Source organism: Litoribacterium kuwaitense (assembly GCF_011058155.1).
GTDB lineage: Bacteria > Bacillota > Bacilli > Bacillales > DSM-28697 > Litoribacterium > Litoribacterium kuwaitense.
Window position 1 is genome coordinate 1 of the sequence record NZ_JAALFC010000029.1, and the last position, 42,170, is coordinate 42,170.

The following is a 42,170-nucleotide window of genomic DNA, read 5'->3' on the forward strand; positions in this document are numbered from 1 at the left end:
AAAACAAAGACGTTAAGAATCTCAACCTTCGTGAGTGGAATTGCCCCTCTTGTGGTACGCATCACAATCGAGATATGAACGCAGGACAAAATCTTAAAAACGAAGCGATAAGGCTTCTAACCGTAGGAACTACGGGGATAGCTTAATCAATAACTGGCGGTTACGCTGGTGTTCTTAGGAATCTCCCACTTCAGACAGCTCATAAGAGTGTTAAGTGGGGGTAGTTCAATGCTAGACATTAAGCATTTCACGAAACCTTTACAAAATGTCCAAGCCCTCTTCTTAGTTGGTTCAGGTGCCACCGGATTTAGCGATTTATATTCTGACCTTGACGTGCTGATCGTGACGAAAAACCCGGAAGATGTCGTCACCATCCATCAGAAAATTACGGAATATTTGCAATCCACTCATTCTATTCTAAAAATGAAGACCTATCGCCACGAGGATGATATCTTCGTCACATGCTCCTTTTTTGACCACTATTTAGAGCTGGATTTAGGCATTTGGTCATTCCAGAAGATTAGAGCCACAAAACCCCATTGGACTGTCATTTTTGACAAAGGCAAACACGTATCAGAGAAGCTCTCACGTTCAGGAAACACGTTACCTCAAAAGGACATTGAGGAAACCATCTATGCGTCATTAACGATGATGTGGCCGTTTTTTAGAGGGGCAGCTGTAGCAATAAAACGAGGACATTATATCAAAGCATTGAAAGACATCGATGTGATCCGAAATCATATCATTGAGATCGTTTGTTTGCGTGAGGGTAAAGCATACGACTTCGATAAATCCATTGATCAAATTGACAACGCCTACTTCGATAGACTTAAAAAAACGTATGAAATATCGATGGACGACATGAGCATTCAGCAAACGTTATTTGACGTTATGCACTTATTGTTTGAGGTGATGAATAAGCCACAGGATGAGGAAATAGAACGCAACCGTAAAATGATTGAAGATTTTTTAACGTTTTTTGCCAACAAAGATATGGAATGATTTCACAAAAAACAGGAGGCATGTCATGACCACGATTCACCACCATACCGTCGGAACGCTGACCTTCCCTCTTCAGAAACCGCATGACTTCGCCTGGCTCTACACACTTGGGAACCCGTTTTGTGTATTTGACCAGCAGGATTCTGGCAACGTTTGTTTCGGCATCATAGATCAAGGCGTAAAAAAATTTGTGAAGTACGCTGGAGCGGCGCCGGTTCGTTACGCCGGTTCGCCTGAACGAGCGGTCGACCGCTTAAAAAGCGCCGCGACGCTTTATGAAAGCTTAGGGCACCCCGCGCTCGTCACGTTACTGGACCATTTTCCAATTGGACAAGGCTATGCCCTTCTTTTTTCCTGGCAGGAAGGGGAAAGTCTGCATGACCCAGTACGCTTTCCGCCTCCTGCAAAGAATACCGACCCTAGCTCACCTTTTTATCGCTTCCGAGCGCTGTCGCTTCAAGACAAGCTGAATGCGCTCGAGACGATTTTTGCCTTTCATCAATGGGCCGAAGAGCGAGGGTATGTCGCCGTCGACTTTTACGACGGAAGTTTGCTCTATGATTTTCAGGCAAAGCGACTGACAATCTGCGATATCGACCTTTACGAAACAGGTCCTCTCATCAACACAATGGGGCGGATGTGGGGATCATCTCGATTCATGGCACCGGAGGAATTTGCAAAAGACGCTGTGCTTGATCGTCGCACAAACGTTTATCGGATGGGTGCAACGGCTTTTGTCCTCCTTGGCGGCGCAAAAGACCGGTCATTAGCGGCATGGAGCGCCTCGCGAGCCTTACATGAAGTCGCTCTCCAAGCTGTAGAACCAAACCGAGATGAACGTTTCCCCGACGTCCGTTCTTTTTTTGAGGCGTGGAAAAAGAAGAACGGTTGAAGTTAACCGTCTCGTCTGCGCACAAACCGGTAGCTCAACCAAATGCGTCTTAACGCTTCCGGCGCAGCCAGAGCCAAATAAGCACAATAACAAGAACGGCGAGCACGATGTAGACGACCCGTGAGTAAACATCCATATATCCGACGACTGTGTCCCAAGATTCACCCACCGCCGCCCCGATCCAAACGAGAAAGATGTTCCAGATGACCGTCCCTAATGTCGTGAACAGTAAAAAAACCCCCACGTTCATATGCGACATCCCAGCAGGAATTGAAATGAGACTGCGTAACAACGGAACGAGCCGGCAGAAAAAGACGGTCCAAACACCATACTTCTGAAACCAATGATTTGCTCGAGCTAAATCATACTGGCTTAAACGAAAAATATGTCCCCATCGATCAATAAAGGTAGCCATTCGTTTGTAATCAACAAGCACGCCGATGCCGTAAAGGACGATAGCGCCGCCGACAGACCCAATCGTCGAAGCAATAACAACGCCTGTCATCGTCAAATCCGAGTGTGTCGTCATAAACCCGCCAAACGTTAAAATGACTTCTGAAGGAATTGGCGGAAACACATTTTCAATCGCGATCAGCAAAAAGATACCGAAGTACCCGAATTGTTCCATAAATTGTGTAATCCAGTTTTCCATAAGTCGCTCCCTTATCTATCACTCATGTCATTTTTTTAACCGCTGAATAGATCAATGGAGGTCTTCACACCAACGCTTCAAATAAACTGACGCGGTCCATTTTCCAAAAATACACATCCCCATCATACTACACAGGTAAAAATGAGGCTTGTCTTACATTCATTTCACTAAGTACAACAGACAAAACGCCATTCCTTACAGTCTATGTATCAATCTTCAATTCATCCTTCATTTATGGCTTTTTATATGGATTGACGTTAACGCAGCGTCCCGTCCTGTCCATCATACAATAGAAAAAACAGCGCTCGGCACAATCGGCCAGCGCTGTAAATCGTAACAAAACTTTGACTAAATATCATTGCTTTAAGAGCTAAATTCACTTGTATCTAAACGCTTATTTTCATCAATATAGGCATCATGATCCATCGCCTTCGTCACTCGCGAGGTAAACAGACCGGACACCATACTTCCTGACACGTTGACCGCCGTTCTTCCCATATCGATTAACGGCTCAACTGAAATGAGTACCCCAGCCAAAGCGACCGGTAAATCTAAAGCAGACAAAACGAGAATCGCGGCAAAGGTGGCGCCACCTCCAACACCAGCCACACCAAACGAGCTAATCGCCACGATCGCGATGACCGACAGTAAAAACATCGGGTCTAAAGGGTTAATGCCGACTGACGGTGCGATCATGACAGCGAGCATTGCCGGATACACGCCTGCACAGCCGTTTTGCCCAATCGATAACCCGAATGAGCCGGCAAAGTTGGCAATTCCGTCAGGCACACCAAGGTTTTTCTGGGTTTGAATGTTTAACGGCAGCGTCCCAGCACTTGAACGAGACGTAAACGCAAAGGTCAATGTAGGGAACGTCTTTTTAATGTAAGTCAATGGATTTAAGCCAATGATCGTCAAAATGATTAAGTGAATGATGAACATGACCAAAAGTGCCACATAAGAAGCGATCACAAACTTACCGAGCGTGTAAATGGCCCCGAGGTCACTCGTCGCGACCGTGTTCACCATTAACGCCAACACCCCGTATGGCGTTAAGCGTAAAATCAAAGTAACGACGCGCATAATGATGGCGTAGACGGCATCAACCATCTTTTTGAAAAATTCACCTTGCTCGGGCTGCTTACGAGCAACCCCTAAATACGCGACACCGAGAAACGCAGCAAAGATAACAACACCTATGACCGACGTCGCACGATCACCTGTCAAATCAAGAAACGGATTCGCCGGTAACAATTGCAAAATTTGCTGCGGCAAGGTTGGTGCCTCAAGGCTCGCCGAACGCTCTTCAAGTGCGGCTCCGCGGCTTTCCTCTGCTTCAGTCTGTACAATTTGCTCAGCATCAAGATCAAAGCCTACAGCGGACGTAATGCCAATGATGGCAGCAATCGCTGTCGTACCAATGAGAACACCGATAATGAGCCCACTAATTTTCCCAAGATTTTTCGTGAATGTCAGACGAGTAAAGGCGACAAGAATTGAAATAAAGACAAGCGGCATCACAATCATTTGAAGAAAGCGGACATACCCTCTTCCAACGATGTTCACCCACTCCATTGATGCTTGAATAAAGCCAGCTTCTGGTGAAGCAAACGCTTGAAGAATTAAACCAAAAGCAATCCCTGCACCTAAAGCAACGAAAACACGCTTTGAAAAAGACACATGCTTCTTCGCCATATAAAACAAAACGGCTAGCAAAGCCAGCACGCTGAGGACAACAGCAACGGTTAACAAAACCTCCATGATCATCCCACCCCTTATCTCAATTTAAAGTTTTTGTATCTTATAAAGGAATATGTCTATATTATGAACTTAATTCCTATTAGTCAAGTATGTTTTGTATGTTTTTTTAAACTTCCTTCACCCTCCTCTTTTGTTATCCTTTAATATATGATGTAAAATGAATGTGAAGCATGTCTAACGAGAGATTGATGTCAAAACATTGCGACCCTTCATCGCAGCATTTATTTTTACAGCTTTTCCCCAGAAAAAAGCCCTCTATTTTTCAACGGTGTATACGAATGCTTTCGTTAGGAGGCTTATATAGACAGAAGTAGGTGAACGGTATTATTCGAAAATGGGTCGTTGTCATCAGTGTCGTTTTATTCCTTTTTTACTTACTTGTACTGCTAAACGTTACTTTATTTACGCATAATCCAGGATCCGCTGCTGCCGATGAAACGACAGACATGAAGTGGTATTCATCGATATTGTGGAGCCTGGAATATAGATCATCTTCCTATAACATCCGCAATTTTCTAGGCAATATGCTTCTTTTTTTGCCTTTTGGCTTTTTCGTCGGCCTCTTAACCAACCGATTAGGAAACAAAGTTCGCCTTGGCCGATTATTTTTACTTATAATCGCAAGTGCCTGTTTCTCTTTAACCATTGAATTGCTGCAGCATTTTGTTTTTTATCGTATTTTTGACGTTGATGATATTCTTATGAATACGTTAGGCGCATTCATCGGCTTACTCGTCTATATGATTTGGCTCGCTGCTGTACGGAGAGTGCCACTCTTTTTTAGACCGATCAATAACGGCCACCACTGATCAACCTGCCAAGCGGTTCCCCCCCACTTGGCTACGCTTTTATCTCCCTGAAAGGCGGGGCTTTTAGCCTGTTATAGCTAAAAAAAGCCTATCCTCTAGAGATATTCTCCTCGGATAGGCGACCATTTATTCCATTGGAAACGTTCGATAGAATGATGTTTGCGCTTGCGTAGAGTTGGCAGCTTCCGCAATATCCACAGCATGCTGTTCAACATAAGCTTTCACGTGTTCGTCGTTCATTAAATCTTCGGGCAAGGAACCGATATGCTCCATAACCCATGTGCGCAGCTTATCCGGTTCGGCTTGCAAAACGTTTTCACCAACCGCAAATTGATAACCTTTCGCATTCGGTACAAGAATCGCCGTATAAATGGCGTTATACATAAAAGCCTCTTTCACTTTGGCTTCATTCCAGAAAGAATCATCTTGTCCTCCACCTTTATACGTCACTGCCAGCACCTGATCCGTCAGCTCCAATTGGTCAACGGCTTCTCCACCAGGCAAGGAAAGGAGTAAACCGTAGACACTCGAGTTATCTCCGACATACGTCCCACTAAATTCCGAAATCTCTTCCTTTTGATCAGCTTCAGATGGCGGTCGTTCGATACCATATCCACATCCACTTAAAAAACAGACAAAAGTCAGTAGAAAAATAACAATATGCCTCTTCACGATCTTCTCACCTCTCTTTCTCCTAACAATATATACGACTGCCGCAGTTGACAGGTTGCAGTCATTTGAAAAATAAAAGCTATCCATCCCAAAATTTGTTAACTATCTGCTACAATAATCACGAGACAACGTGGCGTTCAGCAGCAGGATAGAAAACCACCTTTCCATGACTAAAGTATGATGAACTTGCACGACATCGCTTATTTTAGGAGGTTATAAATCAGATGAACGACATAAAAAAGGCCATCGTTCAGTGGCTTGAAGGTGAAGAAGCTTTTTTTACAGATATCGCTAAACAAATTTGGGATCAACCTCAAATTGCCTATGAAGAAGCATTTGCCGCAGATTTGCAAATGAACACGCTGGCCAAACATGGCTTTCGTATCTCACCAAACATCGCCGACATTCCGACGGCCTTTTACGCTGAGTACGGAAACGGTCATCCAATCATCGGCATTCTCGGGGAATTTGATGCCTTGCCAGGTCTATCGCAAAAAGTAAGCACGACCTACGATCCTGTACAACCAAACGGTCCAGGTCATGGATGCGGGCACAATTTACTAGGTACAGCAGGCGTCGCCGCAGTGATAGCCATTAAAAAGCAGATCGAAGCAGGCACGATTTCCGGGACAATTCGCTATTACGGCTGCCCTGCGGAAGAAGTATTATCGGGGAAAACGTTTATGGCTCGGGCTGGAGCATTTGATGATTTAGCTTGTGCGCTCACTTGGCACCCTTGGATGTATAATGGTGTGATGTATATGAGCACCCAGGCAATGGCGTCGATAAACTTTAATTTTAAAGGCATCGCAGCGCATGCGGCCGGTGCGCCTCACACTGGAAGAAGTGCCTTGGATGCTGTTGAACTCATGAATGTCGGGGCAAACTATTTGCGCGAGCATGTCCCAGACGGCTCACGAATTCATTACGTCATTACAAATGGCGGACTCGCCCCAAATATCGTCCCAGACGAAGCAAGTGTATGGTACTACGCCCGAGCTGCTTCAAAATCAGCGGTCGATGATTTAATCAGGCGAATCCGCCAGGTTGCTGACGGTGCAGCACTCATGACTGAGACCTCTGTCACGTCGTCTATTCTTGCCAACACATATGAGTACCTCCCCAACGATACAATCAACAAGGCTCTGTTTGAAAATATGGAGGCTCTTGGTGCACCGAGCTTTACAAAGGAAGAGCATGACTTTGCCGCGCAGTTACTCGACACGGTTGATAGCAAAACGATCGAGTCCGCCAAAACGATGTTTGGCAAGCGACTGAATAAGCCACTTCCGACCGATAACATCGATACAACCGACCATACAGGTGTTACAATGCCTGGCTCATCTGATGTCGCCGATGTCAGCTGGATTACACCGACCGCATGGGTGACGACGACCTGCGCACCTGTCGGCGTTTTAAACCATTCGTGGCAGGCAACCGCGGCATTTGGCTCTACCCTCGGCATGAAGGGCATGCATTATGCAGCTAAAACGATGGCGGTCACGGCATATGATTTGTTATCGGACCAAGATCTATTAAAGAACGCTCAGCGTGAATTTAAAAATCAGACGAAAGACCAGCCTTATACGTGCGGCATTCCTGATGAGATTAAACCGCCAGCACATCAGCACACCCCGCCGGTCACAGCCATTTAAAGCGCATTAGCAGTGACTTTTGCAATCAAAAAGAACATGACAAAAGCCGACTTAAAAAGTCGGCTTTATTTTATTAAAAACGTTCGCACCGTCGCTTTCTTTCGCGTCTAGGCTGAAAATATAGAAAAAGTGCTACATTCCACCTGAACATATGTAGCCTGAAGCGGTTGTTGACATGGAGAGCATGAACATGCTCTCTAACGAAAACTCGATCGAACATGCCGCTCACGAGACGACGGATCAGAGTATTGGTAATAAAAAGTGAACCGTCGTCAGGGATTGCGCATAGCAACCTATACTGAAAATCTACGTAGCAACCCGTTTAAACCGTCCGCTTGCTGTGCAAGTTGCTCTGCCCTTGAAGTAATGGTCTCCATCGAGCTAGAACTTTGTTGGACGGAAGCTGAAGCCTCCTCCATCGCTAAAGCAGACTGATCGGCAATCTGTGTCATCCCGTCTATTTTTGCTTTGATGACCGTACTGCCTTCGACCATACCGGATAACCGCTTTGTAATACTTTGAATATGCTCAGTCATCTCTGATACAGAAGATTCAATCGTATCAAACGTCATGCTTGTTTCCTCAATTTTCCTTTGTCCATTTTTCGCCTCACGATAACCGTTTTCGAGGGCTTTGACGACCTCAGCAGTTTCAGTTTGCACACTACCAATGACCTGAGTCATCTCTTCAATGGCATGAGCGACTTGACCAGACAGACTTCTGACCTCTTCCGCTACGATGACAAATCCTTTCCCTTGTTCACCAGCACGAGCCGCTTCAATCGCAGCATTCAACGCTAAAAGATTCGTTTGCCGAGCGATGGATTCAACCGTTTCCGTCAACGATGAAATCTTTTGTGACTCTTTATCTAGCCGTTCTACTTTATGTACAGCTCCTTGAACCATTTGTTCAATGGCTTGCATCTGCTTAGTTGATTGTTTCATGAGGCATTGACCATTCTCTGTCATCTGATGAACACGGACTGAAGCGTCTTCAACTTGATCACCGTGTTCGCTTGCATCACGGATGGCTTCCAAAAAAGATGACATCGTACGCGAGATTGAGGTCGCTTCGCTTGCCTGATGCTCTGATCCTTCGAACAGTCCTTGCATCGTTACGGCAACTTGCATGCTGCCTTCCCTGATTTCGTTCGCTGAGGAGGTCACTTCTCCGCTTTGTGTTGTTACGGTGTCCGACACTTGCTGCACTTGATGAAGCATTTCCTTTAAGCGACGTCGCATTTGCGTAATGGCTTGCCCGAGTTGACCAATCTCATCCTTTCCTTCATAAGCGATTTTTTCAACATCAAGCCGCCCCTCAGCAATGTGCTGCGCTGTTGCAACCACATTGTTTAAGTCTCTGCGCACGTAACGATTCACCCACCAGACAAGCAAAGGCCCAAGAATGGTTGAACTTGCTAAAGAAATGACAAGCACCACGATGGCTTCTTGCATACCGGCCCGCGCATTGTAAACCATTAATTGCTGTTGATTATCGACGACCATACGCAAATTGGATACAGCAAGAACGGCTTCGTCCCTCAGCTCCCGCACTTCATGACGAGCTTCTAATGCACTTGCCATATCCCCAGCTTGTACATACGGTACGATCGATTGTAAAAAAAGCGTATTGATCTGTTGTTCTTTTTCAACAAGCGTACTAAAAAACTCCTTTTCTCCTGCGGTTTCAATAAAAGGCTCTATCTGTTGTTGAAGTCTATAAATACTATCGTTATTTTCAGCAAACTGATTCGTGATCATTGCATTTGGCGTCGTTATATAATCCGCTATTTGGATGTTATTTTCTTGAATCAGTGAATTAAGTTGAGCAATATTTGACACGAGCGAGCTTCGTTCACGCAACTCATTCATTTCTTTTTCCACGTCATTCATATTGATGTAAACAACAATGGAAGATAGAGCAAACAACATAACTGCAGATGCTAATGCAATCCCATATTTCCATCCAATTGGCATGTTACGAAACATCGCGGTACGATTCATATGTAACAACCCCTTTTTAAGATCATGACTTCATTCATTAGCCAAAAAGTCCTATAAAAAGTGTAGCATGAATGACTTATGGAATTTGTTTGATTTTTGTAAAAGGATTGTTAACATATTTAGAAAATACTGGAGATATGTACCCTAAGATATCAACCAAAATGTAACGGCTACGATAAGAGTATGATAAGACTTAAAATCTTCAGGTATAAAGAAAAACAGTGGTACAGCAATGATCAAATATAGGGGCATCATTATCCAATAGCGTTTATTTTTAAAGTGTTTAATAACATATCCTTTTTAATATTTTGCAATTATCTATACAAAAATTCATTCTTTCAGGTGGACACTGTTGTCAAGACACGATTTTGAGGTAGGGGTGACGCTCATGCAATGTCCCATCCTTCAAGCATTTTGTCTACTTCAGCTTAGAGGAGAAAGCTCTCCCCTAAGTGAGTAGAATCGTCATTGACTATAAGCTTGGTAGCCAATCATTGGTGAGGACGTTCTGTAAAGAGACTGTTGGTTTCTTTTCGTCACTCTTTAAGCTTGTGTAATCATTTAAATAGACTGCTTTTACTTAATTGTTCTCTATATGCGTTCAGTGTATTACCACTTGTATGTCCTTTGCCGTCCCGCCCATGCTGATGTTAATCTCATGCTACTTTAATCGGTTTGATGGGTTTCCTCACCTTCTTCACCTAAAGATGCATGCGAGCGTTGACCACAACAGTCACCTTTTCCCCTTCACACCGTCCTTACGTACACTGCAAGTGGCAAGCTTGACGCGCCAGCAGTCATATACCGAAATGTATAGAGACTTACTCCGGGCGGTGCTTCATGGAGGTCAATGAGCGCCGTGTCATTGTATGGACGTAGCAACGGAATGCCACGAACCATTCCCCGTATCTCGGCCGCCCCTGCAAATGCACCACCACGCGGGTTCACTCTAATTTCCACTGTTTCCGTCTCTTCCGACCCATTGAAGACGGGCACCTGTACTGTATACACTCCACCAAACTGCCCTATGTTTTCTTTTGACCCGGGGACATCACTTTTTTCCGGTACCATCAACGCGTCGGTTGGAGGTCCACCATCCAGTGCTTTTGGAGCGCATGTAGGGTAAAGCTTTTCTTCTCCGGTTTCATACAGCGAAAGGGTGCCAATGGTCTCAGAAAACGGCCAGCTCCCTCGAGGATGGGGCAAATCGTTCGGAATCGGCTCATCAGTGATTGGCCGAACATCGGCACAAACATCTTGGCTCACAACTGTACGAATCACATAGTCTAAAGGACCCGAACCTTTTCCACGAATGATTGTCAGCTCATAAATAAATCCGTATAAATGATCGTCAGGCACAGTTGCCGCTTCCACCAGTGCAATGTCATTCTCCACGAGTTGGTCATCAACAGGGCGAATGGCTTCAAGGGTGCCTCCAAGGCAAGCCTTGGCGAGACACTGCCCAACATCCATCAGCCAACCATTCGTACGAAAATGCTGCTGACGATTGATATCCTGAATATAGACAGCATTCTCCTCTGATTTATTTTCTAATGTAACCCCAATTTGAATCGGCGCATCCATTTTGTTTAAGTGCCAACCGAAAATGCGATGCTTCACACACGTTTCAGATGTGTGGACGACATCGTGCCAAAGGGTAGCTGTTTCATCCATTAATACATCTGGTGTGAGTGTTTCTGGATTATCGCTAACCATCAACCTCCGTTCATCACCCGGTGTCGCTGACGCCACCTCGGCAAAATTTTTTGGAACATCCAAAGCTTCTTTGATGAGATCCTCTTGAAAACAGGACAAATCACCACACTCCTTCACATAGATGTAAGGCCTCCCTATTTGTTATATGAGAAAAAACACGGCGCATGATGCTAGACAGGTTCTTTTCTGTGGAAAAAGCCAAAGGACCTATACGCACTTTCATGTCCGATAAAATCCACCTTTACAAAAAGCCTATGGTACACTGAACAAAAAACCGCTCGTATTTGGGCGGATTGAGAAAGGAAGCATTCTTGTGAAATTTGCTACCATTGGTACCAATTGGATTACAGACGCATTTATTGAAGCAGCGCAGCAAACCGGCAAATGGGAGCTGTACGCCGTCCACTCACGCACGGCAGAACGAGCACGATCGTTTGCAGAAACCTACGGCGTTGACCAATGGTTTACGTCGGTCGAAGAGCTTGCTGCAACGCCGGACATTGACGCAGTGTACATTGCCTCGCCAAACGCACTGCATCAAGAACAGGTGCTGACATGCATTCAACATCAAAAGCATGTCATCGTCGAAAAGCCTTGTTTTCAAACGCTTGATGAATTCGATGCCGTCCATGAAGCAGCCAAAGCGCAAGGCGTCTACGTCTTCGAAGCAGCCCGCCATATTCATGAACCAGAACATCAACTCATTCACAAACAGCTTTCTCGTGTCGGTGACCTGCACGGGGCTGTACTTGTGTATGCCAAGTATTCATCACGTTACAATCAAGTGCTTCAAGGGGAGGAGCCAAATATTTTTTCTTTACAGTATGGAGGCGGGTCCCTTGTTGACCTCGGCATTTATCCACTGTACACCGCAGTCTCTCTCTTCGGCGTGCCGAAAAAAGCGAGCTACAGCCCAACCATCATCCAAACAGGGGCTGACGGCGGCGGACCCATTGTTTTAACGTACGACAATTTTGCTGTAACCATTTTACAATCTAAAATTAGCACGTCCTCTTTACACAATGAAATTCTCGGAGCAAATGGAACACTATCGTTTGATGCTGTAGCCGATATCCAATCCGTCCAATTCCGCGATAACCAAACTGGAGAGGTCGAGACGCTCGCAAACCATAATGACGGACTTGGCATGGGCCACGAAGCCACTGCCTTTGCCCGCGTCATTGCAGAAAACGACGTGGATATGTACAAAAGCTGGACAACCTTAAGCCGACAAGTCCTTGCACTGCTTTGCGAATTGCGTCATCAAAATGGGCTTTATTTTGCCGCAGAAACCGCTCCCGAACAAGACGCCCATTCGTAATATCCGCACAAAAAAGAGGATAGCTGTCTTTTACATAGACATCATATCCTCTTCTCCATATCGTGCGATTTAATTTTCCAACTTTTTTCTCATCTGCCTGACTAGCAGCAAATGACTTAACTGTAGTTTTCATTACCGGTGGAACGATAGTACGAAAGCCAGCCCGCAAAACCAACAACGGCCAGAGCTGTAATGCCAAGAACTTTACAAGATTTTTTCATCAGTGCCACCTCCGCTTTTTATCCAACCTCTACTAAATATCATACCACTAATAGACGCAAATGATAATCTTCTCCCCCCTCAATGACACAATATTTTTCCATTTGTCTGCTTGATTTAATTCGTTTTTTTAAGATCCTTCAACTATTTGTTTTCCTCTGGCGTCTCATCTATGTAGACTACGATACCACTTGAGGTAAAAGGAGCTTTATGGCCATGAAGAACACCCCTGTCCGACAGACACTTGTGTCAGCGGTACATCAGTATAAAGAAGATATGTACCGGCTTGCCTTCAGCTACGTGAAAAATCAAGCCGACGCATTGGACGTCGTCCAGTCATCGATTGAAAAAGCGCTAAAATCTGTACAAAGGCTGCAACAAATCGAAGCAATGAAAAGCTGGCTCCTTACGATTGTCGTAAGGACGTCACTCGACATTTTACGAAAACAGACCAAAGTGACTGTGTTGGAGGAAGAAGCGTTCACTTCTTATGGCCGTGAAGATCGTTATCCCGATCTTGATCTTATTGAAGCCATAGATGCATTACCGATAAAATATCGAAGCATTATCATTTTGCGCTTCTTTGAGGACTTTAAAATTCACGAAATCGCTCATATGCTCGAGGAAAATGAAAATACCGTGAAATCGCGCTTATACAAGGCATTGAAGCTTCTCCGCGTTTCACTTTCAGAGGAGGATATTGGACAATGACTGACCCATTCCGCAAAGCTAGAAACACGTATAAAAATACACCGATCCCAAAGGAACTGGATCGCTTGGTCGACCAAGCTTTACAAACATCACCACGAAAAAGGCGTTGGCCGCAGCGATCGCTAGTCGGTATTGCCGCAGCAGCCGCCATTTTCGCCGGCACCGTCAACATGAGCCCGACCGTCGCTGAAGCGATGGCAAAATGGCCAGTGATTGGCGACGTCGTCAAAACCATTACGTTCGCTGAGGTTGAGATGGAAGAAAAAAAAGCGAGCTTCCAAGCCACTTCTCCGGATATCCAGGGAGGCGACTCTGCACTTGCTGCGCAGCTCAATGAACAGTACATTGAGGAAAACAAACAGCTCTACAACGAATTTATGAGTGAGCTTGACACCCTTGAGAAAAACGAGACTGCCCATCTTGCCGTCGATAGTGGATACAATATTGTCACCGACACACCGCAGATCCTGTCCATCCATCGCTATGTCGTAGAAATGCGCGGTTCTAGTGCGCAAACAAACCAATACGATACGATCGACAAAGAAAATGAAATGTTGATCACCCTGCCAAGCCTGTTCACTGATCACTCATACATTGAGGCGATTAGCGAAAGTATTAAACAGCAAATGAAAGCACAAATGGCAGCCGATGAAAATAAAACATACTGGCTTGAAGACGATGACATGACTGAGCCCTTCCAACAGATTGACGACGACCACACCTTTTATATTACAGAAAGCCATCAATTGGTCATTGTCTTTGACGACTACGAAGTCGCACCCGGTTATATGGGCAGTGTAGAATTTACCATTCCTACTGAGGCAATTGACCACTTACTTGTCAGCAATGCGTATATTCGTTAGCGATTAGAGAAGAAACGGTGACCTTCCAATGATACGGAGCGTCACCGTTTGTTAGTGATTGTGAAAAAACATAGCGTGGTAGAACGAAAAAAAGAATAAGGACAAAAAGGGCAGCGCTGTATCTTGTCATTCTAGCCTGACTAAAGAACACTTCGCCCTAAGCGCGTAATGCGACCGAAGAGACCTTCAGTGCCCGGCCAACCTGAGCCCTTGCTCAGAGGCTGACTGCTTTATCAAGATACAAAATTCCAAAAGCCTGCTTACATCATGTAAAAACGAGCTGATTGTAAACGAAGGATTGACCTCAACATAAATTTATGATTCCATTAATGTAAACTTATTTTATTTAAAGTTTACATTAAACGCATGAATGAGGAGGCTTTATCAATAATGACCCGTGATCTTCAACCATTGGCGCGACAAGTCATCAACGGCTATGAACTAACACGAGCAGAAGCACGAATGATCTTAGATTATCCCGACGACGACATTCTCCCTTTGCTCCATAGCGCTTATACGATTCGGAAGCATTATTACGGTAACAAGGTTAAATTAAATCTGATTATCAATACGAAGTCAGGGGCTTGTCCAGAAAACTGCGGCTATTGTGCCCAGTCACGCGATTCAACTCATCCGATTCAAAAGTACCGCATGATGGACAAGGACACGATTGTTCAAGGGGCTGAAAAAGCGCATCAGCTGAACTCAGGTACATATTGTATTGTTGCTAGCGGACGCGGTCCGACCGAACGTGAATTAGCAAATGTGACGAGTGCCGTCAAAGAGATTAAAGAAAAATACCCGTTAAAGATTTGTGCTTGCCTCGGTATTTTAAAGCCAAGTCAAGCGGAGCGGCTGAAAGAAGCAGGTGTCGACCGTTATAATCATAATATTAATACGTCAGAAAATCATCACGACCAAATTACGACCAGTCATACGTACCAAGACCGCGTCTCGACAGTCCATAAAGCGAAAGAAGCAGGCATCTCGCCTTGCTCAGGTGTCATTGTCGGCATGAGAGAAACGAAACAAGACGTCATCGACATGGCAGTTGCTTTAAAAGCACTAGACGCCGATTCAATTCCCGTCAATTTTCTTCATGCAATGGAAGGGACGTTGTTAGAAGGTACTGACGAACTTCATCCACTCTATTGTCTCAAAGTACTGTGCTTGTTCCGCTTCATTAACCCGACGAAGGAAATCCGCATCTCCGGCGGACGAGAAGTCAACTTGCGAAGCTTACAGCCACTTGGCTTATATCCTGCCAATTCCATTTTTATCGGCGATTATTTAACAACAGCCGGACAAGAAGGCACGAAGGATCATCAGATGTTAAAGGACCTCGGCTTTGAGATCGATTATGAAAAAAGTGAATTCCCCGTGTGAAAAATTTTAAAAATAAATGCCTCATTTTCGGCGCCAGAGAGTGGCTTGATTCGTTACAATAGAAGTATCCGAATGACGAGGTGAACGGTATGCTCTCAGCAGAACAAAAAAAGGAATTTTACGAAGCACTTCTTAGAAAAGACACGGCATACGAAGGCATCTTTTTCGTTGGGGTGAAAACGACAGGTGTGTTTTGTCGCCCCTCCTGCCCAGCACGAAAACCGAAAAGCGAGAACTGCGAGTTTTTCCGCACGGCTCAGGAAGCGCTCCTCGCCTCCTTTCGCCCGTGCAAGCGATGCCAGCCACTGTCACACCCAAGTCACGTATCGCCACTCGTTCGCAAGCTTGTGGAAGCCATTGAACAACAGCCAGAAAAGCGTTGGAGCAATCGAGATTTAGACGACCTCGATATCGACGCCTCGACCGCACGCCGCCAGTTTCAAAAACGCTTCGGTATGACTTTCGTTGAATACGCGCGCGCGCGACGAATGGGACTGGCCATGAAAAACATTCGTGCAGGCGCTTCCGTGCTTGATGCGCAACTTACGACCGGCTATGAATCAGGCAGCGGATTCAGAGATGCATTTTCACGCATTATGGGCGAACCACCTGCCCGTGCCGGTCAATCCACAACCGTCCTAAAGACCGCATGGCTGGATACACCACTCGGTCCAATGATTACAATGGCCGACGAAGACGTCCTCTGGCTCTTAGAGTTCGTCGATCGTCGTGGACTTGAGCGGGAAATAGAACGCCTGCGGCAAAAGTATCATGCCATGATTGTCCCCGGAACGAGCGCACCCATTGAGTCTATTGAAAAAGAATTACAAGCCTATTACTCTGGAACGTTGACAAACTTCGAGACCCCGATTCGCTTCTGCGGCTCCCCATTTCAAACGAGCGTCTGGCAAGCACTCCAAGCCATTCCGCACGGAGAGACACGCTCTTATGCCGAGCTCGCCCAAGCCGTCGGTCGTCCAACAGCAACACGTGCCGTAGCGAACGCAAACGGCGCCAACCAACTGGCCATTATCGTCCCATGTCATCGCGTGATCCGCTCCAACGGCGATCTCGGCGGTTATGCTGGCGGGCTTTCCCGGAAGCAATGGCTTATTGACCATGAAAAAATGGGCATGCCTAATGATCAATAAGGCTCCCTGCGAATTTGGGAGCCCTTTTACTTTTTTGAAAAACACGTCGCTAGCTAACGTAACCTCTGTAAAAAGAGTCCAGACAGCTCCTTTCACACTAAAAAACTTTCACAGCTTAGCAACATTTTATAAATCCTGTGACAGCCGCACCATATCAACAACCTGTATGCCATTTTCATAGATCGGCTCATCGTAATGACGCAAGAAAAAATCACGATCAATCCACGTCATCCGAAAACCGCATTTCTGGTAGAGCGCCAACTGACCAACGCTTGAATTTCCCGTCCCGACCTCAATGGTTTGATAACCTAAACGTCGCGATTCCTCCACCGCATGCAGTACAAGTCGTTTTCCGATCCCTTGTCCTTGCCACTTCTCATCTACCGACACATTGACAAGCTCCACAGTGTCTGGACGCGTCGAAATCAACACGTAAACGCCGATGATCGCACCATCCTCGATCGCCACATGGCATTTCCCACGTGACACGTATTCCTCCACAAGCAATGGGGATGGGTCTGCTTGCAAGAGGAGCTCCATCGGGAGAGGTTCTTCTGTGTTCTCAAGCTTGAAAATGTCCAAAGCGAGCACCTCTTTCACCATAAATTGTCAGACTTTATTATATCTTAATTTTACCGAATTTAAAATCTCATGAAGTAATCCCCTATCCCCCAACGTTTCCCTCGTTTTGCTTGAATGTAAAAACATATACAAAGAGACCTAATCATCATTAGGTCTCCACTTTCCTTCAACTTATCTTACGTGTACCTTATATTTACCCCTTCAACCCGCTTAAAGCAATTCCAGCAATAAAATAACGTTGCAGGAAAACGAAGATGAGGATCATTGGCAGCGTGGCAAGTAAGGCACCTGCCATAAGCAATGGATACTCCGTCGCATATTGACCTTGGAAGTTTGCGATTCCAATCGACAGAACGCGCATGCTATCGGACGATGTGACGATCAACGGCCAGAGGAAGTCATTCCATGAGGCAAGAACCGTAAAGATCGCTAAAGCGACAAGCGCTGGTCGTGATAATGGCAAGATAATCCTCCAAAAAATCCCAGGGTAAGAGCAACCATCAATTTTCGCAGCCTCGTCAAGCTCACGCGGAATGGCCATAAAGAATTGACGAAGTAAGAAGACGCCGAAAGCACTAAAGATGCCAGGAACGATTAATGCGGCAAACGTGTCAATCCAACCAAATTCTCTCATGATGACAAAGGTTGGAATCATCACAATTTGTGAAGGCACCATTAAAACCGATAGAATGGCGACGAAAATGACATTTTTAAACGGAAAATAGAGGCGGGCAAAGGCGTATGCAGCCATCGAACAGAGGATTAGCTGTCCAACAGTACGCCCGACGGTCACAATTAACGTGTTCATAAAATATTGCAGAAAGTCGAATTGCTGGAAAACTCGTGCGTAGTTATCAAGTTGAAATTCATTCGGAAAAATGGTCGGCGGCACCTGCATGGATTCAGCAAAGCTTTTAAATGACGTGCTGATCATCCAGAGGAACGGCGTGACCATAATGAATGCGCCTAAAATGAGTATGATATGAACGATCCATTTACGATGACGATTGTGTGGCAACGCAAATTCCTCCTTTTATTGATAATGCACCCATTTTTTTGCAGCACCATTTGTACAATGGTGAAAATCAGTATGACGAGGAACAATAGCAAGGCTTGCGCCGACGCATATCCCATATCAAAGAATTTAAAGCCATCTTCCCAAATACTGTAAACCACCGTGCGTGTCGGTTCTAACAACGTCGGGTTATCTCCGACCATGACGAAAATTAAATCAAAGACCTGTAGTGAGTTAATCATCGCCATCACTAAAACAAAGAAGAGGCTCGGCGTTACAAGCGGTAAAGTGATATGGAAAAACTTTTTAATTTCTCCCGCTCCATCAAGTGTTGCCGCTTCATAGTACGTATCTGAAATCCCCTGTAAACCAGCTAAAATAATGACCGTGTTATATCCAATACTTGTCCAAACACTAGCGATAATAATAGATAAAAGTGCAAAGCGTTCATCAAACAGCCAGTTAATTGGATCTATTCCGATTTTTCCGAGGAAAAAATTGATCAGTCCATATTCAGAATTATACAACCAACGCCAAATCATACCTACCGCGATCGGCATGGTAACGACCGGTAGGAAATACAATGTCCGATAGATAACCATCCCTTTAATTTTTGCATTTAGTAGTACGGCCACAATGGTCGCAATCGCAATCGATACAGGAACGGAACCTATTGTAAAAAATAACGTATTCCATAACGAACGTATAAAAGAATCGTCTTCAAGCGCTTTTGTGAAATTTTCCAAACCGATAAAGGTTGGGGTTTTCAGGCCATCCCAGTTCGTTAAAGCTAAATAAAAAGACGATCCTGCAGGTGCCATATAAAAAAGCAGCAGCCCGAGCGTCGTAGGTGCGATGAACAGATATGCCCAAATCGCTTCTTTCCTCTTAGCAGCACTTTTTTTCTTTATAACCGGAGCTGAATGAGCTCTTGATGAATCTTTCATAAGTACTCCTCCTAGAAAAACGTAGTCTCATAGACTCCTTTTTAGGGAAGAGGGGGAAGATACACCCCCATGTATTATTCGTCTGCTTGCTCTTCTGCCAGTATCTCGTTCATACCTTCTTCGACTTTCTTTAATGCCTCGTCTAATGGCTGATTGCCTAAAAGTGCTGATTCTATTTCAGTTTGTTCAATCGTCTGCCATTCCGCTGTTTGCTCAGACACTGGATAAGGAACACCAAACTCTAGCGTGTCAATAAACACTTGAAGATCGAGGCCTGGAATTGATTCAACCCACGCATCTTCCGTTCCTTTATATGCCGGGATACTAAACCCAGACTCTGCCATAAGCTTTCCAGCTTCTTCGTCGGTCAAAGACTTCATAAGCTTCCATGCGAGCTCTTCGTGTTCAGTTTGGGCATTCATGACCCAGCTCAAGCCGTGAACGATGGCTGCTTTTTCCTTGCCCGCAGGTAGTGGTGCAATTCCAAGATCGTCTCCGAGCATTTCATACAAATAAGGCGTATTCACGGAGATGTTTGGCAGCATCGCTGCTTTACGCGATCCAAAAATCTGGTTGGGCTCCGTTTCGATTTGTGTCTGTATTGACGGAGAGTACATTTGGTCAAGCATCATTTGCATCCACTCCATAGCTTCTAAAGCCTCTGGAGAACCCATACCTGAGGTCGTTTTATCATCACTGATAATGTATCCTCCGTTTTGAAGAATTAAATTGTAATAACCAGCCTGTTCGGAATTGAATGCAATATAGCCATACTGCCCTTTTTCTTCGTCTGTCAGCTGTTCAGCTGCCTCTTCAAGATCATCCCAAGTCCAATCGGCTGTCGGATAATCGACACCGGCCTCATCAAACAACGCTTTGTTGTAAAACAAGCCAATAGTATCAAGAAATGTTGGTAATCCATACATGCTATCTTCGTACGTATACAATTCAACGAGAGAATCGTTAAACACAGTAGTGTCCAAGTCTTCTTCGTCAATGAATGGTTGAATATCTTTAATCAAGCCTGAAGATGCATACTGATAAATATTTGGACCATTCATCCAAAAGACATCAGGACCGCCCCCACCAGCAAGGTTTGTTCTCAGCTTAGTCCAATAATCCGCCCAAGGTGTATATGTCACTTCCACCGTAACACCCGGGTTTTCTTCCTCAAATCGGGCAATATTTTGATCTATGACGTCTTTAAGGTTTTCATCCCAGAGACCTATTTGCAGCGTCGTATCGCCACCAGCATCGCCTGAATCATCACCGCCGCCACAAGCGGCAAGCATGACCATCATCAACGCACCTAAAAGAACCACTAGTCGTTGCTTCACAACAAAACCCCCTTAGCTTAGTTGTAGCCTCTCGTTTGTAATCGCTTTCTTATCTCTGTTAGATTCATAAGCCGCGACGACAACTTCCAGTGTGCGTAATCCGTCCTCACCAGTGATTGAAGGTGTACCACCGTTTTTAATTGTTTCGATAAAATCAGCCATTAACGCTTGATCGGAATTTGTACTATAGCCAAGTTGAGACACTCTGCCCGCGGCATCATTATAATAGACGACGTGCTCTTTCGTAGCATCAATAGAAAGCTTGCCTTTCGTACCGACGATTTCTAATAATACGTCGCCCCAGGCCGGAAATGTTTTTGGCCGTGACCAGCTTGGATCGATGGTAACGACAGTCCCTTTTTCCATCTGCAACGAGACGAGCCCACAATCTTCTACATCAATGTCGTAATAGCGTGTGTCTAGCTCCGCATATACTTGCGCCACTTCGTCCTTTAGAATCCAACGGAGCAAGTCCATCACGTGGACGATATGATCCGCAGCCGCTCCACCACCGGATAGCTCAGGCTGAATAAACCAGCCGCCTGGCATCTGACCGTGGTTCGTTCCGTTGACAGCGAGCACTTCACCGAGCTCTCCTTCGTTAATGATCGACCGCGCCTTCTGAATTGCATCCGCAAAGCGAACGGGGTAAGCAATTTGCAAGATGACACCCGCTTGCTCACACGCCTCAATCATGACGCGCGCATCCTCAACCTTCGTCGCAATCGGCTTCTCACAGAGAATGTGTTTTCCTGCTTGAGCTGCTTTGACTACATGTTCTTTATGATTGGCATTCTCCGAACAAATAATGACCGCATCCATCTCAGTTTCCAAAAATGTCTCCAGACTTGACTCATAAGTCGTTTGCCAATCTGAAGCCATGCGCTGTCCTCGTTCTTCGTCCGCATCCCAAATACCTGCTATCTCTAATTCAGGATGGGCACTCACCACGCTCGCATAGCTGTAAGCGTGCATATGCGCAAAGCTAATGAATCCGATCTTCATGAGACGACCCCTCCTTTAAGCTCCACTGGTCGGCCTTCCTCTGCTGATTGTACTACTGCCTCTGCTAATTCAATTGCTCTTAAAGCGTCCTCCGGCTGAATCTGCAGCGTTTCTTCGCCGCGATGACAACGGATAAAATGCTGCAATTGCTTAAACATCGGCGATGGACCAGTACTTTTCGGTGTCGGCACTTTATCCTGCTCCGTCACTGGACCAATCCATTTGACGGCTTCAGTGTCAGCGCTACTGTGAGTCAGCATCCCGTTTTGTCCGGACAACTCAAAGCTGCTTTCAAATCTGTCGTGCTCCCACGAAAGCTCAACATGCACCATTGCACCGTTTTCCATCCGAATGACTGCCAATACGTAATCAACCGGACGATCTGTCGACGCACGTTTCACCCGTCGAGCCATAATCCGTTCAGCATGACCAAGCGTCCACAAGATCCAATCAAAATCGTGAATGCCTAAATCAAAAGTCACGCCACCGCTTTTTGTCTCGTCACTATACCAGCTCGGCTCACCGTTATAAGGATAGCGGTTTTTGCGCGCGAGACGAAAGACCCCTGGCTGTCCAATCGCGCCATCTTTCACCTTCTGCCGAGCCAAAGCGTATTCGTTATGAAACCGAAGTACATGCCCAGGATACAGCGCAACTCCGTTATCTTTACATACTTGAATGATAGCTCGTGCCTCTTGCGACGATAGAGCAAGAGGTTTTTCACAAACGACCGCTTTTTTGGCAGCTGCGACCGTTTCAATCGCCTCTTTATGCAAATACGTCGGTAAGCAGATGTCGACTGCATCTACACCTTTGGTCTCAGCAAGCGCATCTTGGAGGCTGGGGAATACAGGGATTCCCCGCCAAGCCTCCTCCTCGCCTGCTTGACCAGAACGGCTCACAACACCTGCGATCGTGACGCCTAACGTACGCCACTCCTTCGCATGGCTTTTTCCCATATGACCAGAACCCGCAATGATCACTGCACGCATAGGTAATCTCCTTTCATTACAGAAGCGTTATTCAAGTAGTACTTTTGGCAAACTCAGAAATCTTTACAGGCGCTTTTGTTTCATTGGATTCGTTTGCAGCCATTGTCGCTGTCAACGTTTCCAGTCCATTTTGATAACAAGATAAGATTAAGCTCTGATCTTTTGTCCGAACCGCTTCGATAAATTGCTTATCCTCTTCAGCCATAAAATTAACCGTTGCTTTATAACGCGTAACCTTGCCTTTTTCGACGATTTCCAAGTCCGTGCCATCGATGTGCACGCGGAAGTCTCTACCGAGAATTTCAAGTCCGGAACGATGATCTGGCTGTGTATTCGAGCAATCTAAATGTCCGACGACACCTGATTCAAAGACACAGTTGACAGACGTCACATCTGGGATCGTGATATTCGGAATATCTTTTAATAGTGATAGATTCATATTTGCATAGACATCGGTAATATCTCCGGCAAAATAACGCATAAGGTCAAGCGTATGCGTCGCCTGCTCAACAAGCTGCCCGCCAGACTTGTCCATCTCCCTAAACCAAGGCGTCGGCACAAATGCACTCAAATAGTAACCACGGACCATACCGATTTCTTTACCTTCTAAGTATTCTTTCGCTTTTTGAACTGTATCTAAATACCGTAAGCAATAGCCCGAAGCATTGATAATTCCTGCTTCTTTAATGGCCTCACCTTTCTTTGCCGCTTTCGCTACATCCAGCTCAACGGGCTTTTCAACCAATAAGTGAATCCCTTTTGCGACTGCATCCTCTTCCAACGTGCCGTGCGCAAAAGGTGGAACGCATAAATAGAGCGCATCCATGTCAATTTCTTCGATCATTTGTTTACTGTCAGTATATGCTGGTGCACCATATTGTGAAGATGCACGTTGCACGTTCTCTTCAGAAATATCACATACGGCGACAATTTCTGCATTCTCGTTATCAGAAATATTTTTCAAATGCACAGACGCAATGCCACCGACACCGATAAACCCAACTTTTACTTTACTCATCAATAATCCCCCTTATTCGTTAACACTATTCATAATATAGTCCATATGACGAGACGTATCTTCAGGCAATGCTTTTGGTGACAGGGCATACGGAGACAATTCTGCTGTTAACACATCATCATAACCGATGTCCTTCATCGCCTGAGCCACAGCCTTCCAGTTCACATCACCTGATAGTAGTGACACAAAGCCGGTAATGTTACCTGTTGACGTTTTAAAGTCTTTTACGTGAATTTTGGCAATACGTGAACCGAGAATACGAATCCATTGCTCTGGGAAGCCAAATTGCAACACATTACCTACATCAAAGTAAACCGCTGCTTTTGGAGAATCAAGCTCGTCAACGTAACGGGCTAGTTCAAGCGGCGACATTAAAAACTTGTTCCACACATTTTCGATACCGATAAAAACATCTTTTTCTTCAGCAATTTTTAAAAGAGGCTTGAGCATTTCCTGGCTTCTCTCATAGCACGCATCATAAGGAACTGCATCTGTGACTGCTCCAGGCACGACAAGAATGGTGTCCATTCCCATAACGGATGCCAGCTCAATTTGCTTTTGCACGACTGCGCTCCCTTTAGCACGTACCTCTGCATCTTCCGCACAAAGTGGATATTTCCATAATAGCGCTGTAGACAGGCTGCGAAGCTTTAAGCCATACGATTCAGCCATTGCCTTAATCTCAAGCGCTTCCTCATCCGTCGTCTGCATCGTCAGCCCGACATCACCATCATCATTCAAATTAAGCTCTACTGCCGTAAACCCCGCTTCTTGACTGATCGAGAAAACGTCTTCCAAAGAAGTTCCAGCTGGAAAACACCATTGATTTAAAGCTTTTAACATGATCATGCCTCCTAAAAAATGTAATAATGCTACAATGAAAAATTAAATTTATCTTGAAGTAGTACCGAAGCTGCACCTAACATATCAAAATTCCCTTCAAGCGACGTCATTTGCACCTTTAGCCCTTTAGCCATAGGGTGGAGCGTATTTTTCTCCAAATGGACTTTGACTTGGTTGTACAAGGATTCGTTCTCATAGACCAACTCCCCTCCAAGAATGACCTTTTCTGGATTAAATAAATGAACCAAATTCGTGATGCCTATGGCCAGATTCTTTGCCACTTCATCATTAATCATCACGGCCAGCGGATCTTTGTCCTTCAACGAGCGAATAAAAAGCGGTAGCGTCATCTTTAAAATATCACCTTGTGCCGCCTCTACCATCGGTGAAGTTGCCCCTTTTGTAATGTGAGAGAAAATACGTGTTTGAATGGCTGGCCAACTGACATAATTTTCTAAACATCCACGGCTTCCACACTCACAAAGCTCACCATGGCGGTCAATGCTCGTATGACCAAACTCTCCAGCTCCGCCACCTCTGCCTCGATAAATGTCACCGTTGACAATAATCCCAGCGCCTACCCCGTCGCCTACAGTCACATATAGCATATTTTTACATGAATCAAAAGAATTAAAATTCTTTTCTGCCAAAATGAAAGCGTTTGTATCATTGTCCACATAAACAGGTAGATGAAAGGCATCTTCAAACATCCGTTTAATCGGGACATTGAACAAATTCATCTTAGAATTATGACGGACGACACCTTCCGACGCATCGACCACCCCTTGGGTAATGACCGCAATGCCTGCACACTTGTCAAGTGAAGCCGTGTGCTTCATGAAAGCTTGCAGCACTTCGATCACTTCCTCAATGACTTTCGGGCCATTGGTCTGCACAGGAACGTGAATTTTCCGCCGCACATTTGCTTCCAAATTCATTTCAGAGACAATCAGTGATGATTTTTTGATCGCAACGCCGATCATAAAATGGCGATCCGGTAAAAATTGCACAAGCTTAGGTTTTCTCCCGCCGCTTGATTGTCCAATGCCTCCTTCGCCTACAAGCCCTTCTTGAATAAGCTCCTGCACAGCTGTCGTAACGGTCGTCGGACTAAGCTGGTGCCTTTTGGCGATCTCTGTTCGGGAGATTGGACCATAATGACGTATCGTATCCAAAATGATGGACCGATTTAATTCCTGGATGAGCTTTAAATCACCTGTTCTCCGCAATCCGACGTCACCTCAACATTCTCCAACGACCGGATGAAGTAAAGCTAAAAACGAGACACATTAGAAAACACATTAGCAAATTTCGGTTTTTATGAAGTTACTTTTAGCACTGGTTGTATGAAGTTTTCAACTGCATTATATAAGTATTCTGTAAAATAAACAACCATTTTTGTGTCTTTTTTGCCTAATTTGTCTTTTTAGACAATTTTAACAGGCGACTTTGTTTTAAGAAGTCACAGAAAAAAAAAGGCCGTCACTTTTTTCGGTACATAGGTAGTATGGATCATCGCTCACTGAAAAGTGTTTACCAGGTTCATGCTAAGCTCGTGCAATGTTTTTCAGATGTTTAACAAGGTGAGACAGGGATTACTAAAAACCGGGGGATCCGTTTGTCGTATTTGCAAAAGTGATGCCTTCCGCCAAAGCATGATAGCCTCACATAGCTTGAAAAGGTTCGCGGAATTAAGTTTAATGAAAATAAATGAAGAAACTGATTGAGTTGACGAAATAGATTGGATTGAGGTGGGTGATGTAAGTGAAGCAATTTCCTCAAGGAGTCAAATTTTGTTATCCTTGGCGAAGTTATCAACGCGAAGTATTGGAACATTTAAATACACATTTAAAAAACAATCATTTACACCTTGTTGCACCGCCAGGGTCAGGAAAAACGGTGCTCGGCTTAGAGGTCATGCTGCGATTAAATAAACCAACGCTTATTGTGTCGCCAACATTGGCGATACGCAACCAGTGGGTTGATCGTTTTACGGAGTTGTTCTTACAGCAGCAAGAGCCGCCTGATTGGATTTCAACGGATGTAAGGAACCCAGCGTTTGTGACAGTGACTACATATCAAGGGCTACATGCTTTATTAGAAGGCAAAACTAAAGAGAAAGGCAACGATTCCGATTTAGATGATGTCGAAAGAGAACTAAACGAGGTTGATATTTGTACAAAAGAAAAAGCGTTAGAAAAGCTGCTTCTGCAAAACTTTCAAACATTGATTTTAGACGAAGCCCATCATTTAAGGACGAGCTGGTGGGAGACAACCCGATGGTTTCGCGATCAATTAAAGCAACCGGCGGTAGTTGCACTAACCGCAACCCCACCATACGATGTAAGTTCCTCAGAATGGGAAAAGTATTTGGAATTGTGCGGACCAATCGATGAGGAAATCGATATTGCTGCCTTAGTCAGAGAAGGGGATCTGTGTCCACACCAAGATTACGTCTGGATGTCTACGCTCAGCCAGAAGGAAGAAGGCCCGATCCGTGCCTTTCGCGGTGAAGTACAAAAGGTGATTCAAGAGGTCAAAGTCAATAAAGACTTGATACACCTTTTAGAAAACCATCCGTGGATCACTTCAACAAACGAGCTTGAGGAAAAATTGGCTAAATACGGGTATTTCATTTCCATTATTTTGTTTTTAAAAGATATTGGGAGCGATCGTTGGCAATTGCCTTTTCAACAACTGGATGAAAAACATACTGATTTGCCGCAGCTGACTGACGAATGGATGGAAGAATTGCTTAGTGGACTGCTTTATCATGACCAACACGTGAATGTGAAAGACGAGCCTCTTAAAAGCATAAGAAAGACATTATCAAGCATCGGCGCACTTGAACGAAAAAGTGTCCGACTGGTCGCAACAAAGAGAATGCAACGGACTTTCATGCAAAGTGCTTCGAAACTGCAAAGTATAACAAATGTCGTTTCACTTGAAAAAGACACGCAAGGAAATGAGTTCCGGCTTGTTGTGTTAGCTGATTACATATATAAAGATGACTTGCCCAAAGCAGATCAAGACATAAAACCAATGCACCGGTTGGGAGTCATTCCTATCTTTGAAGTGTTAAGAAGGCAACTGAAAAATCGTTGCCAGCTTGGTGTTTTAACTGGCTCGATCGTCATTATTCCAACTCATGCCGTTTCTCGCCTGCATTCATCCGATTTAAATTTTTCAGTTCAGCCATTACGACACGATCCAGCATACAGCGAAGTGATGATGACCGGAGCATCAAGGCAAGAGATGGTGAAAGTCATCACGACCCTCTTTTCAGAAGGATATATTGATACGCTGGTAGGAACAACTGCCTTGCTCGGAGAAGGTTGGGATGCGCCAAGCGTAAACACGCTCGTATTAGCTTCATTTGTCGGGTCATTCATGTTAACCAACCAAATGAGAGGAAGGGCGATCCGCTCAGACAAAACCAATCCCGAAAAATGCGCAAACATTTGGCACTTGGTATGTGTTGATACCAACACGTTGGATGGAGGATATGATTATTCTTCATTATCGAGAAGGTTTAAATCGTTAAGTGGATTAGACGAGGAATTACCGATGATCGTTTCTGGGATAGAGCGCCTCCGCTTCCCTCACCCGCCATTTTCAGCTAAAACGGCAGAGGACATCAATTCTCTTATGACAAAACGAGCAATGAAGAGGACAAGCTTGTTTGCAAGATGGCAGGAAGCCACACATTTAGGTGAAAAGAAAAGAGAACAAATGGATGTAAAAAAGCACGCCGTACCGAGACCATTTTTATTTAAGCACACATTAAAAGCACTGCTCATCACGACGGCAGCAATGATCATAGGTATAGTGTATGAATCTGCTGAGGCGAGCCTCTATGTAGAGTATGATGGCATTTTGCCTACAATAGCAATTGCCGGCGTCGCGGGCTTGATTTTTTCAGCACCCTTTTGGTGGAAGGCTGTGCGAATATTTGTTGGGAATATTTCGATTGAATCAAGCTTACAAACCGCTGGACAGATCATTTATGATGTTTTATTTGAAATTGGAAGTATCGATACCCCGCCAAAGCAAAACAAAGTCGGCGTCAATAATCAATCAAATGGCATGGTCTGCTGTTCCCTCGAAAAAGGAACTCCTTATGAACAAAAACTGTTTTTGCAAGCTTTACAGCAGTTTCTTGAGCCGATAGATAACCCCAGATACATCCTTCATCGCACATCTGGGGGAAAGTGGTATGCCCGCCACGATTACCACGCGATCCCAGACGAAATCGGACGCAAAAAGGAATACACCCAGCTTTTTGAAGAGAAGTGGCAAAAGAAACTCGGTCAAGCAAGTGCCATTTTCACAAGAAATGTTGATGGAAGAAAGATCTTATTAAAAGCACGCGTAAAAGCCATGTCCGGAAAATTTGTCAAACGGACAGAACGCAAAAGCGTATGGAAATAATCGTTTCCTTGAAAGTTAGGCTGACATACTACGCCTCGTTGTATTCACCTATTTTTTACAGAAAACAAAACCGGATCGGCAACGATGGACCTACTGTTGCCCGTATTTCAGGAAAATAACACATAGGGAGACTTTATGTAAAACAAAGTTGAGTAGAAATACGTTTGAGGCTGTTGAATGCTGAAACTCCTTTTTAGAAATAGCATTGTTGACAGACAGCTAAAGGATTTAGAGCCCAGATGTCTTTAAACGAATGCCTTACAGCAGAAGGAACAGTCGAAAACAATATTTTTCGTATCGAGCAGAGAATATCAAGAAGCTGTTTAATTTACTACCAATAAGAGACAATAATAAAAAGCTCGTATGATTATGAAAGGAGCCTAGATGACATGGAGAAACCAATACCTTTTTTAATGTTTCAAGAAGGCAACGCTGAAGAAGCAATGAATTGGTACATCTCATTGGTCGAAGACTCTGAAGTGAAAAGTATTACTCGCTACGGTGCAAATGATGTAGGTGAAGAAGGAACCGTGATGAGTGCCACCTTTTCACTGAAAGGGCAAGAATTTATGTGCATCGACAGCCACATCAAGCACGATTTTACCTTCACTCCCTCGTTTTCTATATACCTCACCTGTACGACAGAAGAGGAAATACAAGCCTTGTATGATGCACTGGCTGAAGAAGGCGACGCGCTCATGCCTCTCGATCATTATGGATTCAGTCACCGCTTCGGCTGGCTAGTCGATCGCTTTGGGGTTTCCTGGCAGCTAGACCTTCCTTTTAAAGAATAAAATAATAGCCTAAAAATTAAGCGCTTTTTCACAAAGACTGTAATGAGAAGATACTTAGGATAAATACAAGCCAATGTATTTACCTGGTCTTCTCGGTGAGTTAAGGACAAGTGATTAAATCTGTACTTATTGCCGTTCCTTTAAGAGGACATAAGGAGATTTTAAATGGCTATTTTAAGAGACATAGAATATGAAAATAGTGGCTGTGAGTTTGAAATTCAGTTCATTGCCGATAGAGGAGATGGTTTAAAAAGTAAAGTAATCCTTCGTGATGTATTGAATACAAAGGGTATATCATGGGATTTCGCTTATTTTAAATACGGATTAGCATCAAATTTTTTCAGAATTAATCAGTATGGATAAGCAATATCATTGTGAATTTGCCCCTTCAGACCCAGGGTTCATGATCTTTTATATCGCGCCGCCATCAGAATTTGCCGATATTTAAATGTATAAGCTTATCTTTGCGCTTGACGCAGGTAAAATGAGTCATCATAGTATAACAGATTCTGGTCCAGCTCTTTGTCTCATCGTGAATAAATCTGAACTCGAAGACTTTTTTCATGCATATTGTAAAGAACACAACTTGAAGATAGATAAAAATAAAGCGTTCTAATACTTTTAGATCCTATAGTGGACGAACAGAAGACGATGCTTATTGGCATCGTCTTTTAGAGATCATATGTCGTTGAATTATTCGTGATCAATAGTACATTTCCTCAAAAGGCTTTATATTAAGAGCGGAATGACTTGTCTCCAGAGCCTTTCGCACTATTGAAACGAAGACGTTGCCCCAAATTGCTTCATTTTCGCCTTGATAAGTCTTCGGCTTCTTAGCGACTATAAACTTGCTCAAGATAATCATTCAAGTCATGTCACCTTCACAACTAACTCACTGTCGGTACTTCAGTCATCTTTCCTGTTCTTCTCCTCCCTAATTTTTTATATTCTTAGGGCGCAGGGTTTGGCTCTATCGTATTGTTGCTGTCAGTATTTTTCCAAATTTCTGCTTCTAACTCTGGGAATCCTAAATCAACAATGTCGTCTTTCGTTTCGTCTGTTAACGAAAGTCCCCATTCTTCAAAAAATGGAATCAAGTTCTGTCTTGCAGCTTCAGAAGCCCAGACCATCGTTTGTTGTATTTTTTCTTCATTGGTTTGTGGCAGTTCGCTTTCTGGTGTTTCACGAACCTGCTTAAAGAAGGTCGGATAAAAATCATCTCCATACGCAAGGTCCAATTGCCAGAACATCACGAGTTTCTCAAAGACGCCTAAATCAGCATAATCTCTGGACGGCTCTTCTAAAAATTCGAAGGCTCTATCGTAGACACCGTCTGCTTCCAAGCGTGAAGGTTGGCCAAAATGTTCCTGAACGGTAAGGCTAAAGATGTTCGTTGTGACTTCAGTAAACATGCCTGGTGTCCAAGGGTATTGCTGATGCACGTGGCCTAGCTCATGCCACGGTCCCCAACCATCCGTTTTCAATAGATTTAGGTCTAATACATACTGCATGGCTTCCTCAGCATAGGCCGTGTGATTAAACCAAGCGTACATCCAATATCCCTCTTCTTGGGTTTGCCGGTAATGATAACGGAAGTCTGTCGTTCGATGTAAGGAGCTCGCATTTGGTGATAACCCTGATACTTCGGCTTCAATATCGACAACTTCGTCATGCGCTTCTAGTAATTCTTCCGGGTCGGAAACCATCTCTGCAAAACTGATATCTGCTGTAATCATCACTTTAGATGATACTAATTCAAACACAGGCGCAGTGGCATTGTCTTCCAAGCTTTGCTGCCATTCCGCTAGCGTTGTATTTCCTAGTTCAAATGTCGGGATAATGTCTGCGCCATTAATTGTCACTTGTGCCGGTTGATTGGTCGGCTCGCTTTCATTAATCAGATAAAGAATGCCGCTTTCTGAAGCGGTCATTTTATTGACGCCTGGTTTCAGTTCAATCCCTTCTGATCTCCCTTCTGCATATTCATTTAATATCGGTGGGGAGATGACAAGTCTAGGCAGAACGGACTGATTGGCTTTATGCACAGTGACAGTGATTTCTTGACCTTCGGATACATAGCGTCCTGTTGGCTGATAATATGAGGGACCAAACGACACCTTTAAACGCTCTCGTTCATCGTCAATCGTACCGTTTTGTTGTAAAGTAATCGTTGTTTTATTGTCAGGAGCACTTGCCAGTGAATAAGTAGGAAAAATCAAGGTGAAAATTAATAAAAAACTGCTTATCATAGTCATTTTTGCTCTCATTTCCATCTCCCTTTCGGAACAATCTCAATATTTTTTGTGTCACACAACAAGATTTACTTCTAGATAAATCTTCTGAAAAAGTTCAATAGAAAATTTAGCAACCCCCTCCTTTCATTAACTATATAGAAATAAAAACATGATTGTTCATGCGCTTAGAAGTCGCCATTTACACAGTTTCCTCAATGGAGTTCTCTATATTGTTAATTATTAGATTTTTGTAAATATTAAGATTTAAGAGATAATCATTGTACCAGACTGATAGAACGGGGTGATCATGACCTCATTTACACAATGGTCAAGAACGCATTATTTTTTGAAGAATGACAGCATTCATTTAGTATCATTTCGACAATTTGGTGCGAACCCTTCAAGATTTATACAAGCTTAGGAGTTCGCACTTAGAACGGTACACCTAACTTTACACGAGAAACACTTCTGGATATTCTACAATACCATGCACGCCGTCTAAGCTGCCTTTGACGAGCTCTAAGACCATAAAAGCTTCGTCAGAAACATCAAAGGGCGGGAAAATTTGATACTGCGACGCTCGTGTAAATCCGAATTTTGGATAATACCTCTCGTGTCCGATGACAATCACCACTTGAAACCCTAGCATTCTAGCTTTCTCTAATGAATGATGCATTAATGCTTTCCCGACCCCTTGGTTTTGAAAGGCAGGTTTCACAGAGACAGGAGCGAGGGCGAGGGCTTCCGTCGTCTTCGTCTCATTTTTTATTTGAATCTTGCTTAACATAATATGACCGATGAGATCTTCTTCTCGTTCGTAAACGATTGAAAGCTCTGGAATAAACACATCTGTTTTGCGCAAACGGTGTACAAGCTCATGCTCTGTTTGATCGCTGTAGGGTAGTTCAGCAAAGGCTTCTTTGACAAGTTGCTCGGTTCGTTGATAGTCTCGTTTTTCTTCATTTCGAATTCCCATATTGACTGCCTTTCTCTTTACATTCTATTTTTAGTCAATCATTGATCTCCTTCTGGAAATACTTTCTAGACCTCTTCCCCTTTTCCTTCTTTAATTCATCGTGTGAGAAAGAGCCTATATCTTAATCGTGGGGAAGCATTTCGCATCATACATGGCTCTTTAGATAAACTTAACCGTTAGTTCCGGCTTAAATTAAGTAAAAAGTCCCGTAACAGGACATTGGGTCTTGTGTCCTGTTACGGGGCTGCCTTGCGTATTTTGATTGTTTACTCCGCGTTCATGCGCCACACAGTCAATCCTGAACTCATCGTCTGACAATGCCCAATCGCTTGCTGGGCATCGTTCATCGTTGAATTTGTATCGACAAGATAGCGGAATTCGTAAAAGCCGCCTAATGTCGCTTTAAAATTCGTCTCCCAATAGTTACTCATCGCCCATGAATAAACGTGACGCTCAGTGTCATCCTTTTGCTGGGTATGCAATAATCGCGTGCCGCGTTCGAGGCTGCCTAATTGCACAAGCGGCGTATCTGGTGTGGCGATCATGAGCGAGCGTTCTTCGCCGACAAAGGCCATACCATCTTGAATGCAGTAATAATCTAACAGCGTTCCTGGAAGCTGATCGACCCATGGACGTACATTGGCACCCGCTTTATCAAAATAGAGTGTTTCGTCCTGCTTTGTACTCGTCATAAAAGGGAGGGAAATATAGACGTTTTCAGGCTCCCATACGCTCTCCTTATGCAGGCGAACAGCGACGTCTACTCGGCTGCTTGACGCGTATACTTTTAAGAATAGTGAATAATAGCTCATACCATCGACTTCAAACTGGAGCTCAACCGTGCCGAACAATGGACCATTTGCTAACGCACGCGCCTTGACCAGTTGACCTACGGAACGTTGCACATTTAATCCTTTACGGTTACGGCCCATCGTACTTCGTGCGGTAAAAACGCTCCCTGAATGTTTAGGGTCTGTCGCCGGCGTCACTTCGTAGACTGGAGAAAAAGCGTTATGCTTCCGATCGGTACGAAGCAAATCTTCTCCTGACGCTTTATCTATCCAGGAATCAATGCCTTCCCCGCTCCACGTTAATTTCACATAAGGCGACTCGATGCTGTGCTCCGTAATCACAAATGGGCTAGTGCCCGCCCCTGAAGGCTGGATATCATCAATGTCGTAGATTGTGTCCGCGCCGACCAATTTAACATTACTCGTCGTGATCGCTGCAGACGTTTTTACCGGACGGATAAAGTAGTGCTTTTGTTCTCCTGGCTGAAGATCGACCTCAATGGTTGCACTTTCAAAGCTCGTTTGATGGGGAACAACTTTTCCGCTTTGCTCCTCAACGACTTCCAATCCGTCCGAAAACCGTGCGTTCTCAAAGCCATTCCATGTTAATTCAACCAGTTGCTTAGTGGGCTGTGATTCCGTATTCATCACTTGATAGCGAAATGCCCGTCCTGGATGTAACAATGCGCCCCCGTTTGCGGCGTTTAGTTTGTCTAATGCATGATGCGCTAGCCGACTGGCATTGGCCGCGTATGCGAGCTTGCGTACTTCAAGCATTTGTACATTCCAATCCCATGGCGAATGAATCGATGCATGATAGCCCCACGTATGCTCAGCGTACATGACGAGCTGGTGTTCAATCTTCTCTCGCTCTTCAGCGCTAATAATGTTCTCATCTGGATCAAGCGCTTTAACTTTACGCAACGCACGCTGGCCGTCTTTAAAAATTTGTGTTTGCATTGGTGTCGATGCGACGCCGTCTGACCACCAGTCTGGCCAATCTCCACGATACACAGGAATGTCCGTCTTCTGTACTTTCAATTGCTTAAAGAACTGACTTAATGTCGTCATTTCAATTTGCACTTGCTCGCCATGCTTTTCATTCCACGCATTCAGCACTTGCATAATGTCGCCATTTGGTGAACCATTGTCCGTTGCAAGTCCTGATACCATCACGGGCACGAAGTCGTATGGATACCCTTCCTCCTCTAGCTTTTTTAAATAACGTTCAATCCGTGTCGTCATCACTTCATCGTGATTGTCTACGATTGCCGGTGTATGAAATTCATCACGAATCATATAGCGTCCGACGCCATCCGGACAGAGGCCGAGCTCATTACCGATCATGTAATGCTCCCCATTCCATACGAGCAACCGTTCACCCGCTGGCGTTTCCCACCAAAACGGCATTTGTTTACGACCGAGGGGGAACATGCCATGATGTGTATGAATACACGAAAACAAGTGTTTTACGCCGACATCGAGCAAACTCTGCGCGTAGCCCCAGCTATACCCATTAATATCTGCGGTCATCGCCGAATCTACAGAAACGCCGATCGACTTTCCGTAATCTGCCGCTTTTTGATGAATTGAGCGAAGCAAATCTTCGCCAGCAAGTTCTGTCATATTCAGATAGGTTCCCGATAATTCAATATCTCCCTGCCGTACCGCTTCCGCAAAATCCTTTTTTTCTTCTTCCGACGCCTCTTTTAAAAACTGTTCGACAGCCCAAAATGTCTCACACGTCCATTTAAAGCCCTTTCTCTCAGGACGTACCCCGGAACGGATGTCTTTTGAGATGGCAATGGCTTGGCGAATAAAGTCAATATGATACTGTTCAATGCGTTCCTGCCTTTCTGTATAGCCAATATCTGTATGGGAATGATGGATCGCGTATATGCGCCACTTTCGATTTAGTTGTTTCATATATTTTTTCGCTCCTTAGTTTTTAGTTGAATTGGCAAAAAGCTGGCAGACTCCTTTAAATGTACTGAACGATAAATCGTCGGAAATACGGACAGGGACGCCTTTCATTTGATCGACAACAAACAACGTTCCACTTTTGGCAATCTGTCCGCCGAGAATGATCGCATCTGGCTTAAACGACGCGATGACTGGGGAAAGAGCGTCTTCCAACCGGTTGCGCCATTTTTGAAACACTTCAACCGGTCGTTTTTCTCCTGCTAGTGCGCGCTCTGCCAAGCGCTTCACATCATCCGCACCTGCCGAGACGTCAGCCACTCCTGTCTCTAAAGCAAGCCTAAGAAGACCTCGGCGGGAGAAATGATCGTCCATGATGCCGTCGAGATAAGGCACACGGTACAGCCATCCTTCAGGCGGGACACCCTCACCACATTTCACTAAATGCCCATTGCTGACGAAAGCTGATCCAAATCCCGTGCCAATGGTTAACACAATCACACGGGAAAAAGATCGTCCTGCGCCATACGAGCATTCGCCTAAAGCAAATAACGCCGCATCATTTTCAAAAGCGATGACCGGAGCTTCAAGCCATCTTCCTTTCAGCTCCGGTAACGCAGTCAGTCGATCGGTCAATTCACTTTTTAGATTGACTCCATATAACGCATCGAACTTTTGTAACCCCTTGATCTGGCAAATCCCTTTTTCATAGTCGAATGGCCCAGGAAAAGCCATACCAACCCCACGAATGATTCCTCCATCAGGTACCCGTTTTGCTTGCGTTTGGATTAATTCGCTAAAGTGATCGATCAGTTCATCTTTCGGTGCATCTGCATGAGATGGATACACGTGCACCCCGTCAACCATCGCACCATCGCAGCGTACGATACTGGCCTTAATATACGTTCCTCCAACATCGAAGGCCAAGACGTAATCAGGCATGCGAATCATCGACCAAACTCACGTCCCAATTTTTTGCGACGCCAGCCTTAATCAGCTTACATGGCGTGCTTCCTAAATTCTCGACCGCATAAGCACCAAACGCTGCCGGAACGATGTACGATTCCGCATAATTAAATTCGACAGACACACTCTCATCTTCCAATGAAACAATACGTACACGTTCACCTTCCACGAGGTTAAACATGACAAATTCGTCGGCTGTATCATCTTCCCAGCGGTCGGTTAAATGTAGGCGATTGACATAAAACAGCAGATCATCCCGCTCACCGAGCACATACTCTTCATTCTCTCCTTGCTGCTTAACAAGCTGCGGCGATTTCATTAATTGGTCTTTAACCCAATTGGTTTTTCGAGAGAAATCGATGTTGTCAAAGGCGTAATCAATATTGATCGGTCGTTGCTTACCATCTGCGTCTTTTCTGACGTAATCGTAGATTTTAAAGGTAAACCACCATGTTGTTGCAGAGATTTCCAAGACGAAGTTATCCTTCCCTGAGCAATGAACGGTCCCCGTCGGAATGGGATAAAAATCACCTTTTTCACTCGGCCATTCCTGAACGTAATCGGTAAATGCGATCGGCTCACCTGTCTCCTGAGATTGTTCAACAGCACTTCGGAAGCCTTCCGCGGTACAGTCTTCCGTCAAACCGAGATATACCTTCGCATCATTTTGCTTTTCCATAATGTAATACGACTCTTGTTGTTCCATAAATTCGTTAAAGGTTTCACGGACATAGGCTTGTTTCGGGTGCACTTGACAGGACAAGTTGTCACCATCCATCGTATCGAGGAAATCAAAGCGAACAGGGAAATAATCGCCAAACAGACGAGCATTTCGCTCACCTATCATATCCACGTGCGCAAAGGCCATGACGAGCAGGAAGGGAATCTCAACGATGTGTTCCCCCTTCGATATAAGCACAGAATTTTCCGGTGCGATCGGCTCAAAATTCCATGCACAATTCACCATATCTTCTGGTAAATCAGCTACCTTCTTTAAGTATTGTCCTCCCCAAATACCTGGCATTAAAAATGGTTTGACACGAAGCGGAAAACGAGCGATGTCCCGAATAACCTTTTGTAAGTCGCCGACAGTCAACGCTACAGGATCTTTAGGTTCATTCATGTCGACATACCAATCAAAGGCAGTGAGCGTTTCCTTCCGATACGTCTCCAGTAATGGCCACTCTAAAAAGTAGGCTATTTTGTACTTCTCGACAGCATCAACATTCCAACTAAAACCAAAATTCAGCAAACCGTTTTTATGAGCAATCTCTTGGTGCTCGCGTGACACATCGAGAAAAATAGATACGTCCGCACAACCATTTGACACCCACAATGCTCCTGGTCCAAAAACAATGCAGACCGTTGGCTCATTTGCTGTCTTTTTCAATTCAGTAACATAAGTTGAAAAGTCGTTTTGCGTCCCAGCACGAAAATACTCGTCTAGCTTTTGATCTGCCACATAGCCAAAAGCTCGATTATCGGTAATGTTCTTTTGAAAATGTTGTCTCAGTTCTGATCCCGATTTCAAATACCCATACGTGTCAAGCACCTCAAAACGAAGCCCTCGTTCTTGCACAAAAGGAAGTGCTTTCTGTAACAGCGCTTGAAAATCTGCACCGTGTGTCCCATCGATTACGAACGTAACGACATCCTTTTGCTTGTCTTCCACCTCCGCCAGCACGTGCTCCAATAAAGAATCGTACCCTTCCACCATATCTTTTTGTAACAGCGCTTGACGCACAGGATTCAATGGTCTTTTTTCAAACATGTCACTCTTCCCCCTTCATCTCATATTGAACTTTCCTGTTATTCGACGATCACTTGATTTGGCTCATCAAAAAATGACTGTAAAACGAGTGTAGCGGCACCGATGAGCCCCGCCCTCTCCCCTAAAGACGAGTTTTGAATCTGAACCTTTTGGGGATGGTGTAAAAGAGCTCGTTTTTTCATCATATCGGCAATGGTTGGCATCATCGGCTCATAATGATTGACCATCGACCCCCCGATCAGTAAAACTTCAGGATCAAAAAAGTGGATAAACGTCGTTAACGCTATACCGATGTACCGGCCAGCTTCATCGAGAATACGTCGGGCCAGCTCATCGCCGCCTTGTGCCGCAGCGATCACGTTACGTAACGCTAGTTTTTTTCATCCTCTTCAATCAATACACTTAACTGACTTGAGACACCGCGACGTACCTCTTCTTTTACTCTGCGAACGACCGCTAAACCAGAGGATAATGCTTCTAAACAGCCATAATTTCCACAATTACATAAGGGCCCGTCAATATCGATCGTTCCGTGACCGAGGTCACCACCCCCGTTATTAAACCCTCGATAAAATCTCCCTTGGTAAATGACACTGCCGCCGATCCCTTCATCAGCTAAGATAAAGATGACGTTTTCCTTGCCTTTAGCGGCACCAAACCACATTTCCCCTAAAGCAGCTGCATTCGCGTCTTTTTCTAAATGCACAGGCAGACGATACCGTTCACTGACCATATCTCGCAGAGGAACATGTCGCCATCCGGTTAGATTGGGCGGTTGAAGGATCACGCCCGATTCAATATCCAATGGACCAGGGGCCGAGATGCCGATGCCTAAGATACTTTCCTTTGTTACTCCTGCCGTTTCAATTACTGTATCAATGACAGCAAACATTTGCCCGACGATCGATGTACTTTCTAATGAAGCATCTGTCGGCACTTTTTCTTCAGCGACAACCGTTGCCTGCAGGTTGGTTAACACAGCCGATACTTGCGACACGCCTACCTCGACCCCGACCGCATAGTAAGCGTTTGCATTCAGACCATAGAGAACGGGCTTTCGACCACCTTTAGATTCTCCATGTCCCTGCTCACTTATTAAATTTGATTGAAAAAGCTTCTGAATAATATTGGAGATGGTAGCAAACGTCAGCTTTGTCTTTTCAGCAATGTCAGCTTTTGAAATAGGCCCCTCATTACGAATAAGACTTAATACAACGGATCGGTTCATTTGCTTCATATGATCAGCATTACTCGCAGACCTGTTCGATTCCATCTAATACTCACCTCCTTATTAAAACCGTTTTAATTTCCATCAATAGAATAAACCTTTCCGAACAAAAAAACAATCATTTTTCTAATAACTTTACATTGTTTTTAAAATCGTTTTAATTATGCATGTTGCGTCTTCTTACTTATGTTCACCAAACAATTCAATTGTAAGTAAGGTATACTGACAGGAGAAGACAATGTAAATGGACGGTGATTGTGATGGATATCCGGCACTTAACTTATTTTATCGAAGTAGCCAAATGCCGTAGCTTTACTCGTGCGGCTGAAAACTTATTTGTGACACAGCCAACAATCAGTAAAATGATTAAAAATTTGGAGGATGAGTTAGGTGTTGAGCTTTTTGAACGATCGCGTAAACAGCTTGTTTTGACAGATGCAGGGCGGCTTATTTTAGAAAAAGCACAAACGATCCACCAAGCCTTTGAGCACTTACAGCAAGAAATTGATGACTTAGTCGGCTTACAGAAAGGGCACCTTCGCATCGGCGTGCCGCCTATCATGGATGGCGAGCAGATCATACGCCTGCTCGGGGAGTTTCACCAGAAGCATCCCCATATCACATTTGAGCTTTTTGAAAGTGGTGCCAAAAAGATTGAACAAGGGATTCAAGATGACCAGTTAGATGCGGGAATTACCGTGCTACCGACACTGGATGAGCATTTTCATTCATTTACCTTTTTAAAAGAAGAGCTTATGGTCGTCATTCCTCCCTCTCACCCCCTAGCCAATCGAAAGCAAATTAAGCTTGAACATTTGCAGAACGAGCCCATTATCATGTTCAATAAAGACTTTGCGTTAAACGACCGCATTACTACTGCTTGCCAACAAGCTGGATTTAAGCCCCGAATGATTGCCGAAAGCGCACAATGGGATTTTATCGGGAAAATGATTGCCGCGGGGTTAGGTCTTTCTATCCTTCCCCACAGTGTCACGAAGCTACTAAAGGAAGATGTGCATACAATACGGATCATTCAGCCTACAATGCACTGGAGCCTTGCATTGATTTGGAAAAAGGATCACTATGTCTCTTATGCAACACGCGCCTGGCTCTCCTTTACCCAAGAACGAATGATGCTTGAAGGACTGTAGACCGTTGCCAAAACCTTATATAACTCTATAAAGTTATGTTTCATTCCCTGTTCTACGTGTCCGATTTTGCCGAAGCTACTTTCGTTTGATATAACACTCCGAGGGCGTAAATTCCCATACAACGAATGGTACATATCAGCGTGCTCTTTTAGGTGATACTACGCTAATTCTTGATAGCTAGATAGATTTAGACTTGCATTATAGTCTCGATCTATCTTTAAACCACATGCCGAACAATTGTATGTACGATCTGATAATTTAAGGTCTCTTTTCAAGTGTCCACAATGACTACATGTTTTTGACGATGGATACCATGTGTCAGCGAGTACAAGTTGGATACCGTAAAACTCACATTTGTACTCCATTTGTCTTTTAAACTCATGTAGACATTGCTTTGTGATTGCCTTTGAAAGATGTTTGTTCTTCATCATTCCTTTAACATTCAGATTTTCCATGACAACTTTAGATGGCTTGGTTTTCACTATCTTTTTCGTTGTTTGATGAGCTATTCCTTATGTTTGCTAATTTACGATGAACTAACTTTATTTGCTTTTCGAGTTTTATAATATTGCTCGTTTTGACAAACGTACTCCCTTCTTTGTTAGATTCGTATTTTCTAGATACGCCGCGCTGCAATCTACGCAATTTCTTTTCTAGCTTCTTAACCGCTTTCGTTTTGTTGATGTTTTTAAACGTCGTGCCGTTACTACACACTGCTAATTCTTTTATTCCAACGTCAATTCCAATGACTTCTTCTGTTAACTCAACTTGTGGTTTCTCTTGATCAACACCAACGGACAAATACCAATACATTCCGTTAAAACTAACTCTAGGGTTGGTATATTTGATACTCATCGGAATCTGGCTGTTTTCATCCATCCTACTTTTTCAATGAGGACTTGCATCTGCTTCACTTTCAGTTTTTCTGTATCATTGTAGAATGACGGCTTAGACTTCCGTCTACTTTTAAATTTTGGTTTATCAGCCAATCCATTAAAGAAGCGTTTATATGCATTACACGCATCTTTTACAGCTTGTTTCGCTACATTATTTGACACCTCATTTAACCATGGAAGCTCTGTTTTCTTTAGCTGAGTGATTTCTTTTCTAAGGATGTTATCACTAGAATCAATTTCATAATTGACGTTTTTAAAAATGGGTTGAGTTACTCTACGATGATTTTTAAAGTTTTTTAATATGGGATGGAAATAGAATCACGCTGCTTTTATCGAATGTTTCTCCATTTCTAGTTTAATCCGATCTGTGGCCATTCTGGAGGCATTATAAACAAGCGTCACCAATTGGAAATGAAGCCTTGCCTTCTTACCTGTCCGATGACGGACATGATTGAGTCCA

At 44.3% G+C, this 42,170-nt stretch carries 35 protein-coding genes and 2 pseudogenes; 14 read left to right on the forward strand and 23 right to left on the reverse strand.

The annotated features are described in order from the left end of the window. From G4V62_RS13550 to G4V62_RS13560, 3 genes are all read left to right on the forward strand, one after another. Positions 1-146: zinc ribbon domain-containing protein (locus G4V62_RS13550; RefSeq protein WP_165203079.1), on the forward strand; the 146-nt coding region annotated here is incomplete at its 5' end. Between the two features lie 82 nt (positions 147-228). Next, a complete protein-coding gene (locus G4V62_RS13555; RefSeq protein ID WP_165203080.1) occupies positions 229-1,002 on the forward strand; it encodes a nucleotidyltransferase domain-containing protein in 774 nt (257 codons plus the stop codon). A 25-nt stretch (positions 1,003-1,027) separates the two neighbouring features. After that, the gene (locus G4V62_RS13560) at positions 1,028-1,894 is read left to right on the forward strand and encodes a serine/threonine-protein kinase (RefSeq protein WP_165203081.1); all 867 of its coding nucleotides are present in this window, start codon (positions 1,028-1,030) and stop codon (positions 1,892-1,894) included. 49 nt (positions 1,895-1,943) lie between these two features. On the opposite strand, the gene G4V62_RS13565 is transcribed toward G4V62_RS13560, so the two are convergent. Both G4V62_RS13565 and G4V62_RS13570 read right to left on the reverse strand, forming a co-directional pair. Then, positions 1,944-2,546, reverse strand: coding sequence for a DedA family protein (locus tag G4V62_RS13565; protein ID WP_165203082.1), 603 nt, complete (start codon positions 2,544-2,546; stop codon positions 1,944-1,946). 363 nt (positions 2,547-2,909) lie between these two features. Further along, positions 2,910-4,307, reverse strand: coding sequence for an L-cystine transporter (locus G4V62_RS13570; protein WP_165203083.1), 1,398 nt, complete (start codon positions 4,305-4,307; stop codon positions 2,910-2,912). Positions 4,308-4,621: 314 nt separating this feature from the next. Between G4V62_RS13570 and G4V62_RS13575 the strand changes: the two genes are divergently transcribed. Continuing rightward, positions 4,622-5,116, forward strand: coding sequence for a VanZ family protein (locus tag G4V62_RS13575; RefSeq protein ID WP_165203084.1), 495 nt, complete (start codon positions 4,622-4,624; stop codon positions 5,114-5,116). A gap of 126 nt (positions 5,117-5,242) precedes the next feature. Here the strand turns inward: G4V62_RS13575 and G4V62_RS13580 are convergent, their stop codons facing one another. Then, a complete protein-coding gene (locus G4V62_RS13580; RefSeq protein ID WP_165203085.1) occupies positions 5,243-5,788 on the reverse strand; it encodes a DUF4825 domain-containing protein in 546 nt (181 codons plus the stop codon). 224 nt (positions 5,789-6,012) lie between these two features. Here G4V62_RS13580 and G4V62_RS13585 point away from each other — a divergent pair, with 224 nt between their 5' ends. Next, on the forward strand, positions 6,013-7,443 hold the full coding sequence (locus G4V62_RS13585) for an amidohydrolase (RefSeq protein ID WP_165203086.1): 1,431 nt from the start codon (positions 6,013-6,015) through the stop codon (positions 7,441-7,443). A gap of 293 nt (positions 7,444-7,736) precedes the next feature. Here the strand turns inward: G4V62_RS13585 and G4V62_RS13590 are convergent, their stop codons facing one another. Next, positions 7,737-9,446 (reverse strand): methyl-accepting chemotaxis protein, encoded by a 1,710-nt coding sequence (locus tag G4V62_RS13590; RefSeq protein WP_165203087.1) that lies wholly within the window; start codon positions 9,444-9,446, stop codon positions 7,737-7,739. A gap of 747 nt (positions 9,447-10,193) precedes the next feature. Continuing rightward, on the reverse strand, positions 10,194-11,261 hold the full coding sequence (locus tag G4V62_RS13595; protein WP_165203088.1) for a hypothetical protein: 1,068 nt from the start codon (positions 11,259-11,261) through the stop codon (positions 10,194-10,196). A gap of 214 nt (positions 11,262-11,475) precedes the next feature. Between G4V62_RS13595 and G4V62_RS13600 the strand changes: the two genes are divergently transcribed. From G4V62_RS13600 to G4V62_RS13620, 5 genes are all read left to right on the forward strand, one after another. Next, positions 11,476-12,483, forward strand: a complete 1,008-nt coding sequence (locus G4V62_RS13600; protein ID WP_165203089.1) for a Gfo/Idh/MocA family protein — start codon at positions 11,476-11,478, stop codon at positions 12,481-12,483. 435 nt (positions 12,484-12,918) lie between these two features. Then, entirely contained in the window at positions 12,919-13,413 is a 495-nt protein-coding gene (gene sigV, locus G4V62_RS13605; RefSeq protein WP_165203091.1) for an RNA polymerase sigma factor SigV, read from the forward strand. Further along, positions 13,410-14,276, forward strand: a complete 867-nt coding sequence (rsiV, locus tag G4V62_RS13610) for an anti-sigma-V factor RsiV (RefSeq protein WP_165203093.1) — start codon at positions 13,410-13,412, stop codon at positions 14,274-14,276. The genes sigV and rsiV overlap by 4 nt, the downstream gene beginning before the upstream one ends. 390 nt (positions 14,277-14,666) lie before the next feature. Further along, positions 14,667-15,662 (forward strand): biotin synthase BioB, encoded by a 996-nt coding sequence (gene bioB / locus G4V62_RS13615; RefSeq protein ID WP_165203095.1) that lies wholly within the window; start codon positions 14,667-14,669, stop codon positions 15,660-15,662. Positions 15,663-15,751: 89 nt separating this feature from the next. Then, positions 15,752-16,813 (forward strand): bifunctional transcriptional activator/DNA repair enzyme AdaA, encoded by a 1,062-nt coding sequence (locus tag G4V62_RS13620; RefSeq protein ID WP_165203097.1) that lies wholly within the window; start codon positions 15,752-15,754, stop codon positions 16,811-16,813. Positions 16,814-16,939: 126 nt separating this feature from the next. Here the strand turns inward: G4V62_RS13620 and G4V62_RS13625 are convergent, their stop codons facing one another. The 9 genes from G4V62_RS13625 to G4V62_RS13665 form a co-directional block, all read right to left on the reverse strand. After that, positions 16,940-17,395 carry a GNAT family N-acetyltransferase gene (locus G4V62_RS13625; protein WP_165203099.1) on the reverse strand — a complete coding sequence of 152 codons (456 nt, stop codon included), beginning with the start codon at positions 17,393-17,395 and terminating at the stop codon, positions 16,940-16,942. 193 nt (positions 17,396-17,588) lie between these two features. Then, positions 17,589-18,350, reverse strand: coding sequence for a carbohydrate ABC transporter permease (locus tag G4V62_RS13630; protein WP_165203135.1), 762 nt, complete (start codon positions 18,348-18,350; stop codon positions 17,589-17,591). 11 nt (positions 18,351-18,361) lie between these two features. Beyond that, positions 18,362-19,357: a carbohydrate ABC transporter permease gene (locus tag G4V62_RS13635; RefSeq protein ID WP_312855500.1), complete on the reverse strand. Its 996-nt coding sequence runs from the start codon at positions 19,355-19,357 to the stop codon at positions 18,362-18,364. 74 nt (positions 19,358-19,431) lie between these two features. Next, positions 19,432-20,694 (reverse strand): ABC transporter substrate-binding protein, encoded by a 1,263-nt coding sequence (locus tag G4V62_RS13640; RefSeq protein WP_165203101.1) that lies wholly within the window; start codon positions 20,692-20,694, stop codon positions 19,432-19,434. 12 nt (positions 20,695-20,706) lie between these two features. Beyond that, positions 20,707-21,699: a Gfo/Idh/MocA family protein gene (locus G4V62_RS13645; protein WP_165203103.1), complete on the reverse strand. Its 993-nt coding sequence runs from the start codon at positions 21,697-21,699 to the stop codon at positions 20,707-20,709. Next, entirely contained in the window at positions 21,696-22,691 is a 996-nt protein-coding gene (locus G4V62_RS13650; RefSeq protein WP_165203105.1) for a Gfo/Idh/MocA family protein, read from the reverse strand. Before G4V62_RS13650 ends, G4V62_RS13645 begins: the two co-directional genes overlap by 4 nt. A 31-nt stretch (positions 22,692-22,722) precedes the next feature. Then, the gene (locus tag G4V62_RS13655) at positions 22,723-23,709 is read right to left on the reverse strand and encodes a Gfo/Idh/MocA family protein (RefSeq protein WP_165203107.1); all 987 of its coding nucleotides are present in this window, start codon (positions 23,707-23,709) and stop codon (positions 22,723-22,725) included. Between the two features lie 12 nt (positions 23,710-23,721). Then, positions 23,722-24,558 (reverse strand): sugar phosphate isomerase/epimerase family protein, encoded by an 837-nt coding sequence (locus tag G4V62_RS13660; RefSeq protein WP_165203109.1) that lies wholly within the window; start codon positions 24,556-24,558, stop codon positions 23,722-23,724. A gap of 23 nt (positions 24,559-24,581) precedes the next feature. Next, complete coding sequence (locus G4V62_RS13665) at positions 24,582-25,781, reverse strand: ROK family transcriptional regulator (RefSeq protein ID WP_165203111.1); 1,200 nt, start codon at positions 25,779-25,781, stop codon at positions 24,582-24,584. 535 nt (positions 25,782-26,316) lie between these two features. Between G4V62_RS13665 and G4V62_RS13670 the strand changes: the two genes are divergently transcribed. The 3 genes from G4V62_RS13670 to G4V62_RS13680 all read left to right on the forward strand — a co-directional run bounded on the left by G4V62_RS13670 (position 26,317) and on the right by G4V62_RS13680 (position 30,140). Continuing rightward, positions 26,317-28,983 carry a DEAD/DEAH box helicase family protein gene (locus G4V62_RS13670; protein WP_165203113.1) on the forward strand — a complete coding sequence of 889 codons (2,667 nt, stop codon included), beginning with the start codon at positions 26,317-26,319 and terminating at the stop codon, positions 28,981-28,983. A 389-nt stretch (positions 28,984-29,372) separates the two neighbouring features. Next, positions 29,373-29,777 (forward strand): VOC family protein, encoded by a 405-nt coding sequence (locus G4V62_RS13675; protein ID WP_165203115.1) that lies wholly within the window; start codon positions 29,373-29,375, stop codon positions 29,775-29,777. Between the two features lie 165 nt (positions 29,778-29,942). Continuing rightward, the gene (locus G4V62_RS13680) at positions 29,943-30,140 is read left to right on the forward strand and encodes a hypothetical protein (RefSeq protein ID WP_165203117.1); all 198 of its coding nucleotides are present in this window, start codon (positions 29,943-29,945) and stop codon (positions 30,138-30,140) included. Between the two features lie 587 nt (positions 30,141-30,727). On the opposite strand, the gene G4V62_RS13685 is transcribed toward G4V62_RS13680, so the two are convergent. The 7 genes from G4V62_RS13685 to G4V62_RS13715 form a co-directional block, all read right to left on the reverse strand. Next, the gene (locus G4V62_RS13685; RefSeq protein WP_165203119.1) at positions 30,728-32,032 is read right to left on the reverse strand and encodes a M60 family metallopeptidase; all 1,305 of its coding nucleotides are present in this window, start codon (positions 32,030-32,032) and stop codon (positions 30,728-30,730) included. A 430-nt stretch (positions 32,033-32,462) separates the two neighbouring features. Continuing rightward, complete coding sequence (locus tag G4V62_RS13690; RefSeq protein WP_165203121.1) at positions 32,463-32,987, reverse strand: GNAT family N-acetyltransferase; 525 nt, start codon at positions 32,985-32,987, stop codon at positions 32,463-32,465. Positions 32,988-33,253: 266 nt separating this feature from the next. Beyond that, the gene (locus tag G4V62_RS13695; protein WP_165203123.1) at positions 33,254-35,704 is read right to left on the reverse strand and encodes a glycoside hydrolase family 38 N-terminal domain-containing protein; all 2,451 of its coding nucleotides are present in this window, start codon (positions 35,702-35,704) and stop codon (positions 33,254-33,256) included. Between the two features lie 15 nt (positions 35,705-35,719). Continuing rightward, positions 35,720-36,649 (reverse strand): ROK family protein, encoded by a 930-nt coding sequence (locus G4V62_RS13700; RefSeq protein WP_165203125.1) that lies wholly within the window; start codon positions 36,647-36,649, stop codon positions 35,720-35,722. After that, a complete protein-coding gene (locus G4V62_RS13705; RefSeq protein WP_165203127.1) occupies positions 36,633-38,435 on the reverse strand; it encodes a class I mannose-6-phosphate isomerase in 1,803 nt (600 codons plus the stop codon). The genes G4V62_RS13700 and G4V62_RS13705 overlap by 17 nt, the downstream gene beginning before the upstream one ends. Positions 38,436-38,473: 38 nt before the next feature. Next, the gene (locus tag G4V62_RS13710; protein ID WP_165203129.1) at positions 38,474-38,794 is read right to left on the reverse strand and encodes an ROK family protein; all 321 of its coding nucleotides are present in this window, start codon (positions 38,792-38,794) and stop codon (positions 38,474-38,476) included. A gap of 11 nt (positions 38,795-38,805) precedes the next feature. Next, a complete protein-coding gene (locus G4V62_RS13715; protein ID WP_165203131.1) occupies positions 38,806-39,708 on the reverse strand; it encodes an ROK family transcriptional regulator in 903 nt (300 codons plus the stop codon). Positions 39,709-39,923: 215 nt separating this feature from the next. On the opposite strand from G4V62_RS13715, the gene cidR reads away from it, so the two are divergent. Beyond that, complete coding sequence (gene cidR, locus G4V62_RS13720) at positions 39,924-40,814, forward strand: cidABC operon transcriptional activator CidR (RefSeq protein WP_165203133.1); 891 nt, start codon at positions 39,924-39,926, stop codon at positions 40,812-40,814. Between the two features lie 158 nt (positions 40,815-40,972). Here the strand turns inward: cidR and G4V62_RS13725 are convergent. Both G4V62_RS13725 and G4V62_RS13730 read right to left on the reverse strand, forming a co-directional pair. Continuing rightward, a pseudogene (locus tag G4V62_RS13725) lies at positions 40,973-41,938 on the reverse strand (RNA-guided endonuclease InsQ/TnpB family protein); the annotation flags it as partial. 90 nt (positions 41,939-42,028) lie between these two features. Next, a pseudogene (locus G4V62_RS13730) lies at positions 42,029-42,170 on the reverse strand (IS5/IS1182 family transposase); the annotation flags it as partial.

Bases quoted from the DNA above. Each gene is read 5' to 3' on its own strand.
- G4V62_RS13555 (WP_165203080.1), top strand. From the start codon at position 229: ATGCTAGACATTAAGCATTTCACGAAACCTTTACAAAATGTCCAAGCC.
- G4V62_RS13560 (WP_165203081.1), top strand. From the start codon at position 1,028: ATGACCACGATTCACCACCATACCGTCGGAACGCTGACCTTCCCTCTT.
- G4V62_RS13565 (WP_165203082.1), bottom strand. From the start codon at position 2,546: ATGGAAAACTGGATTACACAATTTATGGAACAATTCGGGTACTTCGGT.
- G4V62_RS13570 (WP_165203083.1), bottom strand. From the start codon at position 4,307: ATGGAGGTTTTGTTAACCGTTGCTGTTGTCCTCAGCGTGCTGGCTTTG.
- G4V62_RS13585 (WP_165203086.1), top strand. From the start codon at position 6,013: ATGAACGACATAAAAAAGGCCATCGTTCAGTGGCTTGAAGGTGAAGAA.
- G4V62_RS13590 (WP_165203087.1), bottom strand. From the start codon at position 9,446: ATGAATCGTACCGCGATGTTTCGTAACATGCCAATTGGATGGAAATAT.
- sigV (WP_165203091.1), top strand. From the start codon at position 12,919: ATGAAGAACACCCCTGTCCGACAGACACTTGTGTCAGCGGTACATCAG.
- rsiV (WP_165203093.1), top strand. From the start codon at position 13,410: ATGACTGACCCATTCCGCAAAGCTAGAAACACGTATAAAAATACACCG.
- bioB (WP_165203095.1), top strand. From the start codon at position 14,667: ATGACCCGTGATCTTCAACCATTGGCGCGACAAGTCATCAACGGCTAT.
- G4V62_RS13620 (WP_165203097.1), top strand. From the start codon at position 15,752: ATGCTCTCAGCAGAACAAAAAAAGGAATTTTACGAAGCACTTCTTAGA.
- G4V62_RS13630 (WP_165203135.1), bottom strand. From the start codon at position 18,350: ATGGTCACGCCGTTCCTCTGGATGATCAGCACGTCATTTAAAAGCTTT.
- G4V62_RS13635 (WP_312855500.1), bottom strand. From the start codon at position 19,357: ATGAAAGATTCATCAAGAGCTCATTCAGCTCCGGTTATAAAGAAAAAA.
- G4V62_RS13645 (WP_165203103.1), bottom strand. From the start codon at position 21,699: ATGAAGATCGGATTCATTAGCTTTGCGCATATGCACGCTTACAGCTAT.
- G4V62_RS13650 (WP_165203105.1), bottom strand. From the start codon at position 22,691: ATGCGTGCAGTGATCATTGCGGGTTCTGGTCATATGGGAAAAAGCCAT.
- G4V62_RS13655 (WP_165203107.1), bottom strand. From the start codon at position 23,709: ATGAGTAAAGTAAAAGTTGGGTTTATCGGTGTCGGTGGCATTGCGTCT.
- G4V62_RS13660 (WP_165203109.1), bottom strand. From the start codon at position 24,558: ATGATCATGTTAAAAGCTTTAAATCAATGGTGTTTTCCAGCTGGAACT.
- G4V62_RS13675 (WP_165203115.1), top strand. From the start codon at position 29,373: ATGGAGAAACCAATACCTTTTTTAATGTTTCAAGAAGGCAACGCTGAA.
- G4V62_RS13680 (WP_165203117.1), top strand. From the start codon at position 29,943: ATGGCTATTTTAAGAGACATAGAATATGAAAATAGTGGCTGTGAGTTT.
- G4V62_RS13685 (WP_165203119.1), bottom strand. From the start codon at position 32,032: ATGACTATGATAAGCAGTTTTTTATTAATTTTCACCTTGATTTTTCCT.
- G4V62_RS13690 (WP_165203121.1), bottom strand. From the start codon at position 32,987: ATGGGAATTCGAAATGAAGAAAAACGAGACTATCAACGAACCGAGCAA.
- G4V62_RS13695 (WP_165203123.1), bottom strand. From the start codon at position 35,704: ATGAAACAACTAAATCGAAAGTGGCGCATATACGCGATCCATCATTCC.
- G4V62_RS13700 (WP_165203125.1), bottom strand. From the start codon at position 36,649: ATGATTCGCATGCCTGATTACGTCTTGGCCTTCGATGTTGGAGGAACG.
- G4V62_RS13705 (WP_165203127.1), bottom strand. From the start codon at position 38,435: ATGTTTGAAAAAAGACCATTGAATCCTGTGCGTCAAGCGCTGTTACAA.
- G4V62_RS13715 (WP_165203131.1), bottom strand. From the start codon at position 39,708: ATGGAATCGAACAGGTCTGCGAGTAATGCTGATCATATGAAGCAAATG.
- cidR (WP_165203133.1), top strand. From the start codon at position 39,924: ATGGATATCCGGCACTTAACTTATTTTATCGAAGTAGCCAAATGCCGT.